The organism is Actinomadura chibensis NBRC 106107, assembly GCF_001552135.1.
Lineage (GTDB): Bacteria > Actinomycetota > Actinomycetes > Streptosporangiales > Streptosporangiaceae > Spirillospora > Spirillospora chibensis.
The window spans coordinates 55,790-112,037 of record NZ_BCQP01000004.1 but is presented as its reverse complement, the minus strand read 5'-3'; the positions used below and the strand labels follow the sequence as shown (position 1 = coordinate 112,037).

Below are 56,248 nucleotides of genomic sequence, written 5' to 3'. Positions count from 1 at the left end.
CCGACCCGGACGGGCCGATCACGCACACCACCTCGCCCGCCCCGACGCGCAGGTCGATGCCGCGCAGCACCTCGGTCGCGCCGAACGCCTTCCGCAGCCCGGTGATCTCGATCGCGCTCCCCGGCGTCTTGTCCAAGCTCGTCATTTGCGCCGGGCCTCCAGCCGCCTCGCCAGCAGGCTCAGCGGGATCGTGATGAGCAGGTAGCAGATCCCCGCCACGATGATCGGCGTCGTGTTGCCCTCGTCCCCGGCGAGGTCGCGGCCGAACTTCGTCAGCTCCCGCTGCTCCAGCGTGATGCCGAGGAACAGGACGAGCGAGGAGTCCTTGCAGAGCAGGACGAGCTGGTTGGTCAGCGGCGGGATGACGATCCGGAACGCCTGCGGGATGACGATCGACCGCATCGCCGTCGGGTAGGACATGCCGAGCGACCGCGCCGCCTCCATCTGCCCCGTCGGGACGGCCTCGATCCCCGCGCGGATCGTCTCGGCCAGGTAGGCGGTGGCGGCGAGGCCGAGCGCGAGGCCCGCCTGCCCGGCCGCGCCGCCGGGGACGTTCGTCCCGGGGAAGGCCAGCGGCACGCCGACGCCCACGAAGATGAAGATCAGCAGCAGCGGGAGCCCGCGGAACACCTCGATGTAGACGGTCGCGAACCACCGGTACGGCGGGACGGACGACAGCCGCATCAGCGCCACGACCAGCCCGCCCGCGAGCCCGATGCCGAACCCGACCGCCGTGTAGAGGGCCGTGTTGCGCAGCCCGACCGTGATGATCTCGGGGAACAGGCCCTTGGCGACGTCCCAGTTCGCGAAGTTGAGCCGCAGCTTCCCCCAGTCGGCGAACGCCACGACCAGCACCACGACGACGGCGAACAGCGCGTACTGCCCGCCGAGCGACACCTGCCTGCGGCGCCGCCGGGACAATCGGCCCGCGCCGACCGGCCCGGCCTCGGCCGTCACGAGCCGCCGCCCGCGGCCGGCGGCAGCGGACCGATCCACTTCTCGTAGATCCGCTTGTACGAGCCGTCCGCCCTGGCCTGCGCGATCACCTGGTTGGTGAGCTTGACCAGCGCGGGGTTGTGGCCCTTGCGCATCCACATCCCGTACTGCTCGCCGGTGTTCAGGTTGGCGACGAGCTCGAACGCGGAGTTCGCGGGGTCCTTGAGCCAGCCGCGCACGACCGGGTCGTCCTGGACGATCACGTCCACCTGGCCGGTGCGCAGCCCGTCCAGCTCGGCGTTGGAGTTGTCGAACGAGCGCGGGTCGAAGCCCTTGCCGCGGACGAAGTCCTCGCCCGTGGTGCTCGCCTGCGAGCCGAGCTTGAGCTTCTTGGCCTTGACGTCGTCCAGCGACCTTATGCCGCTGCCTTTCTTCGCCATGAGCGACTGCGTGGCGTCGAAATAGGGGTCGGAGACGTCCATGAACCGGACGCGGTCCGGCTTGATGGTCATCCCGCCCATCTGAATGTCGCATTTCCCGGCATTCAGCGCCGAACCCGTCTTCATCGTCTCGAACGGCGTGTCGACGATCTTCTGCGTGACGCCGAGCCGCTTCGCGACGAGGTCGATGATGTCCACGTCGAAGCCGACGACCTTGCCGGTCTTCTTGTCCGCGGACTGGAACGGCGGGTAGGGCAGGTGCGTGCACGAGGTCAGCGCGCCCTTCTTCACGAGCTTCACGCCCTGCACGGTGGCGCCGTCGTCCCCGCCGCACGCCGCGGCGGTCAGCGCCAGGGCCGCGAGCGCGGCCGCGGGCGCCCAGCGGGCGGTTCTTCCGGACGCGGTTCTCCTGGACGCGGTGCTGCTGGACGCGGTGCTTCTGGACGCGGTGTTTCCGGACATGGTCCTTCTGGACACGGTGTCCTCCCGGGGGAGCATTTTTCCTGATCATGACATGGCGGTTCCGGCCGCGACAGTGGCGGTGTCGGCACCCCTCCTGACAGTGCCCGTCCACCGGTTTCCCGAAAATTGACGTGCCGATCATGCGTTCCCGACGCAGTGATCATTAACGTGGGTCGCGTCGTGGACATCTCTCTTCTTCTCTCGATGACCGACCGGGTGAGCGGGCTGGCCGGCCCGTCCGCGATGCATCCCGAGTCGTGGCGGCTGGGCGCGCGGGTGGAGACCTGGGCGCGCGGCCGGGGCCTCGTGCTCGGCGACCCCGACACCTCGCCGCTCGGCCGGGCGCGCTGCGAGCGGCTCGCCGCCCGCGTGTTCCCGACCGCCGAGCTCGGCGCGGTCGAGCTGTTCGCCCGCTGGCTGACCTGGGCGCTCGCGCTCGACGACGCGCTCGACCACCCGCCGCTCGCGGTCAGCGGCAGCGGCGTCCACGCCCTCTACGACGACCTGACGCGGGCGATGCGGCGCGGCCACGCGCGGCCCGGCGCGCGCCCGCTGGAGGCCGCGCTCGTCGAGCTGTGGGCCGAGACGTCCGCGAACATGAGCCGCGAGTGGCGCCGCCGGTTCATGCTGCAGTTGGAGGCGCACCGGGACGGCTGCGCCGAGGAGTCGGTGAACCGGCGGATCCGGCACGTCCCGGCGGAGGCCGAGTTCCGGTCGCTGCGCCGCCGCGCGTGCGGCCCGTTCCTGTACCACCTGGCCGAGCCGGTGCTCGGCGTCGAGCTCCCGCCCCGGCTGCTGCGCACCCCGCGCTGGAAGACCCTCGCCGACAGCGTCGCCGACGCCGTCGCCTGGTCCAACGACCTCGCCTCGCACGACCTGGAGGCCGACCGCGGCGACGTGCACGACCTGCCCGCCGTCCTCGCCGCCGCGCACGGGCTGGACGCGCCGCGCGCCGCCGCGCTGGTCGCCGACCGGATCGCCGACCGGCTGGAGGACGCCTGGACGGCCGCCCGCCGCCTGCCCGACATGCTCGACCGGCTGGAGCTGACCGCCGCGCAGCGCGCGGCCGCCGCGCAGGTCGTCAAGGTCCTGCTGGACACGCCGCGCGCGCACCTCGACTGGCTTGCCGAGTCCGGCCGCTACGAGCCGGGCACCGGTCCCGAGCCGCTCCGCCTCGACGCCCTCGCCTCACTCCGCTGACCCTCCCTCCGACGCGGACCCGCTCGCGAGCGCGTCGCCCGCCGGGGTGCGGACGTAGAGGACGCGGCGCCCCAGCCGGTGCCCGGCGACCAGCCCGCACGCGCGCAGGACGCCGAGGTGCTGGCTGACCGCCCCGGCCGTCACGCCCATCCGGCGCGCCAGCTCGGTCGTGGAGGCGGGCGTCGCGAGCGCGGTGAGCAGCGCGGCGCGGCGGCGGCCGATCAGCGCGGCGAGCGGGTCGCCGCGTCCGGGCGCGCGGCCGGGCGCCTCCCACAGCGTCGCGACGCCGTTCGGCGGGTAGCTGAGCATCGCCTGGTAGGGCGGCACCATCACCGAGACCTGCGGCCAGACGAACGCGCTCGGGACGAGGAGCAGCCCCCGCCCGCCGAGCTCGCCGCGCCAGTGCCAGTCCCGGTCGATGCTGAGCGTCCCGGAGCGCCAGGACACCGCGTCGTGCAGGCCGCCGAACACGCCCGCCGCGCCCGCCACGGCGAGCGCGCCCGTGCGGCGCAGGACGTCCCCTTCGAGCAGGTCGCGGACGCGCGGCCAGAACGGCTCGACGGCCGCCGCCCAGTAGGCCCGCAGGAGCGCGTCGGTCGTCTCCAGGGTCCGCTCGGGGTCGGCGGCCATCGCGTGGCGCGCGGGCGACGGCAGGGCGCCGCGCTCGGTCCAGCGCAGCTCGTCCGCGACGACCTCCGGCGGCGTGGCGCGGACGACGGCCAGCTCCGCCTCCAGCTCGGGCAGCGGGCTGGACGGCGGCGGCGTGAGGAAGTCGGGGATGTACCCGGCGGGCGGGACGAGCCGCCGCAGCGGCCCCATGTCGAGCCCGCGCAGCCGGGGCCGGACGGCGTGCACCCACGGCAGGTGCAGCGCGTGCCCGGACGGGTCGGCGAGGACCCGCAGGCTGCGCACCATCTCCCACAGCGGCGAGAACGCGAACCGGACGCGCGCCACGTCGTCCGGGGCGAACACGAACTCGATCATTTCGACCCGACCATTTAGTCCAGGCTAAATGATTACCGCGGGCCGTCCGCAGCGCGGACGATCGGCGGGTGACCACTCTGCAAGGCTCCCCGGCCGCCCCTCCCGGACGGCTCGCCGCGTTCCTGCGTCCCCGGGTCGGCGGCTTCCCCCGGACGTTCTGGACGCTCTGGGCGGGCACGCTGCTCAACCGGCTCGGCACCATGGTCGAGCCGTTCCTCGGCCTCTACCTCACGACCGTCCGCGGGCTGTCGCTCGCGCAGGCCGGGCTCGTCATGGCGGTGCTCGGCGCGGGCTCGCTCGGCGGGACGCTGCTCGGCGGCGTGCTCGCCGACCGGATCGGCCGCCGCGCCACGCTGACCTGCGCGACCGTCGGCACCGGCGCAGCGATGCTGGTCCTCGGCTACGCGCAGGGGATCGCCGCGATCGTCGCGTCGGCGCTGCTGCTCGGCGTCCTGCTGGACATGTACCGGCCCGCGGCGCAGGCGATGGTGGCCGACATCATCTCGCCCGCGGACCGGCCCCGCGCGTTCGGCCTGCTGTTCTGGGCGATCAACCTCGGCTGGGCCGTCGCGATGGTGCTCGGCGGGACGCTCGCGCAGCAGGGCTTCCTCTGGCTGTTCTGGATCGACGCCCTGACCTGCGCCTCGTTCGGGCTGCTGGTCTGGCGGGCCATCCCCGAGACGCGGGTGCGCGACGGCCGCGCCGCCGCCGGGGTGTTCGCCGGGTTCGGGCGCGTCCTGCGCGACCGGGTCATGGTCGGGTACGTGCTGATCTCGCTCGTGTACACGTTCGTCCTCATGCAGGGGCTGACGACGATGCCGCTCGCCATGCGCGAGGACGGCCTCGGCCCGCAGGACTACGGCATCGCGTTCGCCGCCAACGGGGTGCTGATCATCATCGTCCAGCCGCTGGTGAACGCGTGGCTGGCGCGCCGCGACCACAGCCTCGTGCTGGCCTGCGGGTTCGTCGGCGTCGGGATCGGCTACGGGCTGACGTCGCTGGCCTCGTCCACGGCCGGGTACACCGCGACGGTCCTCGTGTGGACGCTCGGCGAGATCACCGCGGCGTCCGTCCTGCAGGCGGTGGTCGCCGACCTCGCCCCGGTCGACCTGCGCGGACGCTACAGCGGCCTGTACGGGATGGCGTGGTCGGGCGGCTTCCTGCTGGCCCCGCTCGGCGGCACCCAGCTGCTCGGCCTCGGCGGGGCGCCCGCGCTGTGGCTGACCTGCACGGGCCTCGCCGTCGGCGCGGCGGTCGCGGTGGCCGCGCTCGGCCCCGCGATCCGGCGGCGCCGCGCCGCCGCGCTGGCGGCCGCCTTTTCGTCAGAGTGACGAAACGGGTTCGCGCGATCTATCCTTGGACCGTGGCACAGCTCAGGATCGCGCTCGCGCAGGTGAACCCGACCGTCGGCGACCTCGGCGGCAACGCCGACAAGATCGTGCAGTGGACGCGGCGCGCCGCCGACGCGGGCGCGCACCTGGTCGCCTTCCCCGAGATGGCGCTGACCGGCTACCCGGTGGAGGACCTCGCGCTCCGCGCGTCGTTCGTCGAGGCGTCCCAGCGGGCCCTCGCGGCGCTCGCCCGGCGGCTCGCCGACGAGGGCCTCGGCGGCCTGCCCGTCGTCACCGGCTACCTCGACCGCCGCACGGTCGGCCTCGTCCGCTCGGGCCAGCCCGCGGGCGCCCCGCTCGACGCGGCCGCCTGGCTCCACGGCGGCGAGGTGCTGGTCCGCTCGGCCAAGCACCACCTCCCGAACTACGGCGTGTTCGACGAGTACCGGATCTTCGTGCGCGGCGACCGGCTGCCCGTCGTCCGGGTGCACGGCGTGGACGTCGCGACCGTCGTCTGCGAGGACCTCTGGCAGGACGGCGGCCCGGTCAGCGTCACCGGCGCCGCCGGGGCCGGGCTGCTGCTCGCGCTGAACGCGTCCCCGTACGAGCGGAACAAGGACGACGTCCGCCTCGACCTGTGCGCCCGGCGCGCCCGCGAGGCGGGCTGCGCCCTCGCCTACGTCAACATGGTCGGCGGCCAGGACGAACTGGTCTTCGACGGCGACTCGGTCATCGTCGGCGCGGACGGCACGCCGCTCGCCCGCGCGCCCCAGTTCACCGAGCACCTCCTCGTGTCCGACCTCGCGCTGCCCGCGGCCGACCCGTCCGCCGAGCCGGGCCGCACCCCCGTCGACGCGCTGGACGGCACCACGATCACCGTCGACCGGCTCGTCCTGTCGCCCGACCCGCTGCCCGCCTACCCGGTCGAGCCGCAGACCGTCGCCGAGCCCCTCGACGACCTCGCCGAGGTGTACGCGGCGCTCGTCCTCGGGACGCGCGACTACGTCCGCAAGAACGGGTTCCGCTCGGTGGTGCTCGGCCTGTCCGGCGGCATCGACTCCGCGCTCGTCGCGACGCTCGCGTCCGACGCCATCGGCCCGGAGAACGTGCACGTCATCCTGCTGCCGAGCCGCTACTCCTCCGAGGGCTCGGTCGTCGACGCGGAGGAGCTCGTCAAGCGGCAGGGGCTGAACGCGCGGACCGTCCCCATCGCGCGCATGGTCGAGGCGTTCGAGGAGCAGCTCGACCTGCACGGGCTCGCCGCCGAGAACCTCCAGGCCCGGATCCGCGCCAACGTGTGGATGGCCATGTCGAACGAGCACGGGCACCTCGTCCTGACCGGCGGCAACAAGAGCGAGCTGGCCACCGGCTACTCCACCCTCTACGGCGACTCCGCGGGCGGCTTCGGCCCGATCAAGGACGTCTTCAAGCTCACCGTCTGGGAGCTGGCCCGCTGGCGCAACACCCAGGCGGGGAAGTCGTCGCCGTTCCTGCACCTGTTCGCCGAGGAGCCGATCCCGGAGGCGATCATCCGGAAGGAGCCGTCCGCCGAGCTGCGCCCCGGCCAGCGCGACGTCGACAGCCTGCCGGAGTACACCGTCCTCGACCCGCTCCTCACCGACTACGTCGAACGCGACATGGGCCGCGCCGCCCTCCTCGCCGCCGGGCACGACCCCGCCCTCGTCGACCGCGTCATCCGGCTGGTCGACATCGCCGAGTACAAGCGCCGCCAGTACCCGCCCGGCCCCAAGATCACTCCGAAGAACTTCGGCCGCGACCGCCGCCTCCCCATAACCAACGCCTGGCGCGAGCGCTAGTTTCACCGGACCGAAACCGGGATATTCCCCGGTCCTTCTGTCAGCTCCGGCCACGACGCGGACGGGAACCGACTATCGTCATTGGCGATTTCACCGGGAACCTAGACATGAAGGACACACCGACGGGGCAGGTGAGGGGACCGTGGGACGCTGGGATCAGGGGCAGGAAACGCTGGTCACGCTGGCCAGGAACACCGGGGACCGCGGCGAGGAGCTCGCCGCGCTGGTCAAGGAGCTGATCGTGGCGGCCGAGCCGCTGGCGGGCAGGTTCAATGGTGCGGGAAAAGCGGCGTTCGACAATTTCAAGGCGCACTCTGACCAGATCATCGCTGATCTGAAAGGTGGCCTGAACAGGGTGAACACCGGGCAGCTCGGAATGGAGAAGGCGTTCGCGTCCGGCGATCAGGAGATGGCGGACGAGGGCCGGCGCTCGATGTCGGCCGCCAACTTCGACGGCGCGAAGTTCCGCGCCTGACACCCGTCGGACCCGAGGAAGGACCCGAACGTGGGAGACACCGGACGGCGCAGCTACGACACCGGCGCCTCGGCGGAGGCCCAGGCCAACATCCAGCGGATCGTGGGGCGGCTGGAGCAGCTGATCGGCACACGGGACACCGACGTCAAGGCCGCTCTCGCCGACTTCGAGGCCACCGGCGTGTCGGACGAGTACCGCGCGAAGGAGCTCAAGTGGCACAACGCGGCCAACGAGACCCGCGAGATCATCCGGCTGGTGAAGGCGACGCTGGAGAAGAACGACGAGATCGCGGGCACGACGCTGAGCAAGGCGAGCGCGGCCGTCCAGGGCATCTGACCCGGGCGCCGCGCCGGGGCGCGGTCACATCCGGCTGAGGCGGCGTTGGTACGCGACTACGACACGCAGCTGCTGGAATCGGTGGCGGTGCGGCGCCGCCGGCTCCGCGACGCCCTGCTGTTCGGGCCGCAGCGCACCCGCCGCACCTTCGACGAGAACCTGATGAAGGTCGTCGCGGGCCTGTGCGTCGCGGCGGTGCTGTGCGCGGGCGCGGTCGGCTGGTCGTACCTGCGGTCGCGGCTGCGCGAGCAGGACCGGCGGCAGGCCGCGCAGGCGCAGCCCGCCGTGCCCGGCGGGACCGAGGGCGCGCCGGTGCCCGCCGACTGGGTGGGCACCGCGGTCACGTTCCAGCGGCTGCGCCTCGCGCTCGCCCGCGCCCGGGTTCCGGCGGACCTCTTCGTCCTGCCGGACCGGCCGCGCCCTCCCGCCGGGACGACGACCGGCTACTACGTCATAGCGCGCGGCGCCCGCGCGTTCAGCGGCGGCGTCGTGGAGTTCGAGCGGGCGCGCGTCGCCGCCGAGTTCGCCACCGAGGACGAGGCGTGCCGCTGGCTGTACGGGGAGCTGGTCGGCGGCGCGCGCGAGCAGCGGCGCCCCGTCCAGACGCTGGACCCGGCGGCGGAACGCGACGCCGCGGCGCGCGCCGCCGCGCTCGCCGCCGACGCGCGCGCCAGGATCGCCGCCGGCGGCGGGGCCCCGGTCGCCTACCCGCTGGCACCGGGCACGGCGGTCGACGCGTTCGGGCAGGAGAGCGGGTCGGTGCTGTTCCCGTCCGGCGTCCCGTTCGCCCGGCGGGGCCTGCCGCCCGTCGCGCGGCGGAGCCCGTCCGGCTACCACCGGTACCGGGTCGCCAGGGCGTTCACGGTGACCGCCGCGCTGTCGCCGCCCGCGCCGGGCGGCCCCGGCGGCGGAGTGCGGTTCACGGTCGAGGCCGGGCTGCTCCCCCGTCCGCCCGCGCTGCCCACGATCTGGCTGCTGCTGCGGGACGGCTACCTCGACCGCCTCGCCGCCCCGGCCGTGCCGCGGTGACCGCCGATGAGCGGTGACCCTACCGAGGAAGGACGCCATGCCCGCGTGGAGCCGCGTGACCCTGGTCGGCGAGCGACGCCGCGTCGACCTGGTGCTGCCGGCGGGCGAGCCGATCGGCGCGCTCATGCCGGACGTACTGGAACTGCTCGGCGACACCGTCCAGCACCCGCCGCGGCTGCGGCACCTCGTCACGACGGCCGGGGAGGTCCTCGACCCGGGCGCCAGCCTCGCCGACCGGCGGATCCCGGACGGCGCGGTGCTGCGCCTCGTCCGCGCCGACGAGCCCCTGCCGGCCCCGGTCGTCCACGAGGTCCCCGAGGTGGTCGGCGACGCGCTGGAGGGCCGGCTGTGGCGGTGGGGCCCGGCCGCCGTCCGCTGGTACTCCACCGCCGCCCTCGCGGCGATGTCGGCCGCGCTCGCCCTCGTCCTGCGCGGGACCCTGACCGGCGGGGCCGCGCCCGGGGCGGCCGCCGCCGTCGCCGCGCTGCTGCTGCTCTGCGGGCTCGCCACCGGCGCGGCAGGGCGGGAGCCGCTCGGCACCGCGCTCGTCCTCGGCGGCGGCGCCGCCGGGGCGGTCGCGCTCTGGTCCGCCGCCGACCACCTGGACTGGCCGGAGTGGGCGCGGTGGGCGGGCCTCGGGCTCGCCGCGGCGGTCCTCCTCCTCGTCCTCGGCCTCGCCACCCCGCTCGGCCGGGGCGGCGTCATCGGCGCCGGTCCGGCCGCCGCGCTCGCCCTGGTCGGCGGGGGCTGCGGCGCCGTCGGCCTCGACGCGCCCCGCACCGCCGCGGTCCTCGCGCCGGTGTGCGTCGTCCTGCTGAGCACCGTGCTGCGGCTGGCGCTGACGGCGTCCGGGCTGACGTCCCTGGACGACCGGCGCGGCGCGGGCGAGCCCGTCCGGCGGGGCGACGTGGTGTCCGCCTTCGACGACGCGCACCGCAGCCTCGTGTTCGCGACCGTGGCGGTGGCGGTCGCGGCGGCCGCCGCCGGGCTCGGCGCGCTGTCGCGCTTCGACGGCTGGACCTGCGCGCTCGCGGGCCTGCTCGCCGTGGTCGTGGCGAGCCGCGCGCGGATGTTCCCGCTCGTCGTGCAGAAGAGCGCCCTGCTCACCGCGGCCGCCGCGATCACCATCGGGCTGGCCGTGCGCTGCGCCGACGAGACGTCCTGGGGCGTGTGGCCCGCGCTCGGCGTCCTGCTGGCGGGACTGGCGATCCCCGTCGCCGCGCTGGGCTTCGACCAGCCCGAGCACGTCCGGGCCCGGCTGCGCCGCGTCGCGAACCGGGTGGAGGCGGTCGCCGTCGTGGCGATCGTCCCGGTCGCGGCCGGGACCCTCGGCACGGTCGACCGCCTGCTGGACACCTTCTGAAGGGAGCGGGTTGGTCGACCCCGGCCGGGACGGACCCCGGCGCGATCCGGTGCCGGACGACCTCGTCCGCCTCGACGCGCACGGGGATCCCCTGCTGCGCAGGCTGGGCCGCGGCGCCGCCCGGCCGTTCCGGGCGGCCGACGACGTCCAGGCCCTCGCCGAGCACGGCCGCTGGCTCGGCCACCCCGTCACGACCGGCCGGCGCATCGCGGTGACGGGCGTCCGCGGCGGCTCGGGGAAGAGCACGGTGGCCGCGCTCATGGCCTCGGTGTTCGCCCGCCACCGGCAGGACCGGGTGCTCGCCCTCGACCTCGACCCGCTGCTCGGTTCGCTGCCGCTGCGGCTCGGCGTCCCCCCGGGCCCGGCGCTGGCGGACCTCGCGCACGAGGGCCTGGGGACGGCGCCGTTCGACGCCGTCCAGCCGCACCTGTTCCGGCTCACCGAACGGCTCTGGGCCCTGCCCGGGACGCGCGGCGTCGGGGACGCCAGGCTGGACGCGGCCCTCTACCGCGCGGCGGGCCTCCCCCTCAGCCGCTTCTTCGGCGTCACGGTCGCCGACTGCGGCCCCGGCGTGCAGACGCGGCTGCACCGCGAGGTCCTCGCCGCCGCGCACGCGCAGGTGCTGGTCACGCCGGCCACCGCCGAGGGCGCGGCGAACGCGGGCCGGGCGCTCGACTGGCTCGGCTCCGGCGACCTGCGCGGGCTGGTGGCCCGCACCCTCGTCGTGTTCACCGTCCGCAGCCCCCTCGGCGGGCGGCCGCCGCCGATCGTGCGCCGCGCCCGGGAGATCCTGCGCGAGGTCGGCGCGGACGCGGTCGCGCTGAACTACGACCGGCACCTGGCCGTCGGCACCACCGTGAACCCGTCGCGGCTGGCCTACACGACCCGGGTCACCGCCATCGCCATCGCCGCCGAGGCGCTCCGCCGCGCACTGTGATTCTGACCGCCGGTCAGAATCCTGTTACACAAATCGGTGGTTTTATCCCATCCAATTCCCGTCATGTCCCACTTTTGTCGCACTCGACTCCTACAGTGGCCGTCGTACCGGCCCGACGATGGGGGTGTGCATGACGGCCTGGGACATAGATCCACAAGGCGTGCAAAGTGTGATCAATCGGACGGGGGCGGCTTTCAAGCCGATGGAGAAACACGTCAAGACCTTCGTGACCGGCTCGCGGGACGCGGCGGAGGCCACCGGCAGCCCGCGCGTCGCCCAGGCCCTGCAGGGATTCGTCCAGCACCATCAGACGACGCTGAACGGAATCGCCCAGCGCACCCAGCACACCCTGGAGGCCGCCGCCAAGGCCACCACCGCCTACATACGCGGTGACCATGAGATGGCCGCGGGAACTCCGGACCGCTGATGATCGTCCCGGACCAGGTTCTCGCCATCATGGCCAAGGTCCAACCGGACGTGGTCGAGGCCGAGGCCCATGACCTGAAGAAGGCCGCCACCGGAATCCGCGACGCGGGCGCTGACGTCCACAGCACCTGGCAGGGCCTTTCCGCCTTCTACAAGGCGCCCGAAGCCGACCGGCTCTTTTCCGCCACCACCGCCGTCCGCGACGACTCCGCCATGTTCGCGGGCCAATTGGAGAAGGTCACCGGCGCGCTGACCACCTATGCCGCCGAAACGCGAGTGATCAAGAACAGGCTCACCGGCCTCTACATGCAGGCCGTGACCTTCGTCAACAAGACCTACGCCGAGGACGACGACTGGCAGAAGAACAAAGACCTGGTCCGCCAGAACAACGACCTGATCAACGCCGTCGACGCCCAGGCGATCGCGTTCCAGAACGCGCAGGAGAAGGCCGCCCAGAGCATCTACTCCGCATACGGCGGGACCGCTCCCGCCTTACCCACCGGCAAGGGCGGCGGGGAACGGCCCTGGGGCTCCCCCGAAAAAGCCGACCTGCCCTGGTACGAGGACATGTGGAACGGCGGCGTGTCCCTGTTCAAGGGCTTCTTCGGCGACGGCCTGTGGGGCGACGCGTCCGGCATCTGGAACCTCGTCACCTCCCCCGGCAAATGGTGGGACGCCTACAAGAGCATCATGGCGCTCGGGCTCCCCGCGCTCCCGCTGGTCGGCCCGGTCGCGATGATGGTCCCGTCCGTCCGGCACAAGGTCTTCGAGACGTGGAAGGGGTTCGGCAAGAGCTTCGTCGCCTGGGACCGCTGGAAGCAGGATCCCGCCCGCGCCTTCGGCAACACCCTCTACAACGTCGTGACGACGATCGTCCCCGTCGGCAAGGCGGGCAGCGCCGGCAAACTCGGCAAGCTGAGCCGCGCCGGCGCGCGGGTCGGCGACGTCGTCGACCCGGTCAGCCTCAGCATCCGCACCGCCGCGAAGCTCCCCAAGGTCTCCGACATCGCCGCCCAGCTCACCGGCAAGATCGGCGACTTCACCGGCAAGGTCAAGGTCGGGATCCCCAAGATCACCGTCCCGTGGCGCCATCCGGATCCCGTGCCCTACCGGCCCGTCCACCACGCGGACATCCCCGACCGCATCCCCGAATGGGTCCAACGCGAACACCGCCTGGACGCCGAGTTCCAGGTCCGCAACAGCCGCACCCCCGAAATGGCCGGAGCCCGCCCCGGCGAAATCACCAACACCGTCCACGACCCGTCGCGGCCGATCCCCGAGACCGCCCCGCACGGGCCCGCCCACGGCCCCGGCACCACCCACCACGGCGACCTGGGCGGCCCGCGCGAAGGCGATCTCGGCGGGCCCCCGCACGACCCTGGCTCCCCCGTCCCGCCCCACGGCCACGGCGGACCACCCCATGACCCGTCGAGCGGCGGCCACGGCCGCACTCCGGAAGACCAGGTCATCGAGAAGAAGGACCCCCTGTCCCCGAAGCGGAGCAAGCCCTTCGGAGCGGGCGTCGAACTCGAGGCCAACAAGCGGTACATCGTCACGGACCAGGGCGGCCGGTACCGTGGCGTCTTCATCACCGACGACCACGGGGTGATCAGAGAGGTCCACACGTGGTCCCGCAGCGTGGGCAAATGGCGGCCGGACCTGCGCAACCCCCTCCCGAACGCCGAGTACCACGTGGACGACAACTGGGTCTTCCACACCGACCACCACGGGCGGACGGTCAGCGCCGAGGGCCAGTTGCACCACCCCGGCTCGGACGACGCGCGCCGCATGACCACGGACCAGCGCAACGCCGGCTACGAGGGAGCCGCCGAGTACCGGAAACTCAACCAGCAGATCCTCGACAATTTCGAGGCTGAGCACGGCCGCCTTCCCATGGCACACGAGGTGCAGCTCTACCATGATGTCAAGTGGAACGGCGGGCACCTTATCGGAACCGCCCTCGGCGGCCCCGGCGAGCGCATCAATCTGGTCGCGATGCTGGAGAAACTCAATCAGGCGCAGAAGGGAACGACGCCGCTCAACAATTACCGAAAAATGGAAGAATACCTCATCGCCATCCTGGACAGACCGCATCCACCGAGGGTGCATTTCGCCATACAGGCACATTATCCAGGAGGCGGCAGAGTGCCGACGGAGATCAGCATCCGGTACAAGGTCGACGACCTGCCGGCACGCACGATAACCTACGACAACATGCCGTCCATGGGATAACGTCCGATCGGAATGATCATGGTTGACAAGGGTGCGATGTCACCGCCGGAGCAAGATCAGGTCCTGCGCGAAGTCGGCGGCGCCCTACTTGAGGTGGCGCCGCCCAACTGGTCTGAAATTCGTTACACGATCGGGGCCACCGCCGAACTGACCAGCACCCAACTCGAAGCACTCCTGGACGACGGGTCGGTCCTTGATCTCGACCCGCCGGGACCGGTGCGCAGGAAGTTGCGGGAACTCCGCACCGGCATGTACCAGCCGGGAAAAGGGACCTGGTTCACCGCGAGATATGTGATCCGGCGACCGACTCGGTACAGCGTCGACTTCGACTACGACAACGAGCCCGACTTCGGATCGGAGATCGGATTCGACCCGGTGCCCCTGACATATGTCAACGACCTCAAGATTTTTCCGCGCGATGACGAGCACGTTCCCGGCTGGCTCCGGCAGAAGATCGACGAGGCCGGGGCAGGCGAAGCGGACTAGGCGATTGACCGCGATGCCGGGGCGGGCGCGCGCGACCGGCGAGAGAGCGGTCGGAGCGGACCGAGGTCGGTGAAGGGGGCGGGGCCCGTGACCAAGGATGTTGTCGCGTTGGTGGCGGTGGAGCCGGATGCGGCGGCGGTCGTGGCGGGGCTGGTCGCGGCCGGTGGCGAGTGGCGGGTGCAGGGCGAGGCCGGGGGCGGGGCGCTGCGGTTGTGCGATGACGACGGGCGGACGGTGGTGACCGTCGAGACGCCCGTGCTGGTGGAGGTCGCCGGCGAGCTGACCCGGCTGCTCGGGCCGGAGGTCGGGGAGGTGGCGGCGCCGGTGTGGTGGGTGGAGGCGCGCGGCGACGAGTTCCGGGACGGGTCGGAGGTCGTGGCCTTACGGTTCGCGGCGCGGCTCGTCCAGCGGCTCGGCGGGGTGGTGTGGACGGGCGACCCGGAGTACGTCAGGCGCGCGACATGACGCCGCCGGTGATCGACGTGGTGTCGGAGCGGGTCGGGGTGGTGATGCAGAACCGGCCCGTCGTGTCGCTGTCGTCGTGGATGGCGGAGGCGATCCGGCTGTGCGCCGAGGCGGGCAAGGGGGTGCAGGTCGTCACGCCCGCGCACGCGAGGCTGACGCTCCCGCTGCGGCTGGCGCTCACCGGCCCGGACTGCCGCTGGGTCGTGACGAACCCGGGGGGCGGCTACTACGACGGGTTCTCCGGCGCGACGCTGGCGTGGGACGGCGCGGCCTTCGCCCCGGACGGCGGCACGGCCGACGCCTTCAACGGCGCCGCCCCGGACGGCACGCAGTTCCTCGTCAACGCGACGGTCCGGCACACCGCCTACGACACGTTGAACGTCGGGGTCGTCGCGCAGGTGATGTGCGAGGAGCTCGACGGCGCCCCGCCGGCCGGGTGGGGCACGTCCGAGCCCGCGGGGACCGCGTGGAACGTGGAGCGGCTGACGAGGCTGTGCCGCGACCGGGCGCCGCTGTCCACCTGGCTGGTGTTCGTCGGCGAGGCGGCGGTCGGCACGATGACGGTGACGCGCACGACGTCGGGCGTCCAGGAGGCCGTCACGCTCGGGGTGGGACGCGAGCCCGACGTGCGGAGCCTCGTCGAACGGCTGGACGCGGGCTTCTCCCTCGTGTCGGTGCTGGCGCAGCGGATCCCGGGACGGCCCGACCTCACCGCGGAGCCGCGCTGGGCGGGGCTGCCCGTCCCGGTGGGAATGGCGGTCGGGCCCGAGGCCCAGGCGGAGATCGGCGCGGGGACGTCCGGCCGGGCGAGGTGGTACGACCTGAGCGACGGCCCGGAGGGGTGGGAGGAGTTCGCCCGGATCGTGTCCACGCTGAGGGGACCGGCGTGACCACCCGGGTCGTGCACCGGCCGGCGCGGACCGTGCACACTCCGGCGCCGCCGGAGCCGCGGCAGGTGGAGGCGCCGCCGACGCTGCCGGAGGCGGGCGGCACCGGCTCCCAGCTGATGGCGATCCTGCCGATGGTCGGCATGATGGGGTCGCTGACGATCATGACGGTGATGCGGAACCCCGCGTTCATCGGGCTGGGCGCGGTGATGCTGGTCGTCGCGATGGCGGCGGGCGGCGCGCTGCTGCTGTCGCGGCGGGGGCAGGTGTCGCGGCAGCGGCGGAACCAGCGGGAACGGTACCTGGAGTACCTGGAGGAGCTGCGGGAGGAGCTCGCCGAGCGGGAGCGGGCCGCACGGGCCGAGGCGCGGGTGCTGGACCCGCCTCCGGAAGCGCTGTACGACGTCGTCCGCGACCCGGCGCGGCTGTGGGAGCGCAGGCGGCGGCACGGCGACTTCCTCCGCGTCCGCGTCGGGTCCGGGCTGGTGCCGGGCCATCCGCTGGCGGTCGCGGAGCGCGGGACGGCGCTGGCGCCGACCGACCCGTTCATGCTCTCGGAGGCGAACGCCCTGGTCGAGCGGTTCCGGATGGCGCCGGACATGCCGCTCACCGTGCCGCTGGACATGGCGGGCGACGTCAGCGTGATCGGGACCCGGGAGGACGCGCTGCGGCTGATGCGGGCGCTGCTTGCGCAGCTCACCGCGTTCCACGCGCCGGAGGAGGTCGCGCTCGCCTACGGCGGCCCGCACCTGGCCCGCTGGGCCTTTCTGAAATGGCTGCCGCACGCGCTGGACCCGGACCGGCGCGACGGCGGCGTGCCGGTGCGACTCACCGCGACGAGCCCGCTGCGGCTGGCCGCGGTGCTGGCCGACGACCTGCGGGCGCGCACCGACCTCGCGGCGGAGGTGCGCCGCGGCCTCGGCGCCCGGGACGCCCCCGCGACGCGGCGCAGGCTGGTGATCGTGCACGACACCCACGGCGAGGTGGCGGCGGACCTCGTCCGGCCGGACGAGTCGATCCCGGTCGCGGACCTCGCCGTCACCGTCGTGCACCTCGTGGAGCGGCGGTCGCACGAGCCGGGCGACGTGCGCGTCCGGATCGTGGTGGACGGCGACCGGGTGGAGGTGACCGACCTGCGCGGCCCTGCGCCGGTGCGGATGAGCGGCACGGTCGACGACGTCCCGGACGGGATGCTGGACGGCCTGGCCCGCATGCTGGCGCCGCTGCGGCTGTCGCGGGAGTCGGCGGACGAGGCGGCGGCGCAGGGCGGCGACGTCGGCTTCCCGTCGCTCGCCGGCGTCGACGATCCGGCCGACCCGGACGTGGCGCGGCTGTGGGCCCCGCGCGGCGAGCGCGCGTTCCTGCGGGTCCCGATCGGGCTGGACGACGCGGGCCGCCCCGTCGTCCTCGACCTGAAGGAGGCGGCGAGCCTCGGCATGGGGCCGCACGGCCTGTGCGTGGGCGCGACGGGGTCCGGGAAGAGCGAGCTGCTGCGCACGCTGGTGCTGGCGCTCGCGTGCGCGCACTCCCCCGAGCGGGTCGGCATGATCCTCGTCGACTACAAGGGCGGCGCCACGTTCGCGCCGTTCCGGTCGCTGCCGCACGTCGCCGGGGTGATCACGAACCTGGAGGACGACGCGGGGCTGATCGAGCGGGTGCACGCCAGCCTGTCCGGCGAGGTGCAGCGCCGCCAGCAGGCGCTGCGGGACGCGGGGAACATCGCGAACATCGGCGACTACGAGCACCGCCGGGCCGAACGGCCGGACCTGCCGCCGCTGCCGCACCTGCTGGTCATCATCGACGAGTTCGGTGAGCTGCTGACCGCGCGGCCCGACTTCATCGAGCTGTTCCTCTCGATCGGGCGGATCGGGCGGAGCATCGGCGTCCACCTGCTGCTGTCGAGCCAGCGCATCGAGAGCGGCAAGCTGCGCGGCCTGGAGACCTACCTGTCGTACCGGATCGGGCTGCGCACGTTCTCGGAGGAGGAGAGCCGCACCGTCCTCGACACCCCGGACGCCTTCCACCTGCCCGCGCTGCCCGGCTTCGGCTACCTGAAGGTCGACACGAGCGTGTACACGCGGTTCAAGGGCGGGTACGTGTCCGGGCCGTACCGCGGCCAGGCGGAGGACGAGGAGGCGGCGGACGGGCCGCGCGTCCGCCCCTACCCGGTCGCAGACCCGCCGAAGCCTGAGGACGAGGGGCGTTCCGCCGGGGAGGCGCGGCTGCCGGAGCGGACGTCGGGGCCGACGCTGCTCGACGTGATGGTCCGCGGCCTGTCCCGGCACGGCCGCCGCGTCCAGACGATCTGGCTGCCGCCGCTCCCCCCGGTGACGACGCTGGACGGGGCGTGCGGGGTGGTGACGGTCGGCGGCGACGGCCTGCGGCTGCCCGGCCCGGCGGCGCCGCTGCGGGTCCCGATCGGGCTGCTGGACGACGCGCGCAGGCAGTGGCAGGGCGTGTGGCGGCTGGACCTGTCCGCGTCCGGCGGCCACGTCGCCGTCATCGGCGGGCCGCAGACGGGCAAGACGACGCTGCTGCGCACGCTCGTCCTGTCGCTCGCGCTCACGCACTCCCCCGCCGAGGCGGCGGTGTACGGGCTGGACCTCGTCGGCGGCGGGCTGCAGTCGCTGGAGCGGCTCCCGAACGTCGGCGGGATCGCGGGCCGCACCGACCGGGACCGGGTGCGGCGGACGGTCGAGGAGGTGCACGGCATGCTGGAGCACCGCCAGGAGGTGTTCCGGCTGCGCGGCATCGACGGGCCGGAGCGGCTGCGGCGGATGCACGCGGCCGGGCGGGTGCCGGAGCTGCCGTGCGCCGACGTGGTCCTCGTCGTGGACGGGTTCGGCGCGGTCCGCGGCGACTTCGAGGAGATCGAGGACATGGTCATCGACCTGCTGCAGCGCGGCGGCGGGTACGGCGTCCACGTCGTCGCCGGGATGCTGCGCTGGAACGACGTGCGGATGGCGGTGCAGGCCACCTTCGGCCAGCGCGTGGAGCTGCGGCTGAACGACCCGGCGGACTCGGCGGTGGACCGCGGGCTCGCCGCGGCCATCGGCGCGGGGCAGCCCGGCCGCGCGCTCACCGACGCCCGGCTGTTCGGGCAGGTGGCGCTGCCCGTGCTCGGCGAGGTGCCGGAGCCGTCCGCGCTCGGCGACGCGGCGGAGTCGACGGTGCGCCTCGTGCGCCGCGCCTGGTCCGGGGCGCGGGCGCGGGCCGTGCGGATGCTGCCCGACCGGCTGCCCGCGCACACCCTGCCCGCCCCGCCGGACGAGCCCCGCCGCGTCCCGGTCGGCGTGGAGGAGCGGGCGCTCGACCCGGTGGCCGTCGACCTGTTCGGCGAGGACCAGAACCTCCTCGTGCTCGGCGACGCCGGCTGCGGCAAGTCGAACCTGCTGCGGCTGGTGGCGCGCGGGCTGATGGACCGGTACCGGCCCGGCGAGCTCGTGTTCGCCGTGATGGACCCGAGGCGCTCGCTGCGGGACCTCGTCCCCGAGCCCTATCTCGGCGGCTACGGCTCGACCCCGCGCGTCTGCGCCGGGCTGGCGGAGGGCGTGGCCAAGGAGCTGGACGAGCGGATGCCGGACGACGCCGACGGCGCGGGCGCGACCTCGCGGGAACCGCGCGTCGTCGTGCTCGTGGACGACTACGACCTGCTCACCACGGCCGGGCAGCAGCCGCTGGCGCCGTTCGTCCCGTTCGTCCCGAGCGGGCGGGACATCGGGGTCCATTTCGTGATCGCCCGCCGTGTCGCGGGCGCGTCCCGCGGCCTGTACGACCCGCTCGTCCAAGCGGTGCGGGAGGTCGGCTGCGGCGTGCTCGTGATGTCCGGCGACCGCTCGGAGGGCCAGCTGCTGCCCCGCGTGTACGCGGACGTGCTGCCGCCCGGCCGGGCCCGCTGGATCCGCCGCGGGGAGAAGCCGCGCCTCATCCAGACGGCCCTGCTGGACGACGGCCCGCCCGCCTGACCCCTACTCCCGGTGGTGGCTTTCGCCGGGCCAGGTCTCACCGGGCCAGCCCTGGACCATCTCGGAGGCGTCGGGGTCGACGCCGGGGACGATCTGCTCGCACCAGACGACCTTGCCGGCGGCGGTGCGGCGGGTGCCCCAGCGGTGGGCGAGCTGGCTGACGACGAGGAGGCCGCGGCCGTTCTCGTCGTCGTCCTCGGCGCGGCGCAGCCGGGGCAGCGCCGCGGACCGGTCCAGGACTTCGCATACGAGCGTCCGCTCCAGGAGCAGGCGCAGCTCGATGGGGCCGGGCGCGTACCGGAGCGCGTTCGTGATCAGCTCGGAGGCCAGCAGCTCGGTCGTGTAGTCGAGCTCCTCCAGGCCCCACTCCTCCAAGCGGGAGCGGACGAGGCCGCGGGCGCGGCGGACGGCCGCCGGGTCGGCGGGCAGGGTCCAGGAGGCGTAGCGGTCTTCGGGGAGGCGGCGGAGCCGGGCGATGAGGACGGCGATGTCGTCGCGGTGCTGGTCGGCGTACACCCCGGCGAGGGTGGCCTTCGCGAGGTCCTCCATGGAGCGGTCGACGGAGTCGGGGCCGAAGATCTGCTGCAGCCGGGCGAGGCCGTCGTCGATGTCGCGGCCCCGGTTCTCGACGAGGCCGTCGGTGTAGATGACGAAGAGGCTGCCGTCCTCGACGGTGAACTCGCGGCTTTCGATCGCGGCGCCGCCCGCGACGCCGAGCGGCGGGGCGGGCGGGACCTTCAGGTACTCGTTGTCGCCGTTCGGCCCGGCGAGCAGCGGCGGCAGGTGCCCGGCGGAGGCGATCTCGATCGTGCCGGTGGTCGCGTCGTACACCGCGTAGACGCAGGTCGCGAAGTGCGGTTCCTGCTCGCCCAGCTCGATCATCAGCTCGTGCATGACGTGCAGGGCGTCGGCGGGCGGCAGCTCCAGGTTGGCGAGCGTGTGCAGGGCGGTGCGGAGCCGTCCCATGGTGACGGCGGCGCGGACGCCGTGCCCGGCGACGTCCCCGACGATGAGGGCGACGCGGGCGCCGGGCAGCGCGATCGACTCGTACCAGTCGCCGCCGACCTCGACGAGCTTGCTGCCCGGCAGGTAGCGGTGCCGGACCTCGACCGAGGACGGCGCGGACAGCCGGTTCGGCAGCAGGCTGCGCTGGAGCGCGAGCGCGGTGGCGCGTTCCCGGCTGAACAGCCGGGCGTTGTCGATCACGATGGCGGCGCGGGCCGCGAACTCCATGCCGATCTCGACGTCGTAGGCGTCGAACTTGCGGAACCCGGGGACGCGGGTGCAGGCGATGAAGCCGAGCAGCGTGTCGCGGGCGATCATCGGCAGCAGCACCATCGACACGTTGGACAGCAGCTCGCCCGCCGGGCCGCGCCGCCACAGCCGGCCGATCTCGGACGCGGCGTCGAGGTCGATGTGCGGCAGGTGGACGGGCCGGGCGGTGTCCATGACCTTGCGGTACGGCGTCCCCTCCGGGAACACCAGCACCTCGCCGACGGGGAAGGTGGACGTCCAGGCGGCGTTGCCGTCGTCGGAGGTGACCGCGATGCGGCGCAGCACCGCCGAGCCGGACTCGGCGTGCACCTCGTCGGCGGCGACGAGGCTCTCCAGCACCAGCACCGACGCGGCGTTGCAGTAGTGCGGGACGACGACCTCCACGAGCCCGCGCGCGGACTGGTCGAGGTCGAGGGACGCGCCGAACCGGGTGAGCTGGTCGTCCATCAGGGCGCGGCGCATGAGGGCCGGGTCCTGGTAGCGCTCGCTCGGCGGCAGCGCCACGCGGACGAACAGCAGCGCCGAGCGGGTGGTCGCCGAGTCGCCGCCGACCAGGGGCTGGGCGGTGACCACCGCCTCGGTGGTCGAGGAGTCGCCGCGCAGCACGGTCAGGACGCCGGTGCGCTCCTGGCCCGCGTCGCTGGACTCCAGCAGCGCCTCAAGCTCGGCCTTGGCCTCGTCCCCGACCAGCTCGGTGGCCGGACGGCCAATCAGCTCCTCGGGGGCGCGGCCGAGGACGGCCCTGGCGTTCGGACCGCATTGCACGATCCGCCGCGTTCCGTCGATGCCCAGGACGAGGGTCCGGGACGCGGAATCGGCGGCGGGCGCATCGCCTCGCGGCGCCATCACGGATCTCACCTGACGCGCTCCCAGACAGCCGGTCGTCTCAGCACTACCCAGCGACAGTATGAGGCATGACACGGTTTCAAGGGGAGAAGATCACACCTACCACGTCGAAATCCGACCGGTATATGCCTCCCCCGGCCACATTCCGGGCGCTCGCGCGCCAGCGCGGACCTCCGGGTCCGTCCGATCCGGGAATGGCGGGGCCTTTCCGTTTCGTTCCTCAAGTGGCACGATCGGTCTCGTCTGGGTACGCCACCGTGGCGCCTCAAGACCGGAGGTTTCGCATGTCTTCTTCTGTCGCGCCCCCCGCGCAGCCGGCCGCACTCTACGGCGGTACCAGCGGACGAAGGGTCACCGTACGCGACATCGCCGCAGCCAAGGAGCGGCACGAGAAGTGGCCGATGCTCACCGCCTACGACGCGATGACCGCGCGGATCTTCGACGAGGCCGGGATCCCCGTGCTGCTCGTCGGCGACTCCGCCGCGATGGTGGTGTACGGCTACGACTCGACCATCCCGGTCACCGTGGACGACCTGATCCCGCTCACCGCGGCCGTCGTCCGCGGGTCCAAGCGCGCGATGGTGGTCGCGGACCTGCCGTTCGGCTCCTACCAGACGGGCGTCCCCGAGGCGCTCGCCGCCGCGACCCGGTTCCTGAAGGAGACCGGCGCGCACGCGGTCAAGCTGGAGGGCGGGCGGCGGATCGTCCCGCAGGTCGAGGCGATGGTCGCCGCGGGCATCCCGGTGATGGGCCACCTCGGCCTCACGCCCCAGTCGGTGAACGTCTTCGGCGGGTACCGGGTGCAGGGCCGCGGCCAGGACGGCGAGGAGCTGATGGCGGACGCGAAGGCGCTGGAGGCGGCGGGCGCGTTCTCCATGGTGCTGGAGTGCGTGCCTGAGGACCTCGCCGCGCGGGTCACCTCGTCGCTGTCCATCCCGACGATCGGGATCGGCGGCGGGAACCAGACCGACGCGCAGGTGCTCGTCTGGCAGGACATGGCCGGGCTCACCCCGCGCACCGCGAAGTTCGTGAAGAAGTTCGCCGACATGAACACGCTGCTGAGCGAGGCCGCGCGCAGCTACGCCGACGAGGTCGTGAGCGGCGCCTACCCGGCGCCCGAGCACTCCTACAGCTGATCCGCCGGAGCGTCCCGACGTCCCGCCGCCGGTCCACCCCGGGCGGCGGGACGGCGACCGCCCGCACGGCCGCCCCTCGCCCCGGCGCGGCCGTGCGGGCGCCTTCGTCCCGTGCTTCTGCTTCGTCCAGTGCGTCTAGACGTCGGTGACGCGCAGCCCGGCGTGCGCCTTGTAGCGCCGGTTGATCGAGATCAGGTTCGCGGTGAACGCCTCGACCTGGTGGGCGTTGTGCAGGCGCCCGCCGTAGACGCCGCGCATGCCGGGGATGCGGCCGGCGAGCGCCTGGACGAGGTCGGTCGCCTCGCGGTCGTCGCCGAGGACCAGCACGTCCAGCTCCATCCCGTCCACCTCGGGGTCGAGCAGCAGCTTGGCGGACACGTGGTGGAACGCGGCGACGACGCGGCTGTCCGGCAGGACGGCGGCGGCCTGCTGGGCGGCGCTGCCCTCCTCGACCGGCAGCGCGAACGCGCCCTTCCCCTTCTCGAAGCCGAGCGGGTTCACGCAGTCGACGACGACCTTCCCGGCCAGCTCGGCGCGCAGGGACTCGAGGGTGGCCTTGTGGCCGTCCCACGGCACCGCGACGATCACGACGTCGGAGCCGCCCGCGGCGGCCGGGTTCTCCGCGCCGGACACCGGCAGGTCCCCGCCCGCGGCCAGCTCCTCGGCGGCCGCCTGGGCGCGGTCGGCCCGCCGGGACCCGATCGTCACCCGGTGCCCGGCGAGCGCGAACCGGCGGGCGAGGCCCTTGCCCTGGTCTCCGGTGCCGCCGAGGATCCCGATCGAAAGACCGGTCACGTCGGGGAGGTCGTAGGGCGTCTTAGGCTGCTCAGTCATGCCGCCGAGTCTGCCAGGCGGGCTCGGGGCGGCCGCGCGGCGGGGTTGCGGCACGGCGCGGACCGGCGTGCGTAAAACACCCTTGTCCGGCGCGGTTCCTGAGGCACCATGGTGGCCGTGGACGCCGAGCAGATCGTCATGTTGCGTGAGGTGCTGTCGGCCACCGGCTGGCTGGAGCGGACGCGGGAGTTCGGCCGGGCGCTGCGCGTCACGTCCCGGACGCCGGGCGGCCTGCTGCTCGTCGGCACGCCCGGCGACGACCCCTGGCACCTCGCCGCCCACCTGGACGACGAGAGCCGCCTCGCCTCCGTCCCCGGCCTCGCGCCGACCCTCGTCCGCTGGACGCCGCCCGCCGACGCGCCGCCCCACCTGCGGGTCGGGCTGGAGCGGCTGGAGGCGGCCCGGCGCGGCGAGACGCTCTTCGTCGTCGCCGAGGAGGAGGCGCCCGTCCCGCTGCTGGAACGGGTGGACGACGCCCGCCGCGTCGGCGCGACCGTCCTCGCGCTGGAGGGCGGCGACAAGGACCTGCGGGGCCTCGCGCACGAGGCGCTGACCGTCCCGCCGGACGAGGCGCTGATCTCCTTCGACGGGGCGCAGCACCTGGTCAGCGCGGCCGCCGGGGAGGAGCGGGGGAAGGCGCCGCGCGGGCTCCGGCACCGCCTCGCCAAACTCCTGGACGCGGTGACCGGGCCCGTCGTCGACCAGCCCTGACGGCCGCTCAGTCGTCGCGGTCCTGCTTGCGCCACGCCTCGTTGCGCTCGCGCGCCAGGGCGAGCGCGCCCGCCGCCGCGCTCTCCGACTCGTAGGGGCCCATCCGGTCCTTGCCGGGGCAGCCGGGCCCGTGCTCGACCTTCATGTGCTTCAGGCAGAACCACCAGTCGCCGTCGTCACCGGCCATCGGCACTCCTCTCGATCCGGCTCCCGGCACGGGATTCGTTGCCGCGAGCGCGCTGACTACACTCCATCACTATGACGACCCAGCTTCTCCGGCCCGGCAACGTCTCCCCCATGCGCAAGGTGCCGTCGAGCATCCCGCGCCCCGAGTACGTGGGGAAGAAGCGCCCGAAGACCGGCGAGCCGGACGTCAAGTCGCCCGAGGTCATCGAGCGGATGCGGGTGGCCGGGAAGATCGCCGCGCAGGCGCTTGAGGAGGTCGGCAAGCACGTCCGGCCGGGCATCACGACCGACGAACTGGACGCCATCGGCCACGAGTTCATGCTCGACCACGGCGCCTACCCGTCCACGCTGGGCTACCGCGGGTTCCCGAAGTCGCTGTGCACCTCGATCAACGAGGTGATCTGCCACGGCATCCCTGACGACACCGTCCTGCGCGACGGCGACATCATCAACGTCGACATCACCGCCTACATCGGCGGGGTCCACGGCGACACCGACGCGACGTTCCTCTGCGGCGACGTCGACGAGGAGTCGCGGCTGCTGGTGGAGCGCACCCACGAGGCGATGATGCGCGGCATCCGGGCGGCGAAGCCGGGCCGCCGGCTGAACGTGATCGGCCGGGTCATCGAGTCCTACGCCAAGCGGTTCGGGTACGGGGTGGTGCGCGACTTCACCGGCCACGGGATCGGCACGACGTTCCACTCGGGGCTCGTCGTCCCGCACTTCGACGACCCGAACGCGACGACGGTCATCGAGCCGGGGATGACGTTCACCGTCGAGCCGATGCTGACGCTCGGCACCCACGACTACGACATCTGGCAGGACGGCTGGACGGTCGTGACGAAGGACCGCAGGCGCACCGCGCAGTTCGAGCACACGCTGCTGGTGACCGAGGACGGACACGAAATCCTCACCCTGCCGTGACCGATCTGTTGATCTAGAGTCCGATTCACGTCCACATCCGGCCGGGAGACCCTCGAGAGATGAACGCCCCAGCGCCGTACGAGCCGAGGGTCCCCTCCGACAGCATGCCGCCGGGGCGCGCGGCGCTCAGCGTGACGTGGGCGGCGCTGCCGTTCCTGACCCTCGGCTACGCCACGCCGTTCACCTTCGCGGCGGCGGCGGTGTGGCGGCGCAGCGCGCACCTGCTGGTGTCCACCACGGTCTACATCGGCGTGTTCGCGCTGATGATGGTCCTGCTGCCGGACATGGGCAAGGACGGCGGCTCCGAGCGCTTCGTCGGGATGCTGATGTTCGTCCTCGCCGTGGTGGGCTGCGCGCACGCGTTCATCATCCGGCGCCGCGTGTTCGACCCGCACGGGCTGTCGGCGGTCGACAACGAGGCCGTGGTCGAGCGCGTCAAGCGGCGGCGGCTGCTGCGCGACAAGGCGCGGGCGCTCGCCGAGTCCGACCCGGGCCTCGCCAGGGAGCTGCGGATCGGGCGCCCCGACCTGCCGCGCCAGTACAACGACGGCGGGCTCGTCGACGTCAACCACGCCCCGCCGGAGGCCCTCACGCTGCTGCCCGGCGTCACGCCGGAGCTGGCCGCGCGGATCGAGCGGGTGCGGGCCGAGACGGGCGGGTTCATGTCCGCCGAGGAGCTGTCGGCGGTGGCGGGGCTGCCGCCGTCCCTCACCGGCGACCTCGCCGACTACGCCGTCTTCATCCGCTGATCGCGGGTACGAACCGGGCGTGACCCCGAAGAAGCGGACGAAGGACGACGACGGCGACCGGCTCGCCGAGTACCGGGGCAGGCGGGACGCGGGGCGGACGCCGGAGCCCGTGCCGGAAGCGCGGGCGGCGCCGCGCGGGGACGACGACACGTTCGTCGTCCAGGAGCACCACGCGACCAGCCTGCACTGGGACCTGCGCCTCGAACGCGACGGGGTGCTCGTGTCGTGGGCCGTCCCGAAGGGCCTGCCGTGGAGCCCGGACACGAACCACCTCGCCGTCCGCACCGAGGACCATCCGCTGGAGTACGCGACGTTCGAGGGCGAGATCCCGCGCGGCGAGTACGGCGCCGGGACGATGACCATCTGGGACGCGGGCACCTACGAGACGGAGAAGTGGTCCGAGCGCGAGGTCAAGATCGTGATCCGCGGCGCGCGGGTGTCCGGCCGGTACGTGCTGTTCCGGACGCGCGGCAAGAACTGGATGATCCACCGGATGGACCCGCCCGCCGACCCGGACGCCGAGCCGCTGCCGGAGTCGGTGCGCCCGATGCGCCCGGTCGAGCGGGCGCGGCTGCCGCGCGACCGGGACGCCTGGGCCTTCGAGTTCGCGTGGGGCGGGCGCCGCCTCGCCGCCTACGTCGAGGGCGGCCGGACGCGCTTCACCGACGACCGGGGCCGTCCGGTCGACGGGCCCGGCGGGCTCGGCTCCCGGCTCGGCGCGGCGCTCGGCTCCCGGCCCGCGCTGCTGGACGGCGAGCTCGCCGTCCTGGAGGGCCGGGAGACGTACCTGATCGTCGACCTGCTGCACCTCGACGGGCATCCGCTGCTGGACGTCCCGTACCGGGAGCGCCGGGAGCGGCTCGACGGGCTCGAACTGTCGGGCCCGCGCTGGCAGACCGCGCCGTGGTACCCCGGCGACGGCGACGCCGTCCGGGACGCCGCCGCCGCGCAGGGCCTGCCGGGGGTCGTCGCCAAGCGCCTCGACTCCCCCTACGAGCCGGGCGAGGAGTCGGACGCCTGGCGGTTCGTCCCCGCCGAGCCTCAGTAGGCGACGGTGATGCGGCGGCGGACGGCCTGGTTCTTCTCCAGTTCGTCCACGACCGCGACCGCGTAGTCCTCGGCGCTGATGGCGCTGTTGCCGTCGGCGTCGGTGAGCAGCGCGTCGCCGCCGGTCCGGAACTCGCCGGTGCGCTCGCCGGGCTGGATCACCGCGGGCGGGGACACGTAGGTCCAGTCCAGGTCGTCCGCCTCGGCGCGGATCAGCTCCAGCAGGGCGTCCTGGGCGAGGGCCTCGCCCTTGTACTCGGCGGGGAACTCGGGAGTGTCGACCAGCCGGACGCCGGGCGCGACCTCCAGGCTGCCCGCCCCGCCGACCACGACCAGCCGCCGGACCCCGGCCCGGCGCAGCCCGTCGAGCACGCCGCGCCCGGCGGCGAGCAGCGGGCCGGTCGCCTCCGATCCGTCGCGGGGCGGGGCGATCGCCAGCACGACGGCGTCGTGGTCCGCGGCGTACCGGGCGACCGCCTCCGCGTCGCTCGCCTCGCCGGGGGCCGTCCCCTCCGCCCCGCTGCGGGTCATGCCGGAGACGGAGTGGCCCCGGCCGAGCGCCTCCGCCGAGACCCGGCTGCCGATCATCCCGGTCTCGCCGATCACGAGAATCCTCATCGGTCCTCCTTGGGAGTCATCGAACGTCGTTGATCATGGTCGTTCGCGAGAACGACGGTATCCATTGGATACTGGTTACTACAACGAACCTTTGGTACCCTTCGGAAACCATGAAGGGTGACGCGTTCGATCCGGACTGCCCGACCCGCCTCGTCCTCGACCGCATCGGCGACAAGTGGTCGGTGCTCGTCGTGCTGAGCCTCTGCGACGGCCCGAGCCGGTTCACCCGGCTGCGCGACCGGATCGGCGGCGTCACGCCGAAGGTGCTCACCCAGACGCTCCGCGCGATGGAGCGCGACGGCCTCCTCACCCGGACGGTGTTCCCCGAGGTGCCGCCCCGGGTCGAGTACGCGCTGACGCCGCTCGGCAGGTCGCTGCAGACGCCCATCGAGGCCATCGCCGACTGGGCGGAGGAGAACGTCGAGGCCGTCGTCGCGTCCCGCGAGAGCCACGCCGGCTGACCGCGAAGGCCACCCGAACCTCGCGTGGGCGGACGGAACCGGGCCCGTCCGTCCGCCATCAAACGGGCTAAGCGCCCCTTCGGCGCGCCGCCGCTGAAATGCGACGGCGGCGGGCTAGAGTCCCGCCCTGAGGCGGGCGGCGGGGACGGGTCTGGAAGCGGGGACAACTGCAGATGATGGGCAAGACGCACGCCCTCAGCGGGGCGCTGGCATGGCTCGCCGCCGTGCCGGTGATCGCGCAGGAGGGGCTGCTCGGCGACCACGCGGTGTCGCTGTCGGCGGAGCAGGTCGCGGCGGGCGCCGTCGTCTGCGCGGGCGCGGCGATCCTGCCCGACATCGACCACCACAACGGACGCATCGCCAACACGTTCGGGCCCATCACGCACCACATGTGCAAGTGGATCGGCAAGCTGTCGGGCGGGCACCGGCACGCCACCCACTCGATCCTGTTCGCCGTCGCGATGGGCCTCGCGATGGACTACCTCGCCACCCACTACGTCTACGCCTGGTGGGCCTGCCTGTTCATGATCGTCGGCCTCGGGCTGCGCGGGATCGGGCTCGACTTCGAGGGCAGGGAGCCGCAGTCGGCGCTCGCCGACTGCGCGCTCGCCCTCGTCGCGGTCTGGCTGATGCACAACATCGACATGAGCTTCGTCGGGTTCGCGGTCGGGCTCGGCTGCTTCGCGCACGTCGTCGGCGACTGCCTGACGCCGCGGGGCTGCCCGGTGTTCTGGCCGCTGCCGTACCGGATCGACGTCCCGGTCATCCCGAAGACGGACGGCAAGGTGGAGCGGTGGGTGGTGATGCCCGTCCTCACGCTCGGCATCGCCGTCCTCGCCGTCCGGTCGGTGCTCGGCGACACGACCACCCAGTGGCTGACCCGCGGCTGATCAGCCCAGCAGGTCGGCGAACTCGCCGCAGACCAGCACCTTCCACGGCCGGATGACCTCGTCGTTCCCCGTGGCGACGAGCACGACGCGCTTCACGCCGGGGACGGTCTGCGCGGTGCACGCGAGCTGCGCGAGCGCGGTCCTCGGCCAGCCGAGCTCGCGCTCGGTGAGCCGGGCGCCGGCGGCCGTCCGGCCGGTGGCGACGGTCAGGTCGACGATGAGGTCGCCCGGCGGGCCGCCCGGCCGCACCACGATCTCCCGGTCCGGCGGCACCGTGGTGCGCAGGCCCTTGCGCCGTTCCGCCGACGTCGCCGGGACGCGGAGCTGCGCGATGCTCAGGTACGGCTGGCCGGGCAGCCCCGGCCGGACCACCGGGACCAGCATGCCGCCCCTCACCAGGTAGACGGTGATGGTCGCGGCCTTGCCCGCCGCGACCGGCGGGCTGCCCGCGCCGATGATCCCGGTCGGCTGGACGCCGAGGCCGCCCGGCGCCGGGACGACCCGGGCCGCCACGGCCGCGAGCGCCGCCGCCGCGACGAGCAGGGCGAGCGCCTTGCGCGGCCGGGTGAGCGTCCATGGCCGGCGCCTCATGAGGGGTCCTGCCCTTCGGGGAGCCACAGGGTGAAGACGGCGCCGCCGCCCGGGGCGTTGGCGGCGTCCAGGGCGCCGCCGTGCAGGACCGCGTTCTCCCTGGCGATGGACAGGCCGAGGCCGCTGCCCTCGCTGCGCGAGCGCGCCGCCTCCGACTTGACGAACCGGTCGAAGACCACGGGGAGCAGGTCGTCCGGCAGGCCGGGGCCGCGGTCGGACACGACGACCTCCACGCCCGCCGCGCCGTCCCGCTCGGCGCGGCCGAAGCGCAGCGCGACCGGCGGGCGGCCGTGCTTCAGCGCGTTCCCGGCGAGGTTCGCGACGATCACGTCGAACCGGCGCGGGTCGAGGCGGGCGAACAGGCCGGACGGGCCCTCCACGGCGACCTCGTCGTGCCAGCCGCGCGCCCGGAGGGTGGCCGCGACGGCGGCGGCGACGTCCACGTCGTCGAGGACGAGCGCGGCCGCGCCCGCGTCGAACCGGCTGATCTCGATCAGGTGCTCGACGAGCTGCCCGAGCCGCCGGGTCTCGCCCGCGACGAGCCGGGCCGCGGTGCCGCCGCCGGTGCCGCCGCCCGCCGCCGCGGCCTCCTCCGCGAGCAGGTCGGTCATCGCGACCATCGAGGTCAGCGGCGTGCGCAGCTCGTGCGAGACGTCCGCGACGAACCGGCGGGACGCGGCCTCCATCGCGCGCAGCTCGGTCACCGTCCGCTCCAGCGCCTCGGCGGTGGCGTTGAACGTCCGGGCGAGGTCGGCCAGCTCGTCGCCGCCGCGCACGGCCACCCGCGTCTTCAGGTCGCCCGCGCCGAGCGCGCGGGCGGCGGCGCCGAGGCGGCGGACCGGGCGCAGCACCCCGCCGGTCGCGAGCAGCGCGAGGGCGAGCGCGGCGACCAGCGCGGCGGCGTCCGCGACCAGCAGCGCGCGGGTGAACAGCCGCAGGTCGGCGGCCTCCCGGCTGAGGCTCGCCGACACGAACACCATCGGCGGGGTCGTCCGCCACGGCTCGTCGACCGTCGTCAGGTAGCCGGTGACGCGCGCGCCGACGAGCAGGTAGGGCCTGCCGTGCCAGATCATCCGCTGGAACACCATCCCGTCGACCGCGCGGCGGGCGAACTCGGGGCTGACCGGCACGTCAAGCTGCGGCGGGTCGGGGAGGACCAGGCGGCCGTCCAGCGGCACGGGCACCGCGGCGACGCTGCGGCCGGGGCCCGCCAGGGCGTCCGCGAGCTGCGCGCGGACGAGCCCGTCCGTGTCCGGCGGGAGCTGCGGCGGGATCTGCCGGGCGAGGGTGTCGCGGACGTCGGTCAGCACCGCGTCCTGCGCCCGCTGCAGCATCAGCCGCCTGAGCAGGACGTAGGAGATCCCGGACGCGAGCAGCGCGGCGAACAGCGCGACCGCGGTGAACGCCGCCGCCAGCCGCACCCGCAGCCCGACCGACCACGGGCGGCCCCGGCCGGTCATGGGCGTCCCCGGCCGGTCACGGCGCGGCGAACCGGTAGCCGAAGCCCCGGACGGTCTCGATCAGCCGCGGCTCGGCGGGCTCGTCCTCGATCTTGGCGCGGAGGCGCTGCACGCAGGCGTCCACCAGCCGCGAGTCGCCCGGATAGGTGTGCTCCCACACCTCGGCGAGCAGGTGCTGGCGGGTCAGCGCCTGGCCGGGGCGGCGCGCGAGCTCCAGCAGCAGCCGCAGCTCGGTCGGGGTGAGGCGCAGGTCGGCCCCGGCCTTGGTGACCTTCAGCGACGTCCGGTCGATGACGAGGTCGCCGTAGGCGGAGCGGTCGACGAGGGTGTGGTCGGCGCGCCGCAGCACGGCGCGGATGCGGGCGTCCAGCACCCGCGGCTCGACCGGCTTCACCACGTAGTCGTCCGCGCCCGCCTCCAGGCCGAGGACGACGTCGAGGTCGTCGCCGCGCGCGGTCAGCAGGATCACCGGGAGCGCCCCGCCGCCGCACAGGTCGTCGCGGCGGATCCGGCGGCACACCTCGATGCCGTCGACGCCGGGGAGCATCACGTCCAGGATCGCGATCTCGGGACGGCGGGCCCGCAGCGCCGCGAGCCCGTCCTCGCCGGTCGCGCGGGACGTGACGCCGTGCCCCTGGCGGGTGAGGGCCAGTTCCAGGGCGGTCCGGGCGGACGGATCGTCCTCCACGAAGAGAATGCTCGCCACCCGGACATTATTCGCCACCGTTGATCGTCCCCAGCCGAGTGTCACAGGATCCGGACATCGCGCAGACAAGATCATGACAGTGCGCGCGGACGGTGGACGCCATGACGCTCGCCATCGCCCCGCCCCGGATCCCGGCCGGCTCGGCCGCGCCCGCTCCCCCGCGTCCCGCGCGGCGGCCCCGGGCCCTGCCGTGGCTGCTCGTCGCGGGGACCGTCGCGCAGGTGCTCGTCCGGCTCTGGTTCGCCCGCGCCCGGACGGGCCCCGCCGCCGACCCGGACGAGACCGGCTACCTCGTCGCGGCCCGGTGGCTCGCCGGCGGGCCGGGCGGCGACCTGACCGGGCACACGTTCTACCAGGGCGGGTACCCGCTGCTGCTGTCCCCCGCGTACTGGTTCGCGCGCGACCCGGCGACGGTGTACGCGCTGGTCATGGGGATCAACGCGGTGCTGGGCGCGCTGCTGTTCCCGCTCGGGTACGCGGCGGCGCGCCGGTTCGGGTTCGGCCGCCGGGCGGCGGCGCCCGTCGCGTTCGCGGCGGCGCTGCTGCCCGCGACGGCGTTCTTCGGCGCGTTCGCGCTCGCGGACGCCGTCCTGCCGACGCTGGTGCTCGCCTGGCTGCTGGCGCTCGACCGGTTCGCCCGGCGCGGCCGGGCCGTGGACGCGGTCGCCGCGAGCCTCGCGGCGTCGTACGCGGCGGCCGTCCACACGCGCGGGACGGTGCTGCTCGCCGTCCACGTGGGCGCGCTGATCGCGGTGGCGGTCACGCGGCGGAGCGTCCGCGCGGCTGCCGCCGGGGGCTGCGCCGCGGCGGCCGGGCTCGCGGCGGGCACGGCGCTGAACGCACAGGTCCGGGCCGCGCTGTACCCGGGCGGCGCGCGCGACCTCGCCGGGACGCTGGAGTCGCGGCTCACCTCGGTGCCCGGCCAGGAGTGGGCGCTGTCGGGCGCGACGGGGCAGGTCTGGTACCTCATCGTCTCCACCTGGGGGCTCGCCGGGGCGGGGCTCGTCGCCTTCGCGGCGGTGCTCGTCCGCCGCCGCGCGTCCGCCGCCGACCGGACGATGGCGGCCGTCGTGCTCGCCGCGACCCTCGGGATCGCCTACGCCTCGTCCGCCGCCCTCGCCGACGAGCACCGGGTCGGCAACTTCGCCTACGGCCGGTACCTGTCGTGCGTGGCCCTCGTGTACACGCTGGCGGGCGCGGCGGCGCTCGCCCGGTCGCGCGGCCGGGCGGCGCTCCGGCTGACGGCGGCGGCGGTGCTCACCGCGGAGGTCGCCGGGCTGTGCGTCACCGCCTACGCGGGCGAGCGGCTCCGCACCCACAAGTTCATCGGCTTCGACTTCCCGGAGGTCATGTTCCTGACCGGCGACCGGGCCGCGCTGCACCTCCAGGAGGCGACGCTCGCGGCGTGCGGGCTGCTCTGCTGCTTCCTCGCGCTGTCCAGGCTGGGCGGACGCCGCGCCGCGCCCGCCATGGCCGCCGCGCTCGCGGCGGTCGGCCTGGCGGCGCTGACGTCCGCGATGGGGCCGGCGCCGCGCCGCGAGACCCCGCCGCCGCCGTTCCCGGGCCCGGCGGCGGGCGGCGTCGCCGCGGACGTGTCGCTCACCTGGGTCGCCCGGATCAAGCTCATGCACCCGGTGTGGTGGACGCGCGTCGACCGCGTCGACGTCCGCGCCGGGCGCCCGCCCGCGAAGGGCGTGTGCACGGTCGTCGTCGCCCTGCCGGACGGGACGCCGCCCGAGGCGTCCTGGCCCGGCCACCCGGCCGGGTGGCGCCCGCACACGGGCCGGACGGGACCGGACGGCTGGGTGAGCTGGCACGCCCCGTCCTGCCCGGCGGCGACGGCGCGCGGTCAGTAGCGGGTGACCAGCGCGATCCGGTCGTGGTCGACCAGGAAGCCATCCGACACGAACGTGACCTCGCCGCCGTATTCGAGGGTGGTCTCGATGGCGTCGTCCACGGCGTCGTCGATGACGTCCGCGCCGCGCAGGACGCCGGGCATGCCCTCCACCGGGACCAGCTCGCCCTCGGCCTTCACGGCGGGCGCGTAGTAGCCGCGCTCGACGACGAGGTGCTCGCCCCGTCCCTCCTCCACCAGCCGGACGACCTCGCACAGGCCGCCCGCGTACCGCTGGATGCTGCGCGCCGCCTCCAGCTCGGAGAGGACGCCGACCTCGCGGAGGTCCTCGTAGGCGGCGAGCGCCGGGCGGGCGGCCTCGGCGAGCACTCTCGGCGCGGCGCCCTCGAAGCTGCCGTCGACGCGTCCCGCCACGGTGAGGTGCGGCCCGGCGGCCTCGTCGAAGAACGCCTGGTGGCGGGTGACGCCCGCGACGATCAGGGGGCGCCGGTCCCGGGCCAGGACGCGGTCGAGGGCGCTCGCCGCGTCCCGCATCAGGCGGCGGTGCCGCTCGCTGTCGCCGCTCTGGGCCGGACGGCGCGACTGCCGTCCCGACCCGGCCTCGTCGATCCGCTCCGGTTCGACGGGGAACCCGTCGGCGGCGTGCTCGGCGAGGTCGTCGCCCCGGCCGTCCCAGAGGCGGACCCGCTGGTCGGACAGGGACAGCAGCCAGTAGCGCCGGGCGCGCGTGTAGTCGGCGACGAGGTCGCGGGTGGCGAAGCCGGTGTCGACGACGACCCGCTCGTCCACGTGCTGGGCGATCGTGAAGGCGTGGTGCTCGCCGCCCGGCGCGGCGAACAGCACGAGGCCGTCCGAGGCGTGCCGCGGGTCGGTCTCGCCGGCGGCGTGCTCCAGGCCGCGCAGGACGTGGTCGGCGGTGTCGGCCGGGACGCGGGGGTCGGCGCGCAGCCGGCGGCGCACCTCCGCGAGCAGGTTGCGGAGCCGGATCGGGTCCTGCCGGTTCTCCGGAGCCGAGCGGTGCGTCGGCAGCAGCACCGACACCGCGGGGTAGGCGCGCGGCTTGCGCAGCTCGGACAGGGTGACAGCGTCCATGATCCCCCGATCTGTTTGCTTTTGCCCTTTCTGCTTTTCTAGCTACTCGGGGGTAAACAAGGCGTAAGCCGCAGGTCACGGCTGCGCGTTCGGCGGGCGCGATCAGCCGGGGGTGATGAACGACGTCTCGTAGGCGAAGATCACCGCCTGGGTGCGGTCGCGCGCCTGGAGCTTGCCGAGGATGTTGCCGACGTGCGTCTTCACCGTCTGCGGGCTCACGAACAGCTCCTGCGCGATCTCGGCGTTGGAGCGCCCCTTCGCCATCAGCCGCAGGACGTCGGCCTCCCGCTCGGTCAGCCGCTCGTGCCACCGCGTCGCCCCGCGCCCGCCGCCGGACGGCCCATGTCGCGCGGCGAGCTCCCGGATCGCCGCAGGAAACAGCAGGCTCTCCCCGTGCGCCACCATCCGGATCGCCTGGAGGATCTCCTCCGGGCGCGTCCGCTTCAGCAGGAACCCGTTCGCACCCACCTTCAGCGCGTCGTACACGTACTCGTCGTTCTCGAACGTCGTGACGACGATGATCTTCGGCGGCTCCGGGACGGTCTCCAGGATGCGGCGGGTCGCCTGGATGCCGTCGAGCCGCGGCATCCGGACGTCCATCAGGACCACGTCGGGGCGCAGCCGCCGGACCGCGTCCGGCACCTCGGCGCCGTCCGCCGCCTCGCCGGCCACCGCCAGGTCGTCCTCGGCGCCGATGATGGCCGCGAGCCCGGCCCTGATCAGCCGCTCGTCGTCGACCAGCAGAACCTTGATCGTCATGTTCCGGACCTCGTCATGTCCCGGACCTTAGCGGCAGCGAGACGCGGAACCGCCAGGCGTCGCCGTCCGGGCCCGCGCTCATCTCGCCGCGCAGCACGGTGACCCGCTCGCGGACGCCGCCGAGCCCGCGCCCGCCGCCGTGCGCCGCGGCGTCGCCGCGCACCGCGCCGAGCGGGTTGCTCATCTCCATCTCCAGCCGCTCGCGCTCGACCCCGAGCCGGAGCCGCACGGGGACCCGTCCCGCGTGCCGCAGCGCGTTCGTCAGCCCTTCCTGGACGATCCGGTACGCCTCCCGCGACACCGCCGCCGGCACGTCCGCCACCTCCGGTCCCACCTCCGCGTCGAGCTTCACCCCGGCGATCCTCGTCTGCTCGAGGAGCCGCCCGAGGTCCTTCAGCGTGGCCTGCGGCGCCGTGCGGGACGCGTCCTCGCGCAGCAGCCCGAGCACGTGGTCCAGGTCCTCCAGCGCCGCGCGGGCGGACTCCTCGATCGCGCCGAGCGCCTCCCGGGCGAACGCCGGGTCGCTGTCGAGGACGCGTCCGGCCGCCCCGGCCTGGAGGGTCACGACGCTGAGCGCGTGCCCGACCGAGTCGTGCAGCTCCCGCGCCAGCCGGTTCCGCTCGGCGAGCCTGACCGCCTCCGCCTCGACCTCGGCGAGCCGCTCCGCGGCGGACGGCCCGAGGAACCTCGGCGCCAGCCGGGACATCATCCGTCCCGCGCCGACGATCAGCGCGAGCAGCGCGGCCAGCGACAGCAGCCCGACCGGCGGGGCGGGCCACTGGTCCCAGGCGGGCTGCCAGCCCCAGGCCTTGAGGAAGTCCTCGTCCCAGCGCACCCACGGCGCGGCGACCATCACGAACGCGAACGGCGGCACGGCCAGGCTCAGCCCGCTGACCACCACGCCGACGCCGAGGTGCAGGCCGAACCACGCCCCGGCGCGGCGGCGGCTCTCCCACGTCCGCGCGGACGCGGGCACGAGCGCCGCGCTCGGCCCCCTGAGCAGCTCCTTGGCGAGCGCCGCCGCCAGCAGCCGGACGGTCGGCACGAGCCCCGTGACGAACGTCGCCGCCGCGGGCATGACGAGGAGCCCCAGCACGATCTTGACGGCGGGGCCGCCGAAGGGCAGCAGCGGGATGAGGAGGGTGATGCCGAGGAACCAGTACGGCATCAGCAGCGCGCCGCCCACGACGAGGTGGGACCAGCGCAGCCACGTCGTCCGCTGGACCAGCGGCCGGAGCACGCGCGTCACACGACGATCCTGGCAGACGCGCCGCCCGCCCTTACTCCCCCGCGCGGGGGAGATCGCAGCTCAGGGCGCAGCGCCGGACCCCTGCTCGCCCGCGCTCCCGCCGGGCTCGGGGGATTCGGCGGGCTCGGCCGCCGCCGCCGCGGGCTCGGCCGCCGCCCGGTCGCGCTCCGCGAGCCTCGCGAGACGCGCGTTGTAGGCGGCGAGCTCGTCGTCCGCCGCGTGCCCGGCGGCCGCGGCGCGGTCGGCCCTGCGGTCCAGGCGGCGGGCCTGCCGCTGGTCGTCCAGGTACCACTGCACCGCGAGGACGAGCAGCACGATGAACGTCGGCACCTCGCCGAACCCCCACGCGATCGCGCCGCCGGTGTGCTGGTCCTTGAGGACGGTCGTCCCCCAGGGCGGGTCGACGGCCGTGTACCACCCGCGGGCGAGCGCCTGGCTCATGTTCATCAGCGCGATGCCGAAGAACGCGTGGAACGGCATCGTGACGAACAGCAGCAGCAGGCGCCCCGGGTAGGGCAGCTTCTTCGGCGCCGGGTCGACGCCGAGCAGCACCCAGAAGAACAGGCTCCCGGCCAGGAGGAAGTGCACCGTCATGGCGATGTGGCCGAGGTGGTTGCGCATCGCCTTCTCGAACAGCGGCGTGAAGTAGAGCGCGAACGTGCTCACCACGAAGATCGCCGTCGCCACCCCGGGATGCGCGATGACGGCGACGTACCGGCTGTGCAGCATCGTGGTCAGCCACTCGCGCGGCCCCCGGTCGCCGCGGATCCGGGCGGGCTTCAGGGCGCGCAGCGCCAGCGTCACCGGCGCGCCGAGGACGAGGAAGATCGGCACCAGCATGTTCAGCACCATGTGCTGCGCCATGTGCACGCTGAACAGGATCGGCGCGTACTTCGCGACGCCGGTCTGGGTGGCGATCACGATGGTGACGAGCCCGAGGATCCAGGACGCGGTCCGCAGCGCGGGCCAGGAGTCGCCGCGCCGCCGCAGCCGGACGACCGCGGCGAGGTAGACCCCGCCGAGGACGGCGACCAGCGCCGCGAAGAACAGGTCGAACTGCCACAGCGTGGCGAGCCGCGCCGGGGTGATCGCCGGCGGCATGTCGTAGCCGAGCAGCGCCTTGACGGCCGTCTCCGGCTCGCCCGGCGCGGGCGGCGCGGTGCGCGCCAGCGCCACGGCGAGGCCCATCGTCCCGCCCATCACGGCGGCCTCGACGGACGCGAGCCGGGTGAACGCCCACGGCTTGCGCGCTTCGAGCGCGGGGAGCGTCCGGGTGCGGTGCCACCAGCCGAACCAGCCGAGCGCGCAGAACGCGACGATCTTGCCGAGGGCGAGCCGCCCGTAGTCGGTGTCGACCAGCTCGACGGGGTCGGGCAACCGGGCGATCACGTTCACCAGCCCGCTGACGCCGACGGTGACGTAGCACCACAGCGCCATGCGGCTGTACCGGTCGGCCATGAGGGCGAGCCGGTCGCGGCCGAGCAGCGCGTGCACGCCGACGATCGCGAGCCCGCCGACCCACGGCGCGACGGCCGCCACGTGCAGCGCGACGCCCGTCGTGGCGGTGGAGTGGTTGGCGGCCGACGCCGAGTGCCCGGTCAGCGGCGCGGGCAGCAGCGCGATCGCGGCGAGGGCGAGCAGCCCGAACGCGGCGGCGGGCGTGGTGGTGGTGCGGGCCAGCAGCGCGACGACGACGGCCAGCAGCACGACGACCATCAGCGCGGTGCCCTGCGGCAGCGAGCCGACGTAGCTGCTCAGCTCGCTGCCGGTGAGGACCTGCTCGACGGGCTGGCCGAGGACGTCGGCGACGGTGAAGACGAGGGTGGCCGCCGCGGCGGCGGCCCAGGCGGCGGCGAGCCAGGACGCGGCGCGCAGGTACCCGGTCGCGTCGCCGGACAGCCGCCCCGGGCCGCGGCCGCCGCCCTCGACGGGCAGCAGCGCGGCGGCGGCGAGCAGCGCGCCGACGGTCAGCGCGGACAGCAGGTCCATCGCCGTCCGGGACGCCGGGAGCCCCCACCGGGTGACGACGCCCGCGTCGCCGAGCCCGGGGATGACGGTCTCGGTGACCGCGCCGCCGAGGACGAGCCCGGCCACGAGGACGCCGCCCGCCGCGGCGACCGCGACGGCCGCCGCCCGGTAGACGCCGAGGCTGCCCTTCGTCACGTCCGGCCCCTACTCGCTTCCGGTGGTCGCCGGCTGCTTGTCGGCGGCGGGCGCCGCCGGGTGCTTGCGCTTGGCCCGGAGCACGATGGCGAAGCCGATGCCGGCGCCCACGACCAGCCCGCCGATGATCAGCCCCCAGAGGAGCATGTTGGAGCCGGAGTCCTTCTTGTCCGCCTCCTCGGCCTGCTGCTGGTCGAGCTTCAGCGGCTGCTCGTCGGTGGTGGCGGCCTGCCCGGTCTGCTGCTCGGCGCCGACCCCGCCCGCCGACGGCGGCGGCGCGGACGGCTCGGACGCGCCGCCGGAGGAGCTGAACGTCAGGTCGTCGCCCTCGACCGCGTGGCCGTCCGCGCCGACGACCCGGTAGGCCACCGTGTACTTCCCGGCGGGCAGCGGGCCCTGCACGTTCTGCACCACCTCGGTCCCGCCGGAGCGCTCGGCCGGGCCCTGCTGGTAGGTCTTGCCCGACTCGTCCTTGACGATCACCTTCGCCATGCTGATCTTGTCGCTGAAGACCAGCGTGACCTTGACGACCCCCGGCATCGTCGCGCCCTTGGCCGGAGTGCTGCTCACGAGCCGGGTGTGGGCCAGTGCGGGGGTGGCGGTGACGGCGCCGAGCGCCGCGGTGAGGGCGGCGACGAGGGCGAGGCGGCCCAGGGGCCGGCGAGTCTTGAGGATGTTCATGGAGGCCGGGTTCTCTAGTGGGGACGTCGGGGCTCCGTCCACCCTACTGAGACGGCGGCCGTGGCACGTCCCGGGTCACAGAACACGACGAAACACGCGATCAGGACACCCGCCGGGCCCGCTCCCGATCAGTTGCAGCCGCAGTCGCAGTCGCAGCAGTCGCATCCGTCGCAGCAGTCGCAACAGTTGCAGCAGTCGCAGCAGCCGTCGCAGTTGCCGCAGCCCCCGTCGCCGCAGTCGCCGTGCCGGGTGCACCAGCAGCGGTCCCCGCACGAGTCGCCGTGGTGCTCGCTCCACTCGGGCTGGAAGACGCCGCAGGTCACGCAGACGAGCGTCCCGGTGAAGCACGGGACGGGCCAGCCCGGCCGCGGCCCCCGGGGCCCCTTCGGCCCCCGCCGCGACGCCTGGACGGGCTCGGCGAAGACGCGGTCGAGCGAGCGCCCGGCCTCCCGGTCGAGCAGCGCCCGGACGAGCCGCGGCCGCTCCAGCTCCAGGTCGGCGAGCGCCAGCCGCAGTCCGCGCAGCGCGTCGTCGGCGTGCCGGCGCGCCTCGTCCAGCCCGGTGCCGGTGGCGAGGAGCGGGTTGTAGGCGCCGCTCTCCCGGTCGTCGGCGAGGTCCTCGACGGCGTCGATGAGGTGGGCGAGGCGTCCGAAGAAGCGCCCGGCCTCGGCGAGGGTCTCGGCGTTGGACTCCCGGCCCGCGAGGACGGCCGTGTGCGCGAACACCGCCGCGACGGCCGTCTCGGTGGGCTCGGTCAGGTCGAGCAGGCCGAGCCCGGGCGACGCTTCGAGGACGGGCTGGCGCGCCACCGCGTCCCGCAGCACCGCCGGGTCGAACCCGACGGCCGCGCCCGTGCGGGCGCCCGCGGCGTCCCACCGGTCGGCCATCCGCCCGGCCGCGGCGGCGACGAGGCGGCGCGCGTAGGGGCCGTCGCCGTCCGCCACGTGGTCGCGGGTCTTGCCCGCCGCCAGCAGCAGCGACGCCGCCGCCGCGAGCTGCGCGCCCCGCGCCCGGGCGGTGACGACCTCGGCGCTCCGCATCCCGCGCAGCGCGCACGGCCCGGCCTTGCGGCGCGGCGACAGGTCCGGCGCCTGCGCCTCGACCAGGACCGAGACGAGCAGCCCGTCGTAGTTCGTGACGAGCCGCGCCGCCTGGCCGTGCTCGGCCCGCAGCGTCAGGCACAGCCCGCACAGATGCGCCATCCAGTCCTTGAACAAGGACCCGCACAGGACATGACGGCATGGCCGGACGACACCGAACACCGCAGACTCCCCCACCTCAGGCGACACGCAGAAATATGGACGCGGCGCCGCGCGTCCGGGTTCGCCCGTCTTCTCAGACGCCGACGCAGGTGAGGGCGCGCCGGTAGGCGGCCATCCGGGGCTCCTCGGAGCCGCCCGTCTCGGCCAGCACCTCGGCGAGGTCGAACCACGCCTGCGCGGCCTCCCGGGACGACTCCATCTCCTCAAGGCAGGTAGCGGCGCGGGTCAGCACCTCCACGGCCCGCTCCCGGCGGCCGAGCCGCACCGACGCCTCGCCGAGCACGGTCAGCGCCCCGGCGGTGGCCCGGCGCGGGGCGTCCCCGAGCAGGTCGAGGGCCTCCTCGGCGAGCCGCACCGCCTCGGCGGGACGGCCGAGCGCCGTCTCCGCGCGGGCCAGCTCGGTCAGGCACCAGGCGACGTCGATCTCCCCGGACGAGCTGGCGCTGATCTCGCCGCGCACCCGGCTGAGCAGCTCGCGGGCGCGGACGGCCTGGTCCGGCCTGGCGCGCAGCAGCAGCCCGGCGTAGATGACGCGGAGCCGGCTGAGGTCGCGGGGGTCCTCGTCGTCGCCCGCGAGCATCAGCGCCCGCTCGGCGAGGGCGACGCCCTCCTCGTACTCGCCGCGGATCTCCGCGACGTAGGCGGCCTCCCAGTAGGCGACCATCCGGGCGCGCGGGCTGCCGATCCGCTCGGCCCGCTCGACGAGCTGCGCGGCGAGCTGCCGGGCCCGGACGAGGTCGCCCCGCTCGATGAACGCGGCGAGCAGCGCCGCGCCGAGGTGCACGGCCGCGTCGGTCGAGTCGGCGCCGGTCGCGATCAGGTGCCGCAGCGCGTTCTCGGCGGCGTGCACGCCCGCGCTGATGTCGCCGCGCTCGCGCAGGCAGCGGCTGAGCGCGACGTGCACCTTGGCCCAGTGGTCGAGGTCGGTCTCCGCGGACGCCTCCTCGGTGAGCCCGGTGAGCTGGGCGATGGCCTCCTCCAGCTCGCCCGCGGCCTCCAGCGCGAGGGCGTGCCCCCAGCGCGCCTGGTGCAGCATGTCCGGCAGCGCGACCGCGTCGGCGCTGGCGAGCACCTCGGCGAACCGGGCCCGCGCCTCGGCCGCCGCGCCGTTGCTCAGCGCGATCTCGGCGTAGTCGAGGGTGACGCGCAGCTCGTCCACGACGTCCTCGCTGACGCCGCTGACGAGGTAGGTCGCCGAGCAGTTCAGCTTGGCGGCGAGCAGCTCCACCACGCTCGGGGCGGGCACCCGCTTGTCGCTCTCGATCAGCGAGATGTAGCTGTCGGACAGCTCGGGGAAGGCGAGCTGCGCCTGACTCACGCCCTGCCTGATCCGCAGGGCGCGGATGCGCTGCCCCAGTGTCTCCCGATCCATCGTGTGTCCACCGCCTACAGAGTTCTCAGCTCGGGGTGCTCGCCGGCCGCGTGCCGCGGGGCGAGTGAGCAGAAGCCGGTCCGCTGCCCATAGTGCCGACATAGCGCCCGGTCACGGCCGCCATCCGGCGGAATCGGTACCGAAGCGTGTTCTGCATCCGGGCAGGCTATAGCGGACGGACCGCCCCCGTCACGCGAGTGCCGCGGCCGCGGAGCGCCGGACGGGCGGCCGGGCCGGACCGGCGCGGGACCGGTGCGGGACGCCCGCCGCCGCGGCGACTACCCTGTGCACCGCCATTTCCGAGACCGTGCTGCCGAGAGCGGAGACCCCGTCATGCCAACGATCAAGGCCGCGGCGACCGACGATTCACCGCCCGCGGGCGGCGGCGGGCCGCTGGACCGGCTGTTCGACCTCACCGGCCGGCGGACGACGGTCGCGCGCGAGCTGCGCGGCGGCGTCACCACGTTCTTCGCGATGGCCTACATCATCCTGCTGAACCCGATCATCCTCGGCGGGGCGAAGGACGTCACCGGCGCGACGCTGTCGATCCCGCAGCTCACCACGATGACGGCGCTGTCCGCCGCGGTCGCCACGGTGATCATGGGACTGGTCGGGAACGCGCCGCTGGCGCTCGCCGCGGGCCTCGGCATCAACGCGGTCGTGGCGTTCCAGGCGGCGCCGGTGATGACCTGGCCGCAGGCGATGGGCCTCGTCGTGATCGAGGGCGCGGTGATCGTCGTGCTGGCGCTCACCGGCATCCGCGAGCGGATCATGAACTCGATCCCGCTGGCGCTCAAGCACGCGATCGCGGTCGGCATCGGCGCGTTCATCGCGCTCGTCGGCTTCATCGACTCCGGGTTCGTCACGTCCAGCGCGACGAGCCCGCCGCTGACGCTCGGCACCGGCGGCCACCTCGCGACCTGGCCCGCGCTGGTGTTCGCGCTGACGCTGCTGCTGATGATCGTCCTGTACGTGCGGCGGATCCCGGGCGCGATCCTGATCAGCATCATCGCCGGGACGGTCGCCGCCGTCGCCATCCAGGAGAACACGTCGATCAAGCAGGGCGGCTGGGGCGTCGTCACCCCGAACATGCCGGAGAAGCTGTTCGCCCGCCCCGACTTCGGGCTGTTCGGCGAGATCGACCTGTTCGGCGGGTTCGGCAGGGCTGGGGTCATCACCGCGCTGGTCGTGCTGTTCACGCTGGTGCTGTCCGGGTTCTTCGACGCGATGGGAACGATCCTCGGGATCAGCGACGAGGCCGGGCTCGTCGGCCCGAAGGGCGAGGTGCCGCGGCTCGGCCGGATCCTGTCCGTGGACGGCCTGTCCGCCGCCTTCGGCGGGATCACGAGCTCGTCCGCCAACACGGTGTTCGTCGAGTCGGCGGCGGGCGTCGGGGAGGGCGCCCGGACGGGCCTCGCCAACATCGCCACCGGCGCGCTGTTCACGGTGACGCTCTTCCTCACCCCGCTCGCCGCGACCGTCCCGGCGCAGGCGGCGGCGCCCGCGCTGGTCGTCGTCGGCGCGCTGATGATGACCCAGGTCGCCAAGGTGACCTGGGACGACCTCGACATCGCGATCCCCGCGTTCCTCACCATCGTGCTGATGCCGTTCGCCTACTCGATCACGATCGGGATCGGCGGCGGGATGGTCAGCTATGCGCTGATCAAGGCGGCCAAGGGCCGGTGGCGCGAGGTGTCGGTGTGGCTGTGGCCCGTGGTGCTGCTGTTCCTGGTCTTCTTCGCGATCGAGCCGATCGAGCAGTGGCTGGACGTGCGGTAGCCGCCCGGCGCCCCGTTTCTCCGCCGGTTTCCGGCCCGCCGCCGTGACTCCGCGCCCGTCTGTCTGTCCATTCCAGCGCGTCGGACGCGCTCGCGGGTGTCAAATAGTGCCGTCATGGCGTAAGCAGAAGGTAGGGCCTTACCCCCCGGCGTGAAAGGCGTGGCTGTGGTGTCCGCGGACTCTCCCCCTCACCCGTCCCCGCCGGGTCACGTCCTGCTGGCACCCGGGAGGTTCCCCGGGGCGCTGACCGCGGCGCAGGCGGCCCGCCATCTCGCGACCGGGCTGCGCCGCGCCCGGCCGGGCGTCCCGATCGTGGAGCTGCCCGTCGCGGACGGCGGCGAGGGCACCGTCGAGGCCGCCGTCGCCGCCGGGTGGCGGCGGGTCGAGATGGAGGTGTGCGGGCCGACCGGGCAGCCGGTGAACGCGCGCCTGGCGGTCAACGGGCGCAGCGCGGTGGTCGAGCTGGCCGAGGCGTCCGGGCTGCGGCGGCTGCCGGACGGACGGCCGCGCCCGCTCGTCGCCTCCAGCCTCGGCACCGGGCAGATGATCGCGCAGGCGGTGCGGCTCGGGGCGCGGCGGATCGTCCTCGGCCTCGGCGGCGGCGCCTGCACCGACGGCGGCGCGGGCCTCGTCCAGGGGCTCGGCGGCCGGCTGCTGGACGCGCTCGGCAAGGACCTCCCGCCCGGCGGCGCGGCGCTGCGCTCGCTGCACGCCCTCGACCTCCGCGGCCTGCCCGACATGTCGGGCATCGAGGTGGTGGTGGCGGGCGACGCCGCGGGCCCGCTGCTCGGCCGCGGCGGCGCCGCCGCCGTGGACGGCCCGCGCCGCGGCGCCACCCGCGACGAGGTCCGGCTGCTGGACGCGGGGCTGCGCCGCTGGGCCGACCTCGCCGAGGCGGCGTCGCGCCGGGCGGCCCGGGACGTCCCCGGCGCCGGCACGGCGGGCGGCGTCGCGTTCGCCGCGCTCACCTTCCTCGGCGCGACGATCGAGCCGGGCGCGTCGCTGATGCTCGACCTGCTCGGCTTCGCCGAGAAGGCGCGCGGCGCGCACCTCGTCGTCACCGGCGAGGGCTCGCTCGACACGCGCTCGCTGCGCGGCACCGCGCCGATCGGGGTGGCGCGCGCCGCCGCCCGCGCGGGCGCGCCCGTCGTCGCGGTGGCCGGCCGCCGCGGCCTGACCGGTGAGCAGCTCCGCAAGGCGCGGATCCAGGCGGCCTACGCGCTCGCCGACATCGAGCCCGACGCCGAGCGGCGCGTCCGGCTGGCGGGGCCGCTGCTGGAGCAGCTCACGGTCGCGATCGCCGACGAGTGGCTCCCGCTGCCGCGCGCCTGACCCCCGCGCCTGACCCGCTGCACCGGGCCGCGCCTCGCGGTAGGCGCGCCTTCCGGGCGCGCATGATCAACGTTGAATTCATCCGGACGGCCGTTCACTATTATGACCGATTCACGGGGTTTGACCGGCAATAGCGGGGCGTCAGCGATTCGGCGGGCGGGTTTTCGCCCCGGCCGAGGGTGGCCACCGTCCGTGATCGGGCGTGTCCGATCCCGGTGGTATCGGCTGGTCGGGCCCCCTACACTTGGAGACCGGGAGTGAGCACTGGAGAGAAGCGGCATGGGCCTGATTCGCGATGAGGACTTCCTGCTCCTGTGGCGCGAGCATGGGAAGGAACTGCCCTGGCGGGGGTATGCCCAGCGGCTGAGCGTCCTCGTCGACAATGAGGTGACGGAAAGCTACGTCCGGGTCTGGGTGCAGCGAAACCGCGAACGCCTCCGGAACGAGTACGGAATCACCGTCGGGGCCCGGCACGTGCGCGCCGACCGCGAGTTCGAGGCCTGGCCGAACCTGCCCCGGCAGGAGCGGAACCAGAGCCTGTACCGGCTCCTGGAATACCACGCCCGCGCCCGGCAGCTCGGCGTGGAGAATCTGGCCGTGTCGGTCCGCGATATGTACGTGACCGCCGTCCGGAACATGCGGGCGGGTAATCAAATCATCCGATACGACCCGGACCGCGGGCTCTACCGGTCGAGCCGCACTCCGGAAGAGGCGCTCGCCGACCCGATGTATGAACGCATCTCCGAGCCGAAAGAATCCTACGCCGCCCGGCACAACTAGTCGGGGCACAACTAGTCGCGGCACAACCGCCCCGAAACGCGCGCCGGATCCCATGTCGCCCTGTCATAACTGTCAGCACTCTTGTACCTTTGTGTTCGAGGGCCGTTCTTGACACAAGGCCCTGCCGCCGCGGGGTTGGGAGAGGAAGGGTGCGCGATATCCGGTCATTGGCCCTCGCCGGTGAGATCGACGCGAATCTGATGTCACCCGAAGGCGGCGCGATCGTCGTCGTGGAACACGGAACGCTCATCGCCTGCGATCGGCCTGATGACATGTCCGAACTCGATAACGCCTGGTTGGACGAGGTCTTCGAGCGCTTCGGCGTCACCGAACTGCCCCCGCCCTGCTATATCGCCGAAGGCGAGCTCGCGGGCTGGCGTTACTGGAGCCTGGAGCTGGAGAACGACGGCTGAAGCGCGCCGCGCGCCGGGCCGTCCCGAACGAAGCGCCGGTTCACGCCGGACCCCGTGTCCGGTCGTGACCGCGCACCTTCTCCGCCAAAGGAAACGTAAAAGCCACTCCGGCGGACGTCTCCGGAATGGCCGAAATGTGACACGGCCTTAGGAACGCTCCACTAAACGGAGCGCTCCTCCGTCGGCGGCGAGCCGACGAGTGGGGGCCGCGGGCCGAGGGCGCGAGCGCGAGTGGGCATGGGTAGGGCCGGGGCGGCCCCCGCTCACCCCGGCCCTCGTCATCGGCCCTCTCGGGCCCGCTCCCCCTCCGGCCCGTGTCCGGGCCCTCGGGCGCGCGCGCTCAGGCGCTCACCGCGTCCTCAGGCGCGGGCGCCGGACGGGACGGGCGCGCGGGGTAGCGCCCCCGCCGCGGTCCCGGCACCGGCTGCTGGAGCAGTCTCATGAGGACGACGCGGAACGGGCTCGGCGCCCCCTCCGGCCACACCCCGTGCACCGTCAGCAGGCACGCCCCGCACTGGGAGCACACGTGCAGCGGAGCCAGCAGGGACCGGTCCGACAGGCGGCCCAGCGTGATCTCCAGCGTGGGGAGCTGCGCGCACCCCGGCTGGGGTCCCTGGCAGCGGTCCTGGTCGTGCATGCCTGCCTCCTCGGTGGCGGCCGCGCCCGCGCCGGCCGGGGCGGATCGGGGGCGCGGTGGGACGGGACCGCGCGCCCCGGCCGGTTCGGCCGGGCGCGGTGACCGCGGTCTCGCAGCGCCGCAGCGGGCTTTCGCACCCGCAGGCGCAGGACCGGCGGCGGTCGTGCTCCCAGCGCTCCAGCAGGACCGCGAGGGAGCAGATGAGCAGTGCCGCGAGCAGTGCCGAAAGCGCCGAATCGGCGCCGCCGTGGATCCGCTCGAAGCCGGAAATGATGGCGTTGCCCTCCATGGCTCCTCTCCTGCCATAGGGACGTGCGGCGAGAATCCCCGCCGCGGAACGGCGAGATCCCCATTGTTGCATGGGCTAAAGTCCTTTCGCATCACGGAAGGATCACACTTTAGCCCATGAAACAATGGCACGCCGACGTCCCCTGGACGGTGCATCGATCCAATGCGCGCGAGGCATTGGCGCCGTTCCGTCCAGGGGACGTCGCAGGGTTTTCCGTTAATGCCGTCCGGCGATTTCGAGCGGCCGCGGCGACCGCCCGCCCGGCGATTAGAAGCGCACTTCCCGGGCATTGCGTTCCGGCCAGCGGCCGGCGACCCGGCCGGCCCGGTCCTCGCGCCCGTGCCACCGGACGTAGAACACGGTCAGCCGCAGCGCGGCGACCGCGCCGCCCGCCGCGACGCAGGCGGCCAGCGCGTGCCAGACCGTCCACCACGGCCCGGGGGCCGCGCCCTCGCGGACGAGATCCCCGGCCACGACGGCGGCCAGCCCGGCGGAACTGAAGGCGGCTCCGTAGCCGCCGAGAACGGTGACCTTCATCGACCTGCTCCCCCGTGAACGCGGAGCACCCCCCGGCCCGGCCTGGCCGGGGGGTGCGTATCCGCGGGCCGCCCGCTCCCCTCCGGCGCGCGGCAGCAGCCGCCGGAGCCCCCCGGGAGCGGGCGCGGGCCCGCTGTCGCGCCGGCGGCCCCGCCGGCGCGGCGACTCCGGGACGGGGCATGAGCCGTCCCGGTTGATGGCGACTGGCACGCGGCCGAACCGGCCTGCCCCGTTCCCCCCGAAATGGAGCAGGCCGGTCCCATCACCACGGTGTGACCATCAGTCACATCCGGCCGTCTCCGGTCCGGACGTGAACGACTATAGCCCACGTAACAGTGGCCCGCAAACACCACTTGAGAAAGGCGCGTCCACCGCGTCCGAAAAAGGCGTTCGCGGCAGCGCCGGGCGGCCGCGGAGCCCATTTGGAGCAGACCACACAAAGCAGGATTGACACCCCCGAAACCCCGACTCCGCACGGAAGTCGGGCGGCCGGCCGCCGCTCCGCGCGTCGTCGGAGCGCCGCCACCACCGGAAGGGCCGCGGCGGCGGGGACGTCCCCCCGCCCTCCGGAACGGCCGTCCGTTACACCCGCGAGCGTCACGTCCGAAACAGGGTATTACGTCTAATTACGGGAAGCGCCGGGCAGGCTCCGCGAAGAAAACCGCCACGACCTCCGCCGCCGAGTTGCGAAGCCGACTTAGCCCTTGTAACTTGAAGTCGTCACGCCCGGGGAACCGGGGGTCTGCCACAGAAGGCTCGTCGGGACGTGAGTCCCGGGCGCGACACCGATCCCGGGCTCACTCCCAAGTAGCAGGCCGGTCGTCGGTTCCGGAGGCCCTCAGTCCGTGCGCTGGGGGCCTCCTTCGTTTCCGCCGTTCCCGGCCCGCGTTCCGGGCTTACATCGTGTCATCAGGACCGGCGATGCCCTTACACCCTGCACATGGGCACGGCGCCGCGGCGGGCACCACGCTGGAGACGTACATCCCGATCACCAGCAGCGGAGGATCCCGTGAAGATCGGCGTCCCGCGCGAGGTCAAGAACCATGAGTACCGGGTGGCCATCACCCCGGCCGGTGTCCATGAGCTGACCCGCCACGACCACGAGGTCTTCGTCGAGCGAGGCGCCGGCCTCGGCTCGGCGGTCCCGGACGACGACTACGTCGCCGCCGGCGCCAAGATCCTGGACGGCCCCGACGAGGTCTGGGCCGAGGGCGACCTCATCCTCAAGGTCAAGGAGCCCATCGCGTCCGAGTACCACCGGATGCGCGACGGCCAGGTCCTGTTCACCTACCTCCACCTCGCGGCGTCCCGCGAGTGCACCGACGCGCTGCTGGCCGCCGGGGTCACCGCGATCGCGTACGAGACCGTCCAGCTCCCGGACCGCTCGCTGCCGCTGCTCGCGCCCATGTCCGAGGTCGCCGGGCGGCTCGCCCCGCAGGTCGGCGCGTACAACCTGATGGCCTCCAACGGCGGGCGCGGCGTGCTGCCGGGCGGCGTGCCGGGCGTCGCCCCGGCGAAGGTCGTCGTCATCGGCGGCGGGGTGTCGGGCCTCAACGCGGCGCAGATCGCCGTGGGCATGGGCGCGGACGTCACCATCCTGGACGTCAACGTCGACCGCCTCCGCCACATCGACGCCATCTACCAGGGACGCCTCCGCACCCTCGTGTCCAGCGCCTACAGCGTCGAGCAGGAGGCGCGGGCCGCCGACCTCGTCATCGGGGCCGTGCTGATCCCCGGCGCGAAGGCGCCCAAGCTGATCTCCAACGAGCTGGTGGCGGGGATGAAGTCCGGGTCCGTCCTCGTGGACATCGCGATCGACCAGGGCGGCTGCTTCGAGGACTCCCGTCCCACCACGCACGCCGACCCCACCTACCGGGTGCACGAGTCGACGTTCTACTGCGTGGCGAACATGCCGGGGTCGGTGCCGAACACGTCCACGTACGCGCTGACGGGCGTGACGCTCCCCTACGCCGTCCAGATCGCCGACAAGGGCTGGCGCGGCGCGCTGCAGGCGAACGCCGCCCTGGCCCGGGGGCTCAACACGCACGCGGGCCAGCTCGTCTACGACCACGTCGCCGAGGCGCACAACCTCCCGTTCACGCCGCTGGCGTCGATCCTGGACTGACCGCCCCCGAGGTTCCGGGCGCCCGCTCCCCCGGGTAGACAGTGACCCATGGGTGAGCTGATCCTGCTGCGGCACGGGGAGACCGAGTGGAGCCGCGCCCGCCGCCACACCGGGCGGACGGACCTGCCGCTGACGGAGCGCGGCGAGGAGCAGGCGCGCGCGCTCCGCGGGGCGCTGCGCGGGCGGCGGATCGTCCGGACGGTGTCGAGCCCCGCCGAGCGGGCGCTGCGCACCGCCGAGCTGGCCGGGCTCCGGGTGGACGACGTCGACCCCGACCTGTGGGAATGGGACTACGGCGGCTACGAGGGCGTCACCACGCCCGCGATCCGGCGGGACCGTCCCGGCTGGTACCTGTGGGACGACGGGGTGATCCCCGGCGACGCCGCCCATCCGGGCGAGACGGTCGAGCGGGTCGGCGAGCGGGCGGACGCCGTCCTCGCCCGGGCGGAGCCGCTGCTCGCGGACGGCGACGTCGCGCTCGTCGCGCACGGCCACGTCCTGCGGGTGCTCACCGCGCGCCGCCTCGGCCTCGCGCCCGTCCAGGGCCGCCTGTTCGCCCTGGAGACCGGGACGGTGTCGGCCCTCGGCGCCGAGCACGACCGGCCGGTGATCACCGCCTGGAACGTCCCGGCGTGAGCCCCGCCGCGCGGGGCGGTCGTAACGTCGTCCCCAGCGCATAAGGTACCCATTGGGGGATGTCCCCCAGGGGTACCGGGGCGCGTGCCCCCGAAGGGATTGCGAGGACGGAGATGGCGACCAGCGAGACCCCCACCCGCGGGTACACCGCCACCAAGGACCAGCTGCAGACCCGGCTGGCGAGGATCGAGGGCCAGGTGCGCGGCATCGACCGGATGGTCGAGGAGGACCGCTACTGCATCGACATCCTCACCCAGATCAGCGCCGTCCAGGCCGCGCTGGACAAGGTGGCGCTCGGCCTGCTGGACGGCCACGTCCGGCACTGCGTGGCCGAGGGCGCGGAGGAGGGCAAGAGCGACGCCATGTCCACCGAACTGATGGCCGCCGTCGGCCGCCTAATGCGCCGCGGCTGACCCGGGACCGAGCTGGCCCCATGGCCCCGCACGCGCGCCACCCCCGCCGCAAGCCCGGCCCTCACCACGCACCCGGGCCTAACCGCGTCCGGGCTTAGCCGCGCCCAGGTCTGGCGGCGTCCAGGTCTCGGCGTCCAGGTCTCGCCACGTCCAGGTCTGGCTGCGCCCGGGTCCCGCCACGTCCAGGTCCCGTCGCGTCCAGGTCTCGCCGCGTGCAGGTCTGGCTGCGCCCGGGTCCCGCCACGCCGGGTCTCGCCGCGTGCAGGTCTCGTCGCGTGCAGGTCTGGATGCGTCCGGGTCTCGCTGCGTCCGGGGGCGGGGCTCGGTCAGGTGTTGGGGCAGTCGTCCGGGCGGCCTGGGGCGGGTCTGTGGCGGCGGGCGCGCTCGATGCTGTCTACGAGGACGCGCCACCCGTTCAGGAAGTGCCGCCGCTCCACCGGGTCGAGGGCCTCCAGGGCGGTCCTGAGGGGGCGGACCCGGCGCCAGGCGAATCGCTCGATCGCGGCGCGGTGCGCCTCGTGCAGGCTGACGATCATGCGGCGGCGGTCCCGGTCGTCCGGGCGCCGCTCGACGAACCCGCCGCGCTCCAGCTCGCCGAGGAGCTGGCTGGCCGTGGCGGGGTTCAGCGCCATGTGCCGGGCGAGGACGCCGACCGGCGCGGGCCCGTTCAGCACGAGCGCCATCAGCGCGGGGACGTGCCGTGGCCCGAGTCCCGCGTCCTTGACCCGCGCCATGAACTCCTCCGCCTCCCGGTGGCCGTCCGCCCCCTTCATGCCGCGCACCATCCGGCTCATGAGCTGGATCAACGTCTCCAGGTCGGCGTCGATCGACGGGTCGGTCGTCCCGGAATCGTCAGACATACCTTGAATTTCAACATATTTCGTGATCCACTGCCAGACATATTGAACTTCAAGGTGTTTCACGGTTCAACGATCGGGGACACGGGGCAACCGGAGACCGACGCAAGGGGGCCGACCATGGCCGAAATCCCGTCCACCAGTGTGGCGCCGCCTGAGGGCGGCCCCGCCGAACGGCTCGACCGCCGGACGATCGTGCTCGGCCTGGTGATCGTGTCGGGGACCGTGATGGCGATCCTGGACACCACGATCGTCAACGTGGCGCTGGAGACGCTCGGCCGCGACTTCTCCGCCGGGCTGTCCACCATCCAGTGGGTGATCACCGGCTACATGCTGGCCATGGGCACGGTCATCCCGCTGACCGGCTGGGCCGTCGACCGGTTCGGCGGGCGGCGCGTCTGGATGACGTCGATCGTGCTGTTCGTCCTCGGCTCGGTGCTGTCCGGCCTGGCCTGGAACATCGAGTCGCTGATCGTCTTCCGGGTGCTGCAGGGCCTCGGCGGCGGGATGCTGATGCCGACCGGGATGGCGATCCTGACGATGGCGGCCGGGCCGCGCCGGCTCGGCCGGATCATGAGCATCATCGGCGTGCCGATGCTGCTCGGGCCCGTCCTCGGCCCGGTGCTCGGCGGCTGGCTGGTCGAGGACGTCGACTGGCGCTGGATCTTCTTCGTGAACCTGCCGGTCGGCGCGCTCGCCCTCGCGCTCGCCTGGTGGAAGGTGCCGCACGACCACGGCGAGCACCGCGCGCCGGCGTTCGACGTGCGCGGGCTGGTGCTGCTGCCGCCGGGGTTCGTCCTGCTGATCTACGGGCTGTCCACGGCGACCAGCCACGGCGGCTTCGGGGACCCCGCGACGATCGGCTGGCTCGCGGCCGGCGTCGTCCTCGTCGGCCTGTTCGCGCTGCACAGCCTGAGCCGGGGCGAGCGCGCGCTGATCGACGTGCGGCTGTTCGCGGACCGGACCTTCGCGACCGCGTCCGCCGCCGTGTTCTTCGTCGGCATCGCGCTGATGGGCTCGATGCTGCTGATCCCGCTCTATTACCAGACCGGGCGCGGCGAGGGCGCGTTCGCGGCCGGGCTGCTGCTCGCCCCGCAGGGCCTCGGCGCGGCGACCGCGATGCCGCTGGCCGGGGTGATCACCGACAAGCTCGGCGCGGGGCGGATCGTCCCGTTCGGGATCGTGCTGCTGGTGCTCGGGACGGTCCCCTTCGCGCTCGTGCAGGCCGACACGTCCTACTGGCTGCTCGGCACCGCCCTCTACGTGCGGGGGCTCGGGCTCGGCTGCACGATGATGCCGACGATGTCCGCGGCGCTCACGACGCTGCGCAGGGAGATGGTGTCGCGGGCGAGCAGCACGCTGAACATCATCGTCCAGCTCGGCGGGTCGGTCGGGACGGCGCTGCTCGCGGTCGTCCTGTCCCGGCAGATCAGCGACCGGATCCCGCACGCGGGCGGCGGCGGGGCCGAGGCGGGCGGCCTCGGGCGGATCCCCGAGCAGGTGCGCGAGCAGGTCGCGCCGAAGCTGGCGGACGCGTTCGGGCACACGTTCTGGGTGGCGCTCGGCCTCACCGCCGTGCTGATCGTCCCCGCGCTGCTGCTCCCCCGGCACGGCGCGCGCGCCAAGGACGGCGAGGGCGGGGCGGTCCCCTTCGAGTGACCCCCGGCGCGCGCCTCAGGACGCGATCGTCCAGGCGGCCGGGTCGGCCTCGTGCTCGCGCGTGAGGCGCCTGGCCCGCCGGGCGTCCGGGGAGTAGCGGTACCGCTCCGGGACGATCCGCGTCGTCCGGTGCAGCCCCTTCAGCGTCACCGTCGCGGCGAGGTCGGACGTCGGCAGGCCCGGCAGCCCGTACATGCGGCGCGCCCAGCGCGGCAGCGTCGCGACGACCAGCATCCCGATGCCGGGCGCGGCGAGCTTCAGCGGCAGCAGGTTGCGCGGGACGGCCGGGCTGAACATCCGGCGCAGGCCGTCCTTCGCCTCGTCGCACGCCCAGATCCGGCCGCGCATGCCCGCGTAGTAGTCGCGCATCTCGGCGACGGACGCGGGCACCTGCGCCGGGTCGAGGCCGACGACGGCGGCGGCGCGGCGCTGCTCGTCCACGAAGGCGTCGGCGTCCGCGCGGGTGAGCCCGACCCCGGCGCGGCGGGCGACGTCCAGGTAGGAGTCGACCTCGCCCATGTGGACCCACAGGAGGTTCTCGGGGTCGTCCACCGGGAACGTCTCGCCGGTGGACAGGTCGAGGCCGGTCAGCTTGGAGTGCAGCTTGCGGACGCGGCGGCCCACCCGCTCGACCTCGGCCTCCGTCCCGTAGGTGCGGACGCGGACGAACTCCACCGTCCGGCCGAGCCGCGCCCACGCCGCGGACGGGTCCATCAGCTCGGAGTTCTGCGCCGTCCCCCACATCGACCGCGGGTGCAGGGCCTGGAGCAGCAGGGCCCGGATCCCGCCGACGATCAGCACGGGCTCGCCCATGATCCGCCACGTCACCGAACCCGGCCCGAAGAGCCCGTGGTCCGCCGGCTCGTCGCGCACGTCCCGCACCTCGACCGCCTCCCGTCGCCGCCGGCCGGCGCGGGGGCGCCGACCGAAGTAACCGAAGACTTACCCAATCACGCGCGCGTCACACGATCAATCCCCCCACCTGCGGGGCCGCGTCAGTCCTGGGCGTCGGCACCGGCCTCGTCGGCGCCGTCCGGCTCGGTCTGCTCGGTGATCCAGGCGAGGTAGTCCATGCTGCCCGCGACGACCGGGGTGGCGATGATCTCGGGGGTGTCGTAGGAGTGCCCGTCGGTGATCAGCGTGGCCAGCTCCTCGAACCGGGCGGCGGAGGTCTTGAACAGGACCATCCACTCCTCGGCCGACTCGATCTCGCCCTCCCACCAGTACGTGCTGGCGATCGGCCCGACGAGCTGCGCGCACGCCGCGAGCCGCTCGGCCACCGCGGACCGCGCCAGCTCGGCCGCCTCGGCGCGGGAGTCGGTGGTGGTCGTCACCTGCACGTACGTGTGGGCCATGGCACGAGTCCTTCCCTGTCGCCGCGCGCGCACGCCCCCGCCGCGGTCACTACCCCGCCGCGCCCGGCCGGGCGGGGCGTACGACGAGCGCGCTGCCGCCGCCCCGCCGCACCGGCTCCGCGACCGCCTGGACGAGCCCAGGCCGCAGCACCTCCAGCCCGGTGGCCGCGCCGATCACGCCGAGCGGCGGTCCGGGGAACAGCTCAAGCCGGTGCCCGCGCGCGGCGAGCTGGCGGCCGTAGGCGTCGATGAACGGCTGCTCGGCGAAGACCTGCGGGGTGTTGCGCTGCGTCGCGCGCGGCGCGGCGAGCGCGGTCGGCAGGTCCATGCCGAGGTCGATCCGGTTCATCAGGATTTGCAGGACGGTCGTGATGATCGTCGAGCCGCCGGGGGTGCCGAGCGCGAGCCGGGGGCTCCCGTCCTTCAGCACGAGCGTCGGCGACATGCTGCTGCGCGGGCGCTTGCGCGGGCCCGGCAGGTTCGGGTCGGGCGGCGCGCCGGGCGCGGGCGGCTGGAGGGTGAAGTCGGTCAGCTCGTTGTTCAGCAGGAACCCGCGGCCGGGGACGGTGACGCCGCTGCCGCCGAACTGCTCGATCGACAGCGTGTAGGCGACGACGTTCCCCCACCTGTCGGCGACGTTCAGGTGCGTGGTCTGCGGGCCCTCGAACGCCAGCGCGCGGGTCTGGGTCCCCGGCGGGACGCAGGGCTCGTAGGAGCCGTCCGGCGAGCCGGGCGCGACCGGCGCGGCGGCGGCCCGGTCCGGCCGGATGAGGCAGGCGCGCTCGCGGGCGAACCCGG

Annotated in this window: 54 protein-coding genes (2 of these 54 cut by a window edge); 30 read left to right on the top strand and 24 right to left on the bottom strand. The window is 74.1% G+C overall.

Annotated elements, in window-relative coordinates; genetic code table 11:
* The 3 genes in view from ACH01S_RS02405 to ACH01S_RS45075 are tightly spaced (each overlapping or abutting the next) and all read right to left on the bottom strand, a layout consistent with a single transcriptional unit that may run on beyond the window.
* Positions 1–145, bottom strand: partial view of an amino acid ABC transporter ATP-binding protein gene (locus tag ACH01S_RS02405; RefSeq protein ID WP_067884813.1) — the start only. 641 nt of this gene lie to the left of the window's left edge; only the first 145 of its 786 coding nucleotides appear in the window; it begins with the start codon at positions 143–145; its stop codon lies off the left edge, out of view.
* A complete protein-coding gene (locus ACH01S_RS45080) occupies positions 142–996 on the bottom strand; it encodes an amino acid ABC transporter permease (protein ID WP_246236930.1) in 855 nt (284 codons plus the stop codon). The genes ACH01S_RS02405 and ACH01S_RS45080 overlap by 4 nt, the downstream gene beginning before the upstream one ends.
* Entirely contained in the window at positions 954–1,838 is an 885-nt protein-coding gene (locus ACH01S_RS45075; protein ID WP_067884811.1) for a substrate-binding periplasmic protein, read from the bottom strand. The genes ACH01S_RS45080 and ACH01S_RS45075 overlap by 43 nt, the downstream gene beginning before the upstream one ends.
* A gap of 204 nt (positions 1,839–2,042) precedes the next feature.
* On the opposite strand from ACH01S_RS45075, the gene ACH01S_RS02390 reads away from it, so the two are divergent.
* The gene (locus ACH01S_RS02390; protein WP_246236928.1) at positions 2,043–3,038 is read left to right on the top strand and encodes a terpene synthase family protein; all 996 of its coding nucleotides are present in this window, start codon (positions 2,043–2,045) and stop codon (positions 3,036–3,038) included.
* Here the strand turns inward: ACH01S_RS02390 and ACH01S_RS02385 are convergent.
* Positions 3,027–4,022: a winged helix-turn-helix domain-containing protein gene (locus ACH01S_RS02385; RefSeq protein WP_067884808.1), complete on the bottom strand. Its 996-nt coding sequence runs from the start codon at positions 4,020–4,022 to the stop codon at positions 3,027–3,029. The genes ACH01S_RS02390 and ACH01S_RS02385 overlap by 12 nt on opposite strands.
* A gap of 68 nt (positions 4,023–4,090) precedes the next feature.
* Between ACH01S_RS02385 and ACH01S_RS02380 the strand changes: the two genes are divergently transcribed.
* The 13 genes from ACH01S_RS02380 (at position 4,091) to eccCa (ending at position 19,771) form a co-directional block, all read left to right on the top strand.
* Positions 4,091–5,353, top strand: a complete 1,263-nt coding sequence (locus ACH01S_RS02380; protein WP_148344569.1) for an MDR family MFS transporter — start codon at positions 4,091–4,093, stop codon at positions 5,351–5,353.
* Positions 5,354–5,385: 32 nt separating this feature from the next.
* Complete coding sequence (locus ACH01S_RS02375) at positions 5,386–7,170, top strand: NAD+ synthase (RefSeq protein WP_067884806.1); 1,785 nt, start codon at positions 5,386–5,388, stop codon at positions 7,168–7,170.
* A 142-nt stretch (positions 7,171–7,312) separates the two neighbouring features.
* Positions 7,313–7,645 (top strand): hypothetical protein, encoded by a 333-nt coding sequence (locus ACH01S_RS02370; protein WP_067884804.1) that lies wholly within the window; start codon positions 7,313–7,315, stop codon positions 7,643–7,645.
* Positions 7,646–7,675: 30 nt separating this feature from the next.
* Complete coding sequence (locus tag ACH01S_RS02365; protein WP_067884802.1) at positions 7,676–7,981, top strand: pore-forming ESAT-6 family protein; 306 nt, start codon at positions 7,676–7,678, stop codon at positions 7,979–7,981.
* Positions 7,982–8,026: 45 nt separating this feature from the next.
* Positions 8,027–9,010 (top strand): TNT domain-containing protein, encoded by a 984-nt coding sequence (locus ACH01S_RS02360; RefSeq protein WP_067884800.1) that lies wholly within the window; start codon positions 8,027–8,029, stop codon positions 9,008–9,010.
* Between the two features lie 37 nt (positions 9,011–9,047).
* The gene (eccD, locus tag ACH01S_RS02355; protein ID WP_067884798.1) at positions 9,048–10,373 is read left to right on the top strand and encodes a type VII secretion integral membrane protein EccD; all 1,326 of its coding nucleotides are present in this window, start codon (positions 9,048–9,050) and stop codon (positions 10,371–10,373) included.
* A 10-nt stretch (positions 10,374–10,383) separates the two neighbouring features.
* Complete coding sequence (locus tag ACH01S_RS02350) at positions 10,384–11,310, top strand: nucleotide-binding protein (protein WP_083980207.1); 927 nt, start codon at positions 10,384–10,386, stop codon at positions 11,308–11,310.
* Positions 11,311–11,440: 130 nt separating this feature from the next.
* Positions 11,441–11,737 carry a DUF6507 family protein gene (locus ACH01S_RS02345; RefSeq protein ID WP_148344568.1) on the top strand — a complete coding sequence of 99 codons (297 nt, stop codon included), beginning with the start codon at positions 11,441–11,443 and terminating at the stop codon, positions 11,735–11,737.
* A complete protein-coding gene (locus tag ACH01S_RS43170; protein ID WP_067884794.1) occupies positions 11,737–13,968 on the top strand; it encodes a DNA/RNA non-specific endonuclease in 2,232 nt (743 codons plus the stop codon). Before ACH01S_RS02345 ends, ACH01S_RS43170 begins: the two co-directional genes overlap by 1 nt.
* A 12-nt stretch (positions 13,969–13,980) precedes the next feature.
* Positions 13,981–14,454 (top strand): hypothetical protein, encoded by a 474-nt coding sequence (locus ACH01S_RS02335; RefSeq protein ID WP_067884792.1) that lies wholly within the window; start codon positions 13,981–13,983, stop codon positions 14,452–14,454.
* An 87-nt stretch (positions 14,455–14,541) separates the two neighbouring features.
* Positions 14,542–14,919 (top strand): hypothetical protein, encoded by a 378-nt coding sequence (locus ACH01S_RS41805; RefSeq protein ID WP_083980205.1) that lies wholly within the window; start codon positions 14,542–14,544, stop codon positions 14,917–14,919.
* Entirely contained in the window at positions 14,916–15,809 is an 894-nt protein-coding gene (locus tag ACH01S_RS02330) for a DUF6177 family protein (RefSeq protein ID WP_083980203.1), read from the top strand. The genes ACH01S_RS41805 and ACH01S_RS02330 overlap by 4 nt, the downstream gene beginning before the upstream one ends.
* Positions 15,806–19,771: a type VII secretion protein EccCa gene (eccCa, locus tag ACH01S_RS02325; RefSeq protein ID WP_067884790.1), complete on the top strand. Its 3,966-nt coding sequence runs from the start codon at positions 15,806–15,808 to the stop codon at positions 19,769–19,771. Before ACH01S_RS02330 ends, eccCa begins: the two co-directional genes overlap by 4 nt.
* A 3-nt stretch (positions 19,772–19,774) precedes the next feature.
* Here the strand turns inward: eccCa and ACH01S_RS02320 are convergent, their stop codons facing one another.
* Entirely contained in the window at positions 19,775–21,904 is a 2,130-nt protein-coding gene (locus ACH01S_RS02320) for a SpoIIE family protein phosphatase (protein ID WP_246236926.1), read from the bottom strand.
* Positions 21,905–22,176: 272 nt separating this feature from the next.
* Here ACH01S_RS02320 and panB point away from each other — a divergent pair, with 272 nt between their 5' ends.
* The gene (gene panB, locus ACH01S_RS02315; protein WP_067884786.1) at positions 22,177–23,028 is read left to right on the top strand and encodes a 3-methyl-2-oxobutanoate hydroxymethyltransferase; all 852 of its coding nucleotides are present in this window, start codon (positions 22,177–22,179) and stop codon (positions 23,026–23,028) included.
* Between the two features lie 135 nt (positions 23,029–23,163).
* On the opposite strand, the gene npdG is transcribed toward panB, so the two are convergent.
* Complete coding sequence (npdG, locus tag ACH01S_RS02310) at positions 23,164–23,862, bottom strand: NADPH-dependent F420 reductase (RefSeq protein ID WP_067884784.1); 699 nt, start codon at positions 23,860–23,862, stop codon at positions 23,164–23,166.
* Between the two features lie 108 nt (positions 23,863–23,970).
* On the opposite strand from npdG, the gene ACH01S_RS02305 reads away from it, so the two are divergent.
* The gene (locus tag ACH01S_RS02305) at positions 23,971–24,573 is read left to right on the top strand and encodes a hypothetical protein (RefSeq protein ID WP_067884782.1); all 603 of its coding nucleotides are present in this window, start codon (positions 23,971–23,973) and stop codon (positions 24,571–24,573) included.
* Between the two features lie 7 nt (positions 24,574–24,580).
* Here the strand turns inward: ACH01S_RS02305 and ACH01S_RS02300 are convergent, their stop codons facing one another.
* Entirely contained in the window at positions 24,581–24,760 is a 180-nt protein-coding gene (locus ACH01S_RS02300; protein ID WP_067884781.1) for a hypothetical protein, read from the bottom strand.
* A gap of 71 nt (positions 24,761–24,831) precedes the next feature.
* Between ACH01S_RS02300 and map the strand changes: the two genes are divergently transcribed.
* The 3 genes from map to ACH01S_RS02285 are packed head-to-tail and all read left to right on the top strand — an operon-like array spanning position 24,832 to position 27,480.
* Positions 24,832–25,683, top strand: coding sequence for a type I methionyl aminopeptidase (gene map / locus ACH01S_RS02295; RefSeq protein WP_067884778.1), 852 nt, complete (start codon positions 24,832–24,834; stop codon positions 25,681–25,683).
* A 59-nt stretch (positions 25,684–25,742) separates the two neighbouring features.
* Complete coding sequence (locus ACH01S_RS02290; protein ID WP_067884776.1) at positions 25,743–26,432, top strand: ComEA family DNA-binding protein; 690 nt, start codon at positions 25,743–25,745, stop codon at positions 26,430–26,432.
* Between the two features lie 19 nt (positions 26,433–26,451).
* Positions 26,452–27,480 (top strand): DNA polymerase ligase N-terminal domain-containing protein, encoded by a 1,029-nt coding sequence (locus ACH01S_RS02285; RefSeq protein ID WP_067884774.1) that lies wholly within the window; start codon positions 26,452–26,454, stop codon positions 27,478–27,480.
* On the opposite strand, the gene ACH01S_RS02280 is transcribed toward ACH01S_RS02285, so the two are convergent.
* Positions 27,474–28,097, bottom strand: coding sequence for an NAD(P)-dependent oxidoreductase (locus tag ACH01S_RS02280; protein WP_067884772.1), 624 nt, complete (start codon positions 28,095–28,097; stop codon positions 27,474–27,476). The genes ACH01S_RS02285 and ACH01S_RS02280 overlap by 7 nt on opposite strands.
* 110 nt (positions 28,098–28,207) lie before the next feature.
* On the opposite strand from ACH01S_RS02280, the gene ACH01S_RS02275 reads away from it, so the two are divergent.
* Both ACH01S_RS02275 and ACH01S_RS02270 read left to right on the top strand, forming a co-directional pair.
* Entirely contained in the window at positions 28,208–28,558 is a 351-nt protein-coding gene (locus ACH01S_RS02275; protein WP_067884771.1) for a winged helix-turn-helix transcriptional regulator, read from the top strand.
* Between the two features lie 173 nt (positions 28,559–28,731).
* Positions 28,732–29,448, top strand: coding sequence for a metal-dependent hydrolase (locus tag ACH01S_RS02270; RefSeq protein WP_174564850.1), 717 nt, complete (start codon positions 28,732–28,734; stop codon positions 29,446–29,448).
* On the opposite strand, the gene ACH01S_RS02265 is transcribed toward ACH01S_RS02270, so the two are convergent.
* Genes ACH01S_RS02265 through ACH01S_RS02255 form a run of 3 tightly spaced genes read right to left on the bottom strand, consistent with a single transcriptional unit; the run spans position 29,449 to position 32,205 of the window.
* A complete protein-coding gene (locus ACH01S_RS02265) occupies positions 29,449–30,039 on the bottom strand; it encodes a hypothetical protein (protein ID WP_067884769.1) in 591 nt (196 codons plus the stop codon).
* Positions 30,036–31,499 (bottom strand): sensor histidine kinase, encoded by a 1,464-nt coding sequence (locus ACH01S_RS02260; protein WP_067884767.1) that lies wholly within the window; start codon positions 31,497–31,499, stop codon positions 30,036–30,038. The genes ACH01S_RS02265 and ACH01S_RS02260 overlap by 4 nt, the downstream gene beginning before the upstream one ends.
* A 16-nt stretch (positions 31,500–31,515) precedes the next feature.
* Positions 31,516–32,205, bottom strand: a complete 690-nt coding sequence (locus tag ACH01S_RS02255; protein WP_067884764.1) for a winged helix-turn-helix domain-containing protein — start codon at positions 32,203–32,205, stop codon at positions 31,516–31,518.
* Positions 32,206–32,306: 101 nt separating this feature from the next.
* Here ACH01S_RS02255 and ACH01S_RS02250 point away from each other — a divergent pair, with 101 nt between their 5' ends.
* Positions 32,307–34,061, top strand: a complete 1,755-nt coding sequence (locus ACH01S_RS02250) for a hypothetical protein (protein WP_067884762.1) — start codon at positions 32,307–32,309, stop codon at positions 34,059–34,061.
* On the opposite strand, the gene ACH01S_RS02245 is transcribed toward ACH01S_RS02250, so the two are convergent.
* From ACH01S_RS02245 to ACH01S_RS02215, 7 genes are all read right to left on the bottom strand, one after another.
* Positions 34,055–35,152, bottom strand: coding sequence for a baeRF3 domain-containing protein (locus tag ACH01S_RS02245; RefSeq protein WP_067884760.1), 1,098 nt, complete (start codon positions 35,150–35,152; stop codon positions 34,055–34,057). The genes ACH01S_RS02250 and ACH01S_RS02245 overlap by 7 nt on opposite strands.
* Before the next feature lie 102 nt (positions 35,153–35,254).
* Positions 35,255–35,911 (bottom strand): response regulator, encoded by a 657-nt coding sequence (locus tag ACH01S_RS02240; protein WP_067884758.1) that lies wholly within the window; start codon positions 35,909–35,911, stop codon positions 35,255–35,257.
* 13 nt (positions 35,912–35,924) lie between these two features.
* Positions 35,925–37,160 carry a sensor histidine kinase gene (locus ACH01S_RS02235; protein WP_067884756.1) on the bottom strand — a complete coding sequence of 412 codons (1,236 nt, stop codon included), beginning with the start codon at positions 37,158–37,160 and terminating at the stop codon, positions 35,925–35,927.
* A gap of 60 nt (positions 37,161–37,220) precedes the next feature.
* Positions 37,221–39,323: a bifunctional copper resistance protein CopD/cytochrome c oxidase assembly protein gene (locus ACH01S_RS02230; RefSeq protein WP_083980199.1), complete on the bottom strand. Its 2,103-nt coding sequence runs from the start codon at positions 39,321–39,323 to the stop codon at positions 37,221–37,223.
* A 9-nt stretch (positions 39,324–39,332) separates the two neighbouring features.
* Positions 39,333–40,004 (bottom strand): copper resistance CopC family protein, encoded by a 672-nt coding sequence (locus ACH01S_RS02225; RefSeq protein ID WP_067884753.1) that lies wholly within the window; start codon positions 40,002–40,004, stop codon positions 39,333–39,335.
* Between the two features lie 128 nt (positions 40,005–40,132).
* Entirely contained in the window at positions 40,133–41,266 is a 1,134-nt protein-coding gene (locus ACH01S_RS02220; RefSeq protein ID WP_174564849.1) for a DUF5685 family protein, read from the bottom strand.
* 73 nt (positions 41,267–41,339) lie between these two features.
* On the bottom strand, positions 41,340–42,638 hold the full coding sequence (locus tag ACH01S_RS02215; protein WP_067884749.1) for a helix-turn-helix domain-containing protein: 1,299 nt from the start codon (positions 42,636–42,638) through the stop codon (positions 41,340–41,342).
* 333 nt (positions 42,639–42,971) lie between these two features.
* Between ACH01S_RS02215 and ACH01S_RS02210 the strand changes: the two genes are divergently transcribed.
* From ACH01S_RS02210 to ACH01S_RS02195, 4 genes are all read left to right on the top strand, one after another.
* On the top strand, positions 42,972–44,417 hold the full coding sequence (locus tag ACH01S_RS02210) for an NCS2 family permease (RefSeq protein WP_067884747.1): 1,446 nt from the start codon (positions 42,972–42,974) through the stop codon (positions 44,415–44,417).
* 168 nt (positions 44,418–44,585) lie between these two features.
* Positions 44,586–45,749, top strand: a complete 1,164-nt coding sequence (locus ACH01S_RS02205; RefSeq protein WP_067885247.1) for a glycerate kinase — start codon at positions 44,586–44,588, stop codon at positions 45,747–45,749.
* Positions 45,750–46,028: 279 nt separating this feature from the next.
* Positions 46,029–46,529, top strand: coding sequence for a hypothetical protein (locus ACH01S_RS02200; protein ID WP_067884745.1), 501 nt, complete (start codon positions 46,029–46,031; stop codon positions 46,527–46,529).
* A gap of 149 nt (positions 46,530–46,678) precedes the next feature.
* On the top strand, positions 46,679–46,942 hold the full coding sequence (locus ACH01S_RS02195; RefSeq protein ID WP_148344567.1) for a hypothetical protein: 264 nt from the start codon (positions 46,679–46,681) through the stop codon (positions 46,940–46,942).
* Between the two features lie 340 nt (positions 46,943–47,282).
* On the opposite strand, the gene ACH01S_RS02190 is transcribed toward ACH01S_RS02195, so the two are convergent.
* Both ACH01S_RS02190 and ACH01S_RS02180 read right to left on the bottom strand, forming a co-directional pair.
* Entirely contained in the window at positions 47,283–47,579 is a 297-nt protein-coding gene (locus ACH01S_RS02190) for a hypothetical protein (RefSeq protein ID WP_067884741.1), read from the bottom strand.
* Positions 47,580–48,135: 556 nt separating this feature from the next.
* On the bottom strand, positions 48,136–48,405 hold the full coding sequence (locus ACH01S_RS02180; protein ID WP_067884736.1) for a hypothetical protein: 270 nt from the start codon (positions 48,403–48,405) through the stop codon (positions 48,136–48,138).
* A gap of 1,009 nt (positions 48,406–49,414) precedes the next feature.
* Here ACH01S_RS02180 and ald point away from each other — a divergent pair.
* From ald to ACH01S_RS02165, 3 genes are all read left to right on the top strand, one after another.
* Positions 49,415–50,530, top strand: a complete 1,116-nt coding sequence (gene ald, locus ACH01S_RS02175; protein ID WP_067884734.1) for an alanine dehydrogenase — start codon at positions 49,415–49,417, stop codon at positions 50,528–50,530.
* Positions 50,531–50,578: 48 nt separating this feature from the next.
* On the top strand, positions 50,579–51,166 hold the full coding sequence (locus tag ACH01S_RS02170) for a histidine phosphatase family protein (protein WP_067884731.1): 588 nt from the start codon (positions 50,579–50,581) through the stop codon (positions 51,164–51,166).
* 113 nt (positions 51,167–51,279) lie between these two features.
* A complete protein-coding gene (locus ACH01S_RS02165; protein ID WP_067884729.1) occupies positions 51,280–51,579 on the top strand; it encodes a metal-sensitive transcriptional regulator in 300 nt (99 codons plus the stop codon).
* Positions 51,580–51,905: 326 nt separating this feature from the next.
* Here the strand turns inward: ACH01S_RS02165 and ACH01S_RS02160 are convergent, their stop codons facing one another.
* Complete coding sequence (locus tag ACH01S_RS02160) at positions 51,906–52,439, bottom strand: MarR family winged helix-turn-helix transcriptional regulator (protein WP_067884726.1); 534 nt, start codon at positions 52,437–52,439, stop codon at positions 51,906–51,908.
* Positions 52,440–52,556: 117 nt separating this feature from the next.
* Between ACH01S_RS02160 and ACH01S_RS02155 the strand changes: the two genes are divergently transcribed.
* Positions 52,557–54,095 carry a DHA2 family efflux MFS transporter permease subunit gene (locus ACH01S_RS02155; protein ID WP_067884724.1) on the top strand — a complete coding sequence of 513 codons (1,539 nt, stop codon included), beginning with the start codon at positions 52,557–52,559 and terminating at the stop codon, positions 54,093–54,095.
* Positions 54,096–54,110: 15 nt separating this feature from the next.
* Here ACH01S_RS02155 and ACH01S_RS02150 read toward each other — a convergent pair whose 3' ends face one another.
* The 3 genes from ACH01S_RS02150 to ggt form a co-directional block, all read right to left on the bottom strand.
* On the bottom strand, positions 54,111–54,968 hold the full coding sequence (locus ACH01S_RS02150; protein WP_246236922.1) for an oxygenase MpaB family protein: 858 nt from the start codon (positions 54,966–54,968) through the stop codon (positions 54,111–54,113).
* A 122-nt stretch (positions 54,969–55,090) separates the two neighbouring features.
* Positions 55,091–55,450: a divalent-cation tolerance protein CutA gene (gene cutA, locus ACH01S_RS02145; protein WP_067884720.1), complete on the bottom strand. Its 360-nt coding sequence runs from the start codon at positions 55,448–55,450 to the stop codon at positions 55,091–55,093.
* A gap of 49 nt (positions 55,451–55,499) precedes the next feature.
* Positions 55,500–56,248: the final stretch of a gamma-glutamyltransferase gene (gene ggt, locus ACH01S_RS02140; RefSeq protein WP_306303229.1), read on the bottom strand. It continues 1,177 nt past the right edge of the window; the window shows 749 of its 1,926 coding nt (coding positions 1,178–1,926); its start codon lies off the right edge, out of view — the gene reads right to left on this strand; the stop codon is at positions 55,500–55,502.

Bases quoted from the DNA above. Each gene is read 5' to 3' on its own strand.
- ACH01S_RS45075 (WP_067884811.1), bottom strand. From the start codon at position 1,838: ATGTCCGGAAACACCGCGTCCAGAAGCACCGCGTCCAGCAGCACCGCG.
- ACH01S_RS02390 (WP_246236928.1), top strand. From the start codon at position 2,043: ATGACCGACCGGGTGAGCGGGCTGGCCGGCCCGTCCGCGATGCATCCC.
- ACH01S_RS02385 (WP_067884808.1), bottom strand. From the start codon at position 4,022: ATGATCGAGTTCGTGTTCGCCCCGGACGACGTGGCGCGCGTCCGGTTC.
- eccD (WP_067884798.1), top strand. From the start codon at position 9,048: ATGCCCGCGTGGAGCCGCGTGACCCTGGTCGGCGAGCGACGCCGCGTC.
- ACH01S_RS02345 (WP_148344568.1), top strand. From the start codon at position 11,441: ATGACGGCCTGGGACATAGATCCACAAGGCGTGCAAAGTGTGATCAAT.
- ACH01S_RS43170 (WP_067884794.1), top strand. From the start codon at position 11,737: ATGATCGTCCCGGACCAGGTTCTCGCCATCATGGCCAAGGTCCAACCG.
- ACH01S_RS02335 (WP_067884792.1), top strand. From the start codon at position 13,981: ATGATCATGGTTGACAAGGGTGCGATGTCACCGCCGGAGCAAGATCAG.
- ACH01S_RS02330 (WP_083980203.1), top strand. From the start codon at position 14,916: ATGACGCCGCCGGTGATCGACGTGGTGTCGGAGCGGGTCGGGGTGGTG.
- panB (WP_067884786.1), top strand. From the start codon at position 22,177: ATGTCTTCTTCTGTCGCGCCCCCCGCGCAGCCGGCCGCACTCTACGGC.
- npdG (WP_067884784.1), bottom strand. From the start codon at position 23,862: ATGACTGAGCAGCCTAAGACGCCCTACGACCTCCCCGACGTGACCGGT.
- ACH01S_RS02305 (WP_067884782.1), top strand. From the start codon at position 23,971: ATGGTGGCCGTGGACGCCGAGCAGATCGTCATGTTGCGTGAGGTGCTG.
- ACH01S_RS02300 (WP_067884781.1), bottom strand. From the start codon at position 24,760: ATGGCCGGTGACGACGGCGACTGGTGGTTCTGCCTGAAGCACATGAAG.
- map (WP_067884778.1), top strand. From the start codon at position 24,832: ATGACGACCCAGCTTCTCCGGCCCGGCAACGTCTCCCCCATGCGCAAG.
- ACH01S_RS02290 (WP_067884776.1), top strand. From the start codon at position 25,743: ATGAACGCCCCAGCGCCGTACGAGCCGAGGGTCCCCTCCGACAGCATG.
- ACH01S_RS02280 (WP_067884772.1), bottom strand. From the start codon at position 28,097: ATGAGGATTCTCGTGATCGGCGAGACCGGGATGATCGGCAGCCGGGTC.
- ACH01S_RS02275 (WP_067884771.1), top strand. From the start codon at position 28,208: ATGAAGGGTGACGCGTTCGATCCGGACTGCCCGACCCGCCTCGTCCTC.
- ACH01S_RS02270 (WP_174564850.1), top strand. From the start codon at position 28,732: ATGATGGGCAAGACGCACGCCCTCAGCGGGGCGCTGGCATGGCTCGCC.
- ACH01S_RS02265 (WP_067884769.1), bottom strand. From the start codon at position 30,039: ATGAGGCGCCGGCCATGGACGCTCACCCGGCCGCGCAAGGCGCTCGCC.
- ACH01S_RS02260 (WP_067884767.1), bottom strand. From the start codon at position 31,499: ATGACCGGCCGGGGCCGCCCGTGGTCGGTCGGGCTGCGGGTGCGGCTG.
- ACH01S_RS02250 (WP_067884762.1), top strand. From the start codon at position 32,307: ATGACGCTCGCCATCGCCCCGCCCCGGATCCCGGCCGGCTCGGCCGCG.
- ACH01S_RS02245 (WP_067884760.1), bottom strand. From the start codon at position 35,152: ATGGACGCTGTCACCCTGTCCGAGCTGCGCAAGCCGCGCGCCTACCCC.
- ACH01S_RS02240 (WP_067884758.1), bottom strand. From the start codon at position 35,911: ATGACGATCAAGGTTCTGCTGGTCGACGACGAGCGGCTGATCAGGGCC.
- ACH01S_RS02225 (WP_067884753.1), bottom strand. From the start codon at position 40,004: ATGAACATCCTCAAGACTCGCCGGCCCCTGGGCCGCCTCGCCCTCGTC.
- ACH01S_RS02215 (WP_067884749.1), bottom strand. From the start codon at position 42,638: ATGGATCGGGAGACACTGGGGCAGCGCATCCGCGCCCTGCGGATCAGG.
- ACH01S_RS02210 (WP_067884747.1), top strand. From the start codon at position 42,972: ATGCCAACGATCAAGGCCGCGGCGACCGACGATTCACCGCCCGCGGGC.
- ACH01S_RS02200 (WP_067884745.1), top strand. From the start codon at position 46,029: ATGGGCCTGATTCGCGATGAGGACTTCCTGCTCCTGTGGCGCGAGCAT.
- ACH01S_RS02190 (WP_067884741.1), bottom strand. From the start codon at position 47,579: ATGCACGACCAGGACCGCTGCCAGGGACCCCAGCCGGGGTGCGCGCAG.
- ACH01S_RS02180 (WP_067884736.1), bottom strand. From the start codon at position 48,405: ATGAAGGTCACCGTTCTCGGCGGCTACGGAGCCGCCTTCAGTTCCGCC.
- ACH01S_RS02170 (WP_067884731.1), top strand. From the start codon at position 50,579: ATGGGTGAGCTGATCCTGCTGCGGCACGGGGAGACCGAGTGGAGCCGC.
- ACH01S_RS02165 (WP_067884729.1), top strand. From the start codon at position 51,280: ATGGCGACCAGCGAGACCCCCACCCGCGGGTACACCGCCACCAAGGAC.
- ACH01S_RS02160 (WP_067884726.1), bottom strand. From the start codon at position 52,439: ATGTCTGACGATTCCGGGACGACCGACCCGTCGATCGACGCCGACCTG.
- ACH01S_RS02155 (WP_067884724.1), top strand. From the start codon at position 52,557: ATGGCCGAAATCCCGTCCACCAGTGTGGCGCCGCCTGAGGGCGGCCCC.
- cutA (WP_067884720.1), bottom strand. From the start codon at position 55,450: ATGGCCCACACGTACGTGCAGGTGACGACCACCACCGACTCCCGCGCC.